The sequence below is a fragment of the Actinoplanes siamensis genome, assembly GCF_016862395.1.
In the GTDB taxonomy this organism is placed as follows: domain Bacteria; phylum Actinomycetota; class Actinomycetes; order Mycobacteriales; family Micromonosporaceae; genus Actinoplanes; species Actinoplanes siamensis.
Genome location: NZ_BOMW01000020.1, coordinates 1 through 57,671, shown reverse-complemented (window position 1 = coordinate 57,671; position 57,671 = coordinate 1). Strand labels below are relative to the sequence as shown.

The 57,671-nt window shown below is 71.1% G+C and carries 32 protein-coding genes (1 of these 32 running past the window's edge); 22 read left to right on the top strand and 10 right to left on the bottom strand.

Annotated features, from left to right (window positions below):
• A protein-coding gene (locus Asi03nite_RS10560) for a WXG100 family type VII secretion target (RefSeq protein ID WP_203678494.1) crosses the window boundary here: on the bottom strand, positions 1-945 show its 5' portion. The gene continues 204 nt to the left of window position 1, outside the view; 945 of the gene's 1,149 nt are visible here — the first part of the coding sequence; the start codon lies at positions 943-945; the stop codon falls past the left edge of the window.
• Positions 946-1,425: 480 nt separating this feature from the next.
• Here Asi03nite_RS10560 and Asi03nite_RS10555 point away from each other — a divergent pair, with 480 nt between their 5' ends.
• From Asi03nite_RS10555 to Asi03nite_RS37740, 5 genes are all read left to right on the top strand, one after another.
• The gene (locus tag Asi03nite_RS10555; protein ID WP_203678492.1) at positions 1,426-2,964 is read left to right on the top strand and encodes a DUF2397 domain-containing protein; all 1,539 of its coding nucleotides are present in this window, start codon (positions 1,426-1,428) and stop codon (positions 2,962-2,964) included.
• On the top strand, positions 2,961-4,145 hold the full coding sequence (locus Asi03nite_RS10550; RefSeq protein ID WP_203678490.1) for a TIGR02678 family protein: 1,185 nt from the start codon (positions 2,961-2,963) through the stop codon (positions 4,143-4,145). Before Asi03nite_RS10555 ends, Asi03nite_RS10550 begins: the two co-directional genes overlap by 4 nt.
• Positions 4,145-8,302 carry a TIGR02680 family protein gene (locus tag Asi03nite_RS10545; RefSeq protein WP_203678488.1) on the top strand — a complete coding sequence of 1,386 codons (4,158 nt, stop codon included), beginning with the start codon at positions 4,145-4,147 and terminating at the stop codon, positions 8,300-8,302. Before Asi03nite_RS10550 ends, Asi03nite_RS10545 begins: the two co-directional genes overlap by 1 nt.
• On the top strand, positions 8,299-9,585 hold the full coding sequence (locus Asi03nite_RS10540; RefSeq protein WP_203678486.1) for a TIGR02679 family protein: 1,287 nt from the start codon (positions 8,299-8,301) through the stop codon (positions 9,583-9,585). The genes Asi03nite_RS10545 and Asi03nite_RS10540 overlap by 4 nt, the downstream gene beginning before the upstream one ends.
• 240 nt (positions 9,586-9,825) lie before the next feature.
• On the top strand, positions 9,826-11,178 hold the full coding sequence (locus tag Asi03nite_RS37740; protein WP_239102606.1) for a ricin-type beta-trefoil lectin domain protein: 1,353 nt from the start codon (positions 9,826-9,828) through the stop codon (positions 11,176-11,178).
• A gap of 524 nt (positions 11,179-11,702) precedes the next feature.
• Here Asi03nite_RS37740 and Asi03nite_RS10530 read toward each other — a convergent pair.
• Both Asi03nite_RS10530 and Asi03nite_RS10525 read right to left on the bottom strand, forming a co-directional pair.
• On the bottom strand, positions 11,703-11,885 hold the full coding sequence (locus Asi03nite_RS10530; RefSeq protein ID WP_203678484.1) for a hypothetical protein: 183 nt from the start codon (positions 11,883-11,885) through the stop codon (positions 11,703-11,705).
• A 535-nt stretch (positions 11,886-12,420) separates the two neighbouring features.
• The gene (locus Asi03nite_RS10525) at positions 12,421-14,034 is read right to left on the bottom strand and encodes an FAD-dependent monooxygenase (protein ID WP_239102586.1); all 1,614 of its coding nucleotides are present in this window, start codon (positions 14,032-14,034) and stop codon (positions 12,421-12,423) included.
• A gap of 134 nt (positions 14,035-14,168) precedes the next feature.
• Between Asi03nite_RS10525 and Asi03nite_RS10520 the strand changes: the two genes are divergently transcribed.
• Both Asi03nite_RS10520 and Asi03nite_RS10515 read left to right on the top strand, forming a co-directional pair.
• Entirely contained in the window at positions 14,169-14,816 is a 648-nt protein-coding gene (locus Asi03nite_RS10520) for a TetR/AcrR family transcriptional regulator (protein WP_203678712.1), read from the top strand.
• Between the two features lie 199 nt (positions 14,817-15,015).
• A complete protein-coding gene (locus Asi03nite_RS10515; protein WP_203678482.1) occupies positions 15,016-17,133 on the top strand; it encodes a GmrSD restriction endonuclease domain-containing protein in 2,118 nt (705 codons plus the stop codon).
• A 252-nt stretch (positions 17,134-17,385) separates the two neighbouring features.
• Here Asi03nite_RS10515 and Asi03nite_RS10510 read toward each other — a convergent pair whose 3' ends face one another.
• The 6 genes from Asi03nite_RS10510 to Asi03nite_RS10485 form a co-directional block, all read right to left on the bottom strand.
• On the bottom strand, positions 17,386-18,165 hold the full coding sequence (locus tag Asi03nite_RS10510; protein WP_203678480.1) for a MerR family transcriptional regulator: 780 nt from the start codon (positions 18,163-18,165) through the stop codon (positions 17,386-17,388).
• On the bottom strand, positions 18,162-18,944 hold the full coding sequence (locus Asi03nite_RS10505; RefSeq protein ID WP_203678478.1) for an alpha/beta fold hydrolase: 783 nt from the start codon (positions 18,942-18,944) through the stop codon (positions 18,162-18,164). Before Asi03nite_RS10505 ends, Asi03nite_RS10510 begins: the two co-directional genes overlap by 4 nt.
• Positions 18,945-19,228: 284 nt before the next feature.
• Positions 19,229-20,911 (bottom strand): ABC transporter permease, encoded by a 1,683-nt coding sequence (locus Asi03nite_RS10500; protein ID WP_239102585.1) that lies wholly within the window; start codon positions 20,909-20,911, stop codon positions 19,229-19,231.
• Positions 20,908-21,846, bottom strand: a complete 939-nt coding sequence (locus Asi03nite_RS10495) for an ABC transporter ATP-binding protein (RefSeq protein WP_203678477.1) — start codon at positions 21,844-21,846, stop codon at positions 20,908-20,910. The genes Asi03nite_RS10500 and Asi03nite_RS10495 overlap by 4 nt, the downstream gene beginning before the upstream one ends.
• A gap of 150 nt (positions 21,847-21,996) precedes the next feature.
• On the bottom strand, positions 21,997-22,758 hold the full coding sequence (locus Asi03nite_RS10490) for an ABC transporter permease (protein WP_203678476.1): 762 nt from the start codon (positions 22,756-22,758) through the stop codon (positions 21,997-21,999).
• Positions 22,755-23,708, bottom strand: coding sequence for an ATP-binding cassette domain-containing protein (locus Asi03nite_RS10485; RefSeq protein WP_203678475.1), 954 nt, complete (start codon positions 23,706-23,708; stop codon positions 22,755-22,757). Before Asi03nite_RS10485 ends, Asi03nite_RS10490 begins: the two co-directional genes overlap by 4 nt.
• Before the next feature lie 573 nt (positions 23,709-24,281).
• Here Asi03nite_RS10485 and Asi03nite_RS10480 point away from each other — a divergent pair.
• From Asi03nite_RS10480 to Asi03nite_RS10435, 10 genes are all read left to right on the top strand, one after another.
• A complete protein-coding gene (locus tag Asi03nite_RS10480) occupies positions 24,282-24,497 on the top strand; it encodes an MbtH family protein (protein WP_203678474.1) in 216 nt (71 codons plus the stop codon).
• 32 nt (positions 24,498-24,529) lie between these two features.
• Entirely contained in the window at positions 24,530-25,180 is a 651-nt protein-coding gene (locus Asi03nite_RS10475) for an FMN-binding negative transcriptional regulator (RefSeq protein ID WP_239102584.1), read from the top strand.
• 71 nt (positions 25,181-25,251) lie between these two features.
• On the top strand, positions 25,252-25,953 hold the full coding sequence (locus Asi03nite_RS10470) for an LmbU family transcriptional regulator (protein WP_203678473.1): 702 nt from the start codon (positions 25,252-25,254) through the stop codon (positions 25,951-25,953).
• 75 nt (positions 25,954-26,028) lie between these two features.
• On the top strand, positions 26,029-27,603 hold the full coding sequence (locus Asi03nite_RS10465; RefSeq protein WP_203678471.1) for an amino acid adenylation domain-containing protein: 1,575 nt from the start codon (positions 26,029-26,031) through the stop codon (positions 27,601-27,603).
• A complete protein-coding gene (locus Asi03nite_RS10460; protein WP_239102583.1) occupies positions 27,600-27,851 on the top strand; it encodes a phosphopantetheine-binding protein in 252 nt (83 codons plus the stop codon). Before Asi03nite_RS10465 ends, Asi03nite_RS10460 begins: the two co-directional genes overlap by 4 nt.
• A 158-nt stretch (positions 27,852-28,009) precedes the next feature.
• Complete coding sequence (locus tag Asi03nite_RS10455) at positions 28,010-29,197, top strand: NAD(P)/FAD-dependent oxidoreductase (RefSeq protein WP_203678470.1); 1,188 nt, start codon at positions 28,010-28,012, stop codon at positions 29,195-29,197.
• Positions 29,198-29,238: 41 nt separating this feature from the next.
• On the top strand, positions 29,239-36,990 hold the full coding sequence (locus Asi03nite_RS10450) for a non-ribosomal peptide synthetase (protein WP_203678469.1): 7,752 nt from the start codon (positions 29,239-29,241) through the stop codon (positions 36,988-36,990).
• Positions 36,991-37,000: 10 nt separating this feature from the next.
• Positions 37,001-44,755, top strand: coding sequence for a non-ribosomal peptide synthetase (locus tag Asi03nite_RS10445; protein WP_203678467.1), 7,755 nt, complete (start codon positions 37,001-37,003; stop codon positions 44,753-44,755).
• Between the two features lie 4 nt (positions 44,756-44,759).
• A complete protein-coding gene (locus Asi03nite_RS10440) occupies positions 44,760-48,659 on the top strand; it encodes a non-ribosomal peptide synthetase (RefSeq protein ID WP_203678466.1) in 3,900 nt (1,299 codons plus the stop codon).
• Between the two features lie 133 nt (positions 48,660-48,792).
• Positions 48,793-49,524, top strand: a complete 732-nt coding sequence (locus Asi03nite_RS10435; RefSeq protein ID WP_203678465.1) for a thioesterase II family protein — start codon at positions 48,793-48,795, stop codon at positions 49,522-49,524.
• 96 nt (positions 49,525-49,620) lie between these two features.
• Here the strand turns inward: Asi03nite_RS10435 and Asi03nite_RS10430 are convergent, their stop codons facing one another.
• Positions 49,621-51,138 (bottom strand): FAD-dependent monooxygenase, encoded by a 1,518-nt coding sequence (locus Asi03nite_RS10430; protein ID WP_203678464.1) that lies wholly within the window; start codon positions 51,136-51,138, stop codon positions 49,621-49,623.
• A gap of 374 nt (positions 51,139-51,512) precedes the next feature.
• On the opposite strand from Asi03nite_RS10430, the gene Asi03nite_RS10425 reads away from it, so the two are divergent.
• The 5 genes from Asi03nite_RS10425 to Asi03nite_RS10405 all read left to right on the top strand — a co-directional run.
• Positions 51,513-51,812, top strand: a complete 300-nt coding sequence (locus tag Asi03nite_RS10425) for an acyl carrier protein (RefSeq protein WP_203678463.1) — start codon at positions 51,513-51,515, stop codon at positions 51,810-51,812.
• Positions 51,809-53,059 (top strand): cytochrome P450, encoded by a 1,251-nt coding sequence (locus tag Asi03nite_RS10420; RefSeq protein ID WP_203678461.1) that lies wholly within the window; start codon positions 51,809-51,811, stop codon positions 53,057-53,059. Before Asi03nite_RS10425 ends, Asi03nite_RS10420 begins: the two co-directional genes overlap by 4 nt.
• Positions 53,056-53,793: a thioesterase II family protein gene (locus tag Asi03nite_RS10415; RefSeq protein WP_203678459.1), complete on the top strand. Its 738-nt coding sequence runs from the start codon at positions 53,056-53,058 to the stop codon at positions 53,791-53,793. The genes Asi03nite_RS10420 and Asi03nite_RS10415 overlap by 4 nt, the downstream gene beginning before the upstream one ends.
• A gap of 50 nt (positions 53,794-53,843) precedes the next feature.
• Positions 53,844-56,882 carry a type I polyketide synthase gene (locus Asi03nite_RS10410; protein WP_203678457.1) on the top strand — a complete coding sequence of 1,013 codons (3,039 nt, stop codon included), beginning with the start codon at positions 53,844-53,846 and terminating at the stop codon, positions 56,880-56,882.
• Between the two features lie 47 nt (positions 56,883-56,929).
• The coding region (locus tag Asi03nite_RS10405; protein WP_444978641.1) for a beta-ketoacyl synthase N-terminal-like domain-containing protein at positions 56,930-57,671 on the top strand (742 nt) is incomplete at its 3' end.

Genomic DNA, 57,671 nt, shown 5'->3' with positions numbered 1-57,671 from the left:
GATGGAACCGTCCGGCAGAGTCCGGCCGCAGATGCCCCTGGTGGTCCTGCTGCCAAGCGAGATCTTCAAGTCAGCGATGTCGATACCATACTTCGCGGCGATGTCGCGCACCGATTCCAGGTTGAATAGCTGGACGGGCCCAGCGCCTCGCTTCTTGACGCGGTTGAGGGCTTCTGCGCCTTCCTCGCCGCTGTGGATCCGGTTGAGAATCCTCTTGATCTCGCCAATGAGATCTCCGATCCGGCGGATGGCCGGCAGGAGATTGCGCAGGCTGTGCAGGAGGCTCCGTAGCCAGCGGGCAATCTTCGCCGCCCAGGAACCAATCAGGGTGGTGACCTGTTCGACGACGAGCGGCGTCGCGATACCCAGCGAAGCGACTTCTTCGGCGGCGTAGACCACGAGCCGTGAGGCCAGGGTTGCAATTGCGTCCCGTACCAATACTCGGACCGCCGCAATCAGAAACCCGGCGCCTTCCGTGATGACCGCCATCGTCTCCGATGCCTTGGCGAGTGCACCGATGGCCTGCTGCTGCTGTCCGGCCCGACCGCGGTATGCCGTGCTCGAGTCGCCTGCCCATTCGGATAAGTCGAGTCTGGCTGCGCTGCCGAGTTCTTCGGCCTGCTGGTGCAGCTCGTTAGCGACATTGCGCCAGGTGTGGGCGTTCGCGGTGATGCTCGCCGGGTCTCCGGCGAGCCAATCTAGAGCCGAGCTGAGCGGCCTGACGTGCTCGATGATCCAAGACGCGCCGTACTGAAGGAGAACCCCGAGGGGGTCGCTGATCAGGGCGAGACCGTCGAGGCTGGCTCCCACGACGCCGAGCGTGCCGTCGACCCAGCTGTCGTTTTCGATCCCGCGGCGGATCATCTCGATGTCCTCGACGATCCACACCCCAGCCCAGGGATCCTTGGGCGTTTCGGTACGCGGTGCGATGAGCGGGTTACTCACCAGCCTTCTCCGCTGTGGCGGATCTCGTTCGCGTTGGCGTCGTCGGTAGCCTCGTAGCGATCAGCGGTTTCGATGATCAAGTCGGCGTTTCCCTGGACCGACCGCGAGGCCACTCCAATCGCTTCTATCAGTGGTCTCCGCAGCTGACTCAACACCCGTTCATCGCTTGAGGTGGGGCGAGGTTCTACTTTCGCGGAGGTTCCGCTTGCCCTCGGCCTTCGTCCGAAGATCACGATGACCGGTGACTGACAGAACGTGATCGGTCACGCCGGCGTCCGATTGCTCGCCGGTCTCGACCAGGCTTGGCTCCAACCCGCGCTGATCGACCTGTTCACCTGGACCCGAACTCTGGTGCTGGATGGCGACCACCAGCTCCCGGTCGCCAGGATCTCGAGCTGGGCGTCCGCCGCGATGCGGTGCGGCGTGTTGCGAACGGTTTCAGCTAACGTCGGAGGACGGTGAGTTGTCACGGGGAGGGTGATGAGCGATCAGGGGGACCTCACCGAGGTCGCGCATGACACGTCGGTCCACCGCAAACTGTTCACCTATCTGACCGCTGACGCCGCTGACGACTACATCGCGATCATGCGGTTGTTCACCGGCACGCTGCTCACCGATCTTTCGGCGGCCGAGGTGGCCGCGCAGCTGCGCGACCGTGGCATCGTGCTCGAACCCGATGTGGCCGAGGAACGCTGCCGGCAGCTTGTGGTCTGGGGCAATCTGGTGAGGGCGGTGCGGGAGACCCGGGTGCCGACCGTCGCGGCCTACCACCGGTCCCGGTCCCGTTTCCAGGTGTCGAAGCTCGGTGGCCGGTTGCACCGGGAGGCCGAGGAGATCCTGCGTGCGGTCGACGGCGTGCAGGAGGTGGCCCGTGAGCTGCTGGCCAGGATCGTCGACAGCCTCGGCCAGATCCTCCAGCAAGCGGCCGACATGCATCGGGCTCCCGATCCCGAAGCTCTGGCCGGCGCCGTCACCAGTGTCTTCACCGATCATCGGGTCTTCACTGAATCGGTCACGGACTTCTACGCCTACCTCGCGGGTGTGCTGACCCGCTACGACCTTGCCAGCGAGGAGTACGCGCAGTTCAAGGACCTGCTGCTCGATTACGTCGACCTCATCGGCGCCGACGTCAACCGCAACGCACCGGAGATCCGGCGGCGCTTGATCCTCCTGCTGGAGCTGCTCGACCCGGTGCTGGAGAACCTGCCCACAGCGCCTGCCCTGGAGAACGACCTGGTGGCCGTCGAGCGGCTGCCCGGCCGCACCCGGATCGAGTGGGAGCAGCTCGCGGTCTGGTATGGCGCCGGCGACGTTCCGTCCGGGCCTGATCAGTTGCGGGCGGCCGCTCGCCAGGCTCTCGGCCAGCTCATCATCAACGCGCGGCGGATCTTGACGGCCTCCGGGACCGGGCTGTCACGGCGCGCAGACCTGCTCAAGCTGGCCTCCTGGTTCCACACCACCGACAGTGACACCGCGCACCGGCTCTACGACGCGGCGTTCGGCTGCTACCCCGTACGCCATCTGCTGATCGGCCCGGAGGAGGCAGATCCGTCGGCCGGACCGGGAACCTCCTGGTGGGACAGCTCGCCGGTCGACGTCCCGGTCTCGCTGCGCGAGCGGGGAGACCGCACCCCGCGTGGCCGCAACTCCCGGGTGCCGGATCCGGGCGCCGACGCCGAACACCTGCTGGAACGGGCACGCCGCCGCAACGAAGCCCGTCGTGCGGCCGCGGCCGAACTCGCCGCGGCAGGCACGCTGCGCCGGAGCCGACTGAGCCGGGCAGCCCGTGAGCTGCTGCTGGACAAGCTCTCACCGCTGATCGCGGCGGTCTCGCTCACCCGCACGGTCGCCGAGGACCGGGACCACGACCTGGACCTGCTGCTGCGGGCCACGCCCGCGAAAGGGGAGACGGTGGTCATCAGCGGTGACGACGGCACCCTCACCGTGCATGATGTCGTGCTCACGGCCATGCCGCTGCAGGCCACCTACCGGCAGTCCGGCGAGCGGCTGCCCGCATGACCCCGCCCGCCACTGGGACCGCGTCGCAGAACTCCGGAGAGCGGCGGGAAGCGGCCCGGGCACTTCTGATGCATCCACTCCTCACCACCGACCACGCCGAAGAGCTCGCCCTCGTCCGCCTGCACGCGGCGGCGCTGCGCTCGATGTTCAAGACGGTCCTCGACTACCATCTCGTCGTTGAGCCGACCTTCGCACGGCTGATCAAGGGACCGGTGAGCAACGACGGCCCGGCCCGGCCCGCGCGTCGCCCGGATGGTCTCGCCTTCACACCGACGACCTACACCCTTCTCTGCTTGCTGAGCGCGGCCCTGCTCGTACCCGGCACGGGCGATCAGATTCTCATCTCCGCGCTGATCGAGCAGGTTCGCTCCGATGGAGCCACCGTCGGGGTGCGGATCGGTGACACGCTGCCGGAGCGGCGAGCGCTTGTGACCGCGATCGGGCAGCTGGTCAGCTGGGGCGTCCTGACCGAGACGGACGGCACGGCCGGCGGCTGGGGCGAACGCCGGGACGAAGCGTTGCTGACCATCCATCGGCCGGTCCTGCCGCATCTGCTTGCCCGGCCGCTGTCCGGGCTCGGCCACGCCGACGAGCTGCTGACGCCGGACCCCCAACTCGACGACCAGCCCCGGCGGTCGCTGCGCCGCAAACTTGTCGAGAATCCCCTTGTCCGCAGGGAAGACCTGAGCGACGGCGAGCGTGATGTCCTGTCGCGCGAACGCAGTGAACTGACCAGGGTTCTCGCGGAGAATTTCGGTCTCGCGCTGGAGGTCCGGGCCGAGGGCGCACTCGCGTACGACCCGGCCGGGGACCTCACGGATATCGGGTTCCCGGGCAACGGCCGGGTCAAGCAGGCGGCTCTGTTGCTGCTGGGCGAACTGATCGAACGAAGAGCGCCGGCGTCGACCGGGGGTCTTGTCGTCACCTGGGACGAGGTCGACGCCGTCCTGGCCAATCTCACCGCACGACACGCCAGGGCCTGGGGCGACGCGCTCGCCGAGGAACCCGGCGGTCTGCGGGGTGACGTCGTCCTCGTGCTGTGCGAGATCGGCGTGGCCCGCACCACCGTGACGGGGCTGCTTCTCCACCCCGCGGCCGCCCGCTACCGGCCGCAGCCCCGGACCGCCCCGCCGACCCGCGCGGCTCGTCGTCTCGCCGGCCAGCTCGAACTGGAGATCTAGTGACCGACCTGTTCGATCAGACACCTTTGCGGCAGCACCCGCACCGGTGGCGGCTGTCCCGAGCCGGCTTCGTCAACGTCTGGCACTACTACGAGAACACCTTCGACATCTCCGGCGGTCGGCTGATCCTGCGCGGCACCAACGGATCGGGCAAGTCGCGGGCCCTCGAGATGCTGCTTCCGTTCCTGCTCGACGCGGACCGGCGCAACATGGGCACCGGCTCGTCGGTCCGGATGGAGGATCTGATGAGCGCCGGGGCCGGCGACCAGGGCAACCGCCTCGGATACATGTGGTTGGAGTTGTGCCGGGAGCCGGACGCCGGCCTCGGTGAGGATCCGGCGACCCGTTACCTGACTCTGGGTGCGTTGGTTCGCTTCGCGATCAGCACGAAGGAAGCGAAGGTCTGGTACTTCACCACCCCCTTGCGGGTCGGCACGCAGCTGCCACTTCTCGGCGCCGATCGCCAGTCGCTCTCGCGGCGTGACCTTGCCGACCTCATCACGGAGGAACGGATCACCGATGTGGCCGAGAGCCACCGTGAACGGGTTCGCGTCGAGGTCTTCGGCCTCACCGGGCGGCTGGGCAAAGAGCGTTTCGAGGGACTGACCAAACTTCTGCACACGCTGCGCTCACCCGATGTCGGCAACCGCATCGAGGAAGGCCGGCTGCCGGGCATCCTGGCCGACGCGCTTCCACCGCTGTCCGAGGACGCGCTGACCGACGCGGGACAGCAGCTCGACGGCCTCACCAGCACCCGGGAGGATCAGCTTCGACTGGAGGCCGCCCGCGATCACGTACGCAGCTTCCTCGACGCCTACCGCAAGTACGTCACCGGCGTGCTCGCGACCTCACTCGACGGCCTACGTGCCAAGGCGGTCACCGCCTTGAGCGCCGCCGAGAACGCGGAGGGACTCGAAACCGCGGCTGCGGGAAAAGAGGAGCAACTGTCCTCGGTGCAGAGCGAGATCGAGATGCTGGACACCCAGCAGGAGACCCTGGGCGTACGGCTAGACGGGTTGAGGGATTCTGACGCCTACCGGAGCGGTCAGGAACTGCGCCAGCTCACCACGGTGGTCGAGGCGCGGGCCGGAGAAGCGGACAGCGCACTGCGGTCGGCCGCGGACCATCGTCGTACCGAAGAAGAAGCGGTTGCCGACGCGGACCGGCAGGCCGGAGACGTAGAAGGAGCCGCTGCTGCCCTGTCCGTAACTCTTGGGCAGATCAGGGAACGGCTTGCCGAGGCCGGGCTCACCGATCCGGGACTCCTCGCCGACATCCGAGCCGATCGCAGACCGGCCTCCGGCCCCTCCCGAGTGGTCCGTACGGCGCGCGTCGGGGAGCCCGAGGTGCTGACTCAACTGTTGCCCGACGCCGTTGCGGTGATGCCTGCCGACCCGGCCACCGTCACCGACGCGGTGGACCGGGCCGGCCGCGCGGCGCAGACCCGGGCCGGCCAGGCGGGTAACCGTGCCGCCGATGCCCGTGAGCTGACCAAGGCGCGCCGGAAGGTGGACAAGGCATTGGACGACGCGACCGGCGCCGAGCAGCGAGCCGACGAAGCCGTGGAAGCGAGCCAGCAGGCCGCCGAGAGGCGCGAGGACGCCGCCCTCGACCTCGTCGACCGCTGGCGTGCCTGGATTTCCGCTCCGACCACGGCGGACCTGCTGGGGACGGTCGGCTGGGCAGCTCATCCGATCCTCGGCAGCCTGCTCACCGATCGGATGGCGCTCAGCGGCGACGGAGCCGAGATCGACCTGCGAGAGCTGGACCGCGCGGCGGATGACGCCGTCTCGGCGGCCACGTCGGCCGTCGTGACAGAACTGAGCTGGCTCGACGCCGAGGACACGGCGGCCCGTCCGCGGATCGAGGAGCTCGAACAAGAACAGGCCGAACTGCGCTCCGCTCGCGACCCCGAGCCGGACCGGCCGGCGTGGGCGACCGCGACCGGCGGCGTACCGCTGTGGCGGTGTGTGGACTTCGTGGAGACGGTCGAGGCGGGACGCCGCGCCGCTGTCGAGGCAGCCCTCATCGCCTCTGGCCTGCTCACCGCGACGATCGACGACGCGGGCCGACTCACGGCTGAGACCGGACATCTTCTCCTGACGCCGTACGACGGAAGTGTCCGAACGTCGCTGGCGACCGTCCTCACCGTCGACCCGGCCAGTCCGCTGCCCACCGAGACGGTCGCCGGCATCCTGAACCGGATCGGCTTCGACGACACCGAGGCCGCCACCTGGGTCGGCGCCGATGGCAGCTGGGGCAACGGAGCGCTGCGCGGGCGGCACGAGGTCACGGCCGCCCGGCACATCGGTGCCGCGGCCCGAGCGGCGGCCCGGGCCGCTCGTCTGGCCGCCATCGAGGCCGAACTCCGCACCCTGGCCGAAGAAGCCGCCATCAGACAACAGAAGCGCGATGGTCTGGAGACACGGAGGGAAAGGATTCGCTCCTGGGGCCGCGCGGTTCCCTCGTCGATCGACCTCGCGCAGGCGAGATCCGTCGCAGCGGAGAAACTACGGGAGGAAGGCAGGCTGAGAGCCGAGGCGAGACGGCTACGGACAGCAGCGGACGATCTTGCCCGCGCCTGGGCCGTCCAGGATCGTGGCCACCGGCTGGCCTGCTCCGACTTCGGCCTGCCCACCGACGAGGATTCGCTGCGAGTCGTACAAGCGACCGCGACGAGCGCGAGCCAGAGATGTGCCGAAGCTATGGAGAAAGCAGGCAGGCTCACCACGGTGCTACGCCGCCATCAAGAGATGGCAGAGCGGATCGTGGAGGTGGCCCGTCGCCGGAAGAAGGCGGAGAGCAAGGCCGCCGAAGCCTGCCAGTCCTGGCAGAACATCCTGACGAGACTCCGGACTCTCCGCGACTCGGTCGGCACCGCCGCCGCTGAGGTCCAGCGCCAGGTGACCGATACGGAAACCCTTCTCGCCAAGGTCTCGGCAAAGCTCCGGGACGCGCGAAAGGCGACCGAGGCGCTGAGCTACGAGGCTGGCACCGCCAGATCGGAGGCGCGGACGGCACGGGACAGGGCGACCGCGCTCCACGCGGAGCTGAGCGACCTGGTGACCGCTGTCAGGCAGCAGTTCGGCCAGCCGGGAGTCGTCGCGACGGCCTTCGCCGCCGCGCCCGGCGAGATACTGACCGATCGCGCTCCGGGATCGGTGAAGACGCAGGCCGGCGATCTGCTCACCGCGCTGCGACGGGCGCGCACGGACGAGAACGCGCTCCTGCGCGCCCAGCAGGTTTTCGAACGGGAGATCTCTGGCAGCTACGACGTCACCGCTACCGTTGCCGCGGGCATCAAGCTCTTCGAGCTGGTGGACGCGGAAGGCCGGCGGCCACTGGCTCAAGCGGCGCTCGAGATCGACCGGCAGTGCGAGCTGGGCCGCGCCGCTCTCACCGAACGGGAGCACGAGGTGTTCCAGCGATTCGTTCTCGGTGAGGTCGGCGAGGAACTGCGGCGCCGGCTCGGCCAGGCGGAAAACCTGATCAAAGCGATGAACGCGAGCCTGCGCTCGATCAGGACCAGTCACGGCATCGGGGTAAGGCTGAGCTGGAAGCTCGCCGAGCAGGCCGGTGCGGATATAACCCGGATCAGAACGCTGGTCGGCACGGCCGCGGCCGTCCGCGACACCGCGCAGGACAACGAGCTGACGGATCTGCTGACCGCCAGGGTCGCGGCCGAGGCGGGCAAGGACCCGAGCGCCGGGTACGCCGTACACCTGCGAGCCGCCCTCGACTACCGTGCGTGGCACACCGTCGAGGTGATCATCACCGGTCCGGAACCGGGCCAGGAACGGCGGATCAGCAGGCGCGCCAAGCTCTCGCAGGGAGAGACCCGATTCGTCTCGTACGTGACCCTGTTCGCCGCCGTCGACGCATATCTGACGGGGTTGGACAACACCGCGACGGCGTTGCGCCTCATCCTGCTCGACGACGCGTTCGCCAAGGTCGATGACCAGACGGTGGCGGAGCTTCTCGGGCTCCTCGTACGCCTCGACGTCGATTTCGCCATGACGGGTCATGCCCTCTGGGGTTGCGTTCCTCAAGTACCCGCGCTTGACATCTACGAGATTTGCAGGGAAGAAGGCACGCCTGCGGCGACCGCACATGTGCGCTGGGACGGTCGCACCCGGCACTTCCTGCATTCCGCATGACCGGCATCGACGGCACGCTGCCGCCGGCACTGCGCGCGTACCTTTCCGTTCCGGGCCTCGCGCCGGTCTGGTCCGCCGCGCGGGGCCGGCTCGAACGTAACGGACTCCAGCCGATCGGCGGCATTACCGCTGACCTCGACCATTCCGCCGCCGAGCAACTGTCCGGCCTGCTCGGCGAGACGGTAACCCCCGGCGCCGGCCGCAGAATCAGACTGGCCGATCTCGACAAGGCACTGCGCCGCTCCAGCGGAGGGCGCGGTCTCGTCTCCGTACTCGAAACCCTTGATGGGCGTACGGTCGTGGACCGGCGTGCCGCCCGAGACCGTGACCATGCCGATTGGGCTGAGGTCTGGCAGCGGCTGGACCACGCTCTGCACGAGGCCGGACTGGCCGGAGCGCCGTGGGTTCCCGGGTGGATCACCGCCCTGAAACGTGGCGGCATGCTGACCCGCGCCGGTTCCGTTGCCGCCGGACAGGCACTGGACAGAGCTGTTGCCGGGCTCGCCCTTCTGCTCGGGACGGCGGCCGGAACCGAGCACACCTGGGAGCTCGCCGCCTTGGCCAGCCGAGTCACCGGGACCGCGCACGGCTTCGACGAAACGACGCTCGCCTCCTCTTTGCTCCTACGCGCCGCGGCGCAGGCCCTCGATCGTCCCATTCCCGAGTCCGCCGCCGACCGAAGAGAGTTGTGGGGAGCGCTTGGCGTCGCCACGGACATGCTCTCCGGAACCGTGCTGTGCTGGCAGGTCCGCCCGCCGGGACGGGACAGCTGGTCAGCCATGATGCGTGACCGCGCCGATCTCGGCCTGATGACTCACCTCACCCTCCACGAGTTGGCCGTGGCGGGTTCCGCCTCGTGGCTCCCGACCGGGCAGGTCGTGTCGGTCTGCGAAAACCCGCAGGTCATGCAGGCTGCGGTGCGAGCGTCAACAGCAGCACCCCTGCTGTGTCTCTCCGGCAATCCGGCGAGTGCCGGCACCCAGTTGCTGCGGCGCCTGATCGCGGCAGGCAATCCCGTCCGCTACCACGGAGACTTCGACTGGCCGGGAGTAGCCATCGCCGGTCGTGTCCTGGAACAGGGCGCCATACCGTGGCGGATGTCGGCCGACGACTACACCAGCGCCGTTGCCGAGCTTGACGCGGCCCACGCCGTCGCCTTGGCCGGCCGCCCTGTGCCGACACCGTGGGATCCAGGCTTGGCGACCGCCATGTCAGCGCACGGCCTGGCGATCCACGAAGAGTTTGTACTTTTCGACCTTCTTGGCGACCTCGAAGTTCAATGACGAGTGGGAGGGTGTCGAGCTCGCCGTGGACGGCTGTGCTGGTGCGCCTGAAGAGGTAAAAGGCGCAAACGCCACCAATCGGAACCAACCGCTCAGGCGCTTCCCCGGGCTCGGTCTACGAATACTATGCCCTCGCATCGACAGTCGGAAATATTTACGTAACAATGTTTACAGAAGCGCGTCTCATGTCGCCCTCGTAGTAGATCGACCACTCCGTACGAGAGGACGTTCTCCGTGACAATGAATGCAGGTTTCGCAGACCGAGCGCTGTCACGCAACCGCCGGCGCCTCCTGGTCCTCCTCACCGCGGCCGCCATCGCACTCGTCGGCAGCGCGGTCGTCCAGCAGCAGCCCGCACACGCCGCGTGGAACCTCGTGTGGGCCGACGAGTTCAACGGGTCCGGCGCGCCCAGCAGCGCCAACTGGAACTACAACGTCGGCAACGGCCTCAACCCCGGCCTCAATGCTTTCGACGGCTGGGGCAACGGCGAGTGGGAGTGGTACCGCCCGGAGAATTGCACGCAGTCCGGCGGCAACCTCCTGATGCGCGCCAACTGGCTCACGACGCCCATCACGGTCAACGGCCGTAACTTCTACCAGACGTCGTGCCGCATGACGACGGATACGAAGAAGTCGTTCCAGTACGGCCGCATCGAGGCGCGCATGGCGCTCCCGACCGCCGCCGGCTCGTGGCCGGCTTTCTGGATGCTCGGTGACTCGTGCGACGAGACGTCCACGGGCGCCTACAACGCGGGGCAGACCTACTACGACCGCCTGCCCACCAACTGGGCCAGTTGCGGCGAGGTCGACATCATGGAACACGCGAACGCGAACGCTACCGTGACGAACAACATCTTCTGGGATCTGCGGACCGGGGTGTTCCCGTGGACAGCGGGTCAGAACGCCAACTATGTCGCGAACCCCGGCGTCAACAACGCCGCGGCCTTCCACGTCTATGCCATCGAGTGGACGGCCGCGCAGATCCGGTGGTACGTCGACGGTGTGCAGACGCACGTGATCGACACGACACCGGCGACCCTGGAGGAGTTCCGCAAGCCGTTCCACCTCATCTTCAACCTGGCGCTGGGCGGCACGTACCCTGGACAGAACCCCGTGCAGAGCCAGTTCCCGCTCACCGCATCGATCGACTACGTGCGCTACTACCAGGACGGCGGGGGCACGACGCCGCCTTCCACGGGCGGACCCGCGACGCAGATCAACGGGCCGGGCGGCAAGTGCGTTGACGTGGCCGGAAACGACACGGGCGGCAACGGCGCGGCCGTGCAGCTGTGGACCTGCCAGGGGCCTTCTCTTTCGAAGGACCAGCAGTGGAGCTGGGACGGCCAGACCCTGCGGACGTTGGGCCGGTGCCTCGACGTCGTCAACGCGGGTACGGCCAACGGCACGAAGGTGCAGCTCTGGGACTGCAACGGCAGCGGCGCACAGAACTGGGTCCAGGAAGGTAACCGGTTGCGCAACCCGAACTCCAACATGTGCCTGGACTCCCCGTCAGGCTCGACAGCGGACGGCGCGCGACTGCAGATCTGGGACTGCAACGGATCGGCCGCACAGTACTTCGTGAAGGCCGCGTGACGGCCGGTCGAGGGGGCACGCTGACGGTCAAGACGCGGGAGCGGACAAACCGCCCTTTTTGCGCAAATGCTGTCTTGTTCCTCTTGCCCAGACGTGCAGAAGTAAAGGCGGGAGTGGTAAAGACCCGCAACCGTCGTGGAGGAGTGGTTCAACGCCGAGAACCTGACCATCGAGGCAATCCGCGTCCTCTATGTCGCCGCCACTCGCGCTCGACGGCTGTTCGTCACTGCCGTACCCGCTGAGTTCGAATCCAGGACTGCCGACTATCCCAAAGGCCTGGGAGTGCCGGTGGCTGAACGAAGTAGATCCATGCAGCGTGGCGCGCTGCCGGGCAGTTCGGCATGCGTAAGTACTCCTCGAAAGCGCGGGGAGGATCCGTCTAGCAGCACCGACTCGACAAAGGCGCAGGTCAGGTGCGCTCCGAAAGGGCGTCGGACTTGGATCCCTTTACTCGGGCGAGTATACTTTTCAGCGACCTGGTAAAACGTTTGTTGGTACGTCGCTGGGCCCTCTAAATGCTGGAGTCAAGGGGTCGCAGGTTCAAATCCTGTCAGCCCGACCATTAAAAAGCCCTGACCGGAAACAATGCTGGTCAGGGCTTTTGCTTTTGCCTGTTCTGTTTTGAACCGTCCCCCGAAAACCCCTGCTTTACCGGAACTGGCGGGCGGGTTCGTCACTGGTGAGTAGTGGGCAGCGTTGGCGATCATTCGGTCGTTTGGCTGCGGTTGCGCGGGGCCGGCACCGGGCGCTGCCCGACGCGCCCGCCACCGCTGCGCTGTTTGCGCGGCTTCTCACCGACGGCGCTGCCCGTCACCGCTGGTCTCGGCTGAGCCAGCTCCACCACTTGGCCGGCCGTCCGGCGCCAGCTGCCGCGACCGCCCCAGACGCCCTGTTCTGATCGCCCGCTACGAAAGAGGATCTAGCGTGACCCGGCCACACGCCGCCGCACCGCCCGCGGCGTCACCAACTCGTCCGGTGAACGTGTTTATCCTGCTCATCGATGCCGACAGGGTGCTGCTCGGCCTTCGCGCCGGAACCGGATACGCCGATGGCTTCTGGGTGGCCCCATCCGGCAAGCTGTCAGAAACGGACGATCAGAAGCCCACGCCGGCAGCGTCACGCCACCGTGCGGGGCCCTGCGGAATTTGATGGGGAGGCGCCACTCCTTGCCCGGCTCAACGGATCAAAAGCTTGACGGAACGTACCATTACGCCAACATCCACCCGGATCGCGCGGGGGCTATCACGTTGTCGTGCGCAGACCCTCGACCGGCATCGTGGACGGCGCTCCGAACCATCGCGTTGTGGTGGCGTGGAGGTTTTCCACCTCCGTGCGGTCGGGGTGGTGTGTCGAGGAGGCCCAGGCCACGTAGCAGTCGGGGCGCAGCAGCAGGGCCGATGGGAGTGTGCCCTGGTCGGCCGGCTCCTGGTCCGGCGAGGTGGGCGACGCCGCCGCGATGAGCCTGCCGTGAACGACGTCGACGCGGTCGCCCCAACTGGCCAGGGCTTCAGCGAATATGCCGGCCGGGGTCATGTCCACGAGTAGCGGGCGCGCGGAATGCGTCAGTTCCGCGACGCGCACCGAACCTGCCGCGGTCTGAACGGAAAGGTCCGGGCTGAATCTCCCGGCGTACGCGTGGGTGGACTCCGGGCCCATGTCGTAGCGGACGTCCGCCCCGGCCGTGAGGGCGGCCAGGCGAGCCACTACCGCCGGGTCTCTCAGCAGCTCGGCGAAGAGTTCACGGAGTCCGGTGACATCGCTGCCGGGTGCGATCAGAGCAGCTTGCGCCCGGGCGTTCACGATCATGCGCTCGGCGGCGGCGCGCCGCTCGGTCTCGAAGGAGGGGAGCAGGTCGGCCGGGGCGTCGCCACGGATGGCCGACGCCAGTTTCCATCCCAGGTTGACGGCGTCCTGCAGGCCGAGGTTGAGCCCCGGCCCTCCGCCGGTGGCTCCGAACAGGTGGGCGGCGTCGCCGATGAGGAAGACGCCTCGATCCGCATACCGTGTCGCCAGCCGGGTGTGGCCGCCGGTCATGCGCCGGAGCACGTGCGGGCCGGGGCCGCGTGGCTCCTGAAGGGGCACTTCAGCGCCGAGTACGCGCCGGATGCTGTCGCCCAGTTCCGCAAGGGTCATCGAGCTGGCCGGTTCCGGTTGATCCCATTCGGTCGTGGTCAGGAGGGGCGGTTGCCCGGGGAGTGGAGCGTAGGAGAACCCGCCGCGCTCTGTCCGGTGCGGGAGAAACGGAGGTACCGGACCATATCCGGGGACCTGGAGCATGCCGGTGCCGGGATCGATCCCTTCCGGGGGCAGTGTCACATGCGCCGATCGCACCGTCATCCGGTCATGGTGCACGCCGGGGAAGTCGATGCCGGCCAGTTTCCGGGTGGCGCTGTGCGCGCCGTCGGCACCGACGGCGAAGCGGGTGCGCAGTTCGTACTCGCCCTCGGTGGTGGCGACCCGCAACGTGATCCCGTCCTCGTCGGGGTCCATGCCGACGAGTTCGTGCCCGCGCCGGATGCGCACCTTCAGTTCGCCAGCCCGCTCCTCGAGCATGGCCTCGATCGCTCGTTGGGTTGCCGGCACCGCGTATACGGGACTGTGGGTGAGCAGGCTGAGGTCGAGTCCCAGACCGCCGAACATGAAGTATGCGGAGTTCGGCGAAGGGGGCTCGGAGCTCCCGGCCAGTCGTTCATGAAGCCCGCGGTGGTCGATCACCCGGACCACCTGCCCGAGCAGCCCGTTCGCTTTGGGCTCGGTGCTCGGTTCGTCTCGTCGTTCCAGGACGATCGGTTGCACGCCGGCCAGAGCCAGCTCGCAGGCCAGCATCAAGCCGGCCGGGCCCGCGCCCACGATCACTACGTCAACAGACATTTCCCCGCCTCCGAATGGACGCCGTCTCTCACGGTCGCGTCGTGTGGCCAACCTAGACCGCAAACTTGCGTGCACGCAAGTTTGCGTACACGCAGCCATTGTGAGATTGTCAGCGTGTGATGCGCGAACGGCCGGACCTGCGGGAACGGAAGAAACAAGCCACTCAGGAAGCGCTGCGGGAAGCCGCGCTCCGCCTCGCGCTGGAACGCGGGACGGCAAATGTGCGGGTCGGTGACATCGCCGAGGCCGCGGGCGTATCGCCGAGGACCTACAACAACTACTTCTCCAGCCGCGAACAGGCGATCGTTGCCGCGGTCACCGCGCATCGGGAGGCACGGATCGCGAAGGCAATGGCCGATCAGCCCACCGGCACCCGGCTGGCCGACGCCGTCGCCGAGGCGATCGTGCGCGGATACACGGATCCGGGCGAGGATGATCACGCCGCACTGCTGCTCATCGCCACCGACCCGGCACTTCGCCACGCGTTCCTCGATGCCACCGCGGGCATCGAACCACCGCTCATCGCCGCCCTGGCGCAGCGACTCGGCCGCGCCGAGCATTACGTCGCTCAGGTACTCGCGGCAAGCGTCACGGCCGCGGTACGTATCGCCCTCGAGCGCTGGTTGCGGCCGGCCGATCCCGCCCCTGCCGCCCTTCTCGTACCGACCGGCTCACTGCCGGATCTGCTGCGCGGCGCGCTCGAACCACTGGCGCCCGCGCTCAACGCCGCCGAGGCCTCCCGAGGCAACTCAGCGCGATACACCTGATCAGCGTCCACCATCCATGCCCGGCTCTGCCGACAGCGTCATCCCGGATGGAAGGGGGTCGACATAGAGTCCGGCCATGGCCACCTTCCTGGCAGCATGAGGCGCCGACCGGTGTGCTGATCCGAAGTCGACGTACCGGCGTACGGTATCCGATTACTCGACTTGGCGACTTGGACCTTCGGAAAGCGGGGAGCTACGGATGGCGGAGACGCTCTACAAGGACACCACCTACACGGTGTCCTTGCTGGTCCAGTCGATCGGGCTCGGGAAGATCGCCTTGCCGGACATCCAGCGGCCGTTCGTCTGGCAGGCGGCGAAGGTCCGCGAGCTATTCGATTCGATGTACAAAGGGTTCCCGGTCGGCTATCTGCTGTTCTGGGAGACCGGGGCGGACACGGGCGCGCGGCAGATCGGCATCGGCACTCAGGCGGCGGTGCCGAACCATCTGATCGTGGACGGGCAGCAGCGGCTGACGTCGTTGTTCGCCGTGATGACGGCGGCGAAGGTGCTGCGCGACGACTACTCGGAGGCGCGTATCCGGATCGCGTTCCGTCCGGCGGATGCGATGTTCGCGGTCACCGACGCGGCGATCGAGAAGGATCCCGAGTACATCCCCGATATCAGCACGTTGTGGCAGCAGGGCGGGAAACGGGCTACCACAAAGGCGTTCCTGAAAGCGGTTGGCGCCCGGCGCGAGATCGACGACGCCGAGGAAGAGCGGCTCGAGGACGCCATCGACCGTCTCTACGACCTGCAGCACTACCCGTTCAAGGTGGTCGAGCTGTCCGCCAGCGCGGACGAGGAACAGGTCGCCGAGATCTTCGTACGGATCAACAGCGAAGGCGTCACCCTCATCCAGGCCGACTTCATCCTCACCCTGATGTCGGTGTTCTGGGAGAAGGGCCGCCGCGACCTCGAGCAATTCTGTCGCGCCTGCCGGCTGCCCACGCTCAACGGCGCGTCCCCGTTCAACTGGTACATCCAGCCCCAGCCACCCCAGATGCTGCGGGCGACCGTCGCGGTGGCCTTCCGTCGGGCGGTCCTCAAGCACATGTACACCCTGCTGCGCGGTCGGGACCTCGACACCGGCAAGCCTTCACCGGAGCGACGCGACACGCAGTTCGCCCGCTTGGCGCAAGCGCAGGAGCACGTGCTCGACCTGACGAACTGGCACGAATTCCTGCTGTGCCTGGAGCGTGCCGGCTTCCGCGGCAAGAAAATGATCTCCAGCGAGAACGCGATCATCTTCTCGTACGCGATGTGGCTGATCGGCCGGGTGGACTACGGCGTGCCGGTGGCCCGGCTCCGCGAGGTGATCGCCCGCTGGTTCTTCATGGCGCACACCACCTCGCGGTACTCCGGCTCCTTCGAAACCCAGGTCGAACGCGACCTCGCCCTGCTGGCAGACGTTCAGCCCGGCGACGCCGACGGGTTCGCCGCCGTACTCGATCGGATCGTCGACGACACGCTGACCACCGACTTCTGGGACATCACCCTGCCCAACGAGCTGTCCAGCTCCGCCTCGAAGTCGCCCGCGCTGCTGGCCTACATCGCGGCCCTGAACATCGTGGACGCCGACGCGCTGTTGTCCACCGGGAAGGTCCGGGCGCGACTCGACCCCGCTGTCACCGCCAAGAAGGGCATCGAACGCCACCATCTGTTCCCGCGTGCCTACCTGCGCAAGCTGAAGATCGCCGGGACCAAGCAGATCAACCAGATCGCCAACATGGCGCTGGTGGAGTGGTACGACAACATCGCCATCTCCGACCAGCCGCCGTCGGTCTACTGGCCCGACCAGGTCGCCAAGAAGGCGCTCCGCGAGCCGGCGCTGGCCGAGCAGGTTCGCTGGCACGCCCTGCCCGACGGATGGACCGAGCTGCCGTACGAGGAATTCCTTGCCCAGCGGCGCAAGCTCATGGCCCGCGTGGTCTGCGCCGCGTTCGAGCGGCTCGCCGACCAGCAGTACGCACCCGTCTACCCCACCCCGGGTGCTCCGGCCAAGGCGACCACAACAACCCGGGCCTACTACGCGGTACGAGTCGTCGACCTGCTGGACGCCGGCCTGATCGCCGCGGGCGCGATCCTGATCAACCCGAACGACGACGTTCAGGCCACTGTCCTGTCCGATGGGCGCATCGAATTCGACGGCATCACGTTCGACTCGCCCTCCGGAGCCGGTGACGCCGCGCACGGCGGCAGCACCAACGGCTGGGCCTACTGGCTCGCCGACACTCCCAGCGGCCTACGTCCACTGGCAGGGCTACGGGACGATCTGCGTGCCGGCGACGAGGCTGACACCGACGGCCAAGACGTGTGAAGCGGAAACCGGGCATGGGCCTGACGCGGTCAGGCGCCGCTTCGGGATCTTCAACCACACCACCCAGGCGCCGGGCGGTGCCGTGACCGTGCCCGGTTTCACCATGACCAGGCCCTGAGCACGTGAGCCACTGGTAGTTCGCTGACAGTCCGGGCCGTACCGCACCGCGGTACGGCCCGGACCGCGTTCTGACCGCCCGCCGGCACGTCCCCGGCTGGTGAGGGGGCCACCCGGCTCCGGCGGGACAACGCCTCACTGCTGCGGGATCTGGATGCCGGCGGCGCGCAGCCGTGCTTCGATGAGCGCGGTCAGCCGGGTCGCGGTCGGCGCCTCGTCGGCCCGGTGGTCGTTGATCAGGTGGTAGCGGGTGGCCGCGTCGGAGCTGGAGAACAGGGTGCCCGCATGCGTCTGCATGGCCGCACGTTCGGTGAGCAGGTTGTCGGCCACTTCGGAGGCGAGGTCGTCGAGTCGCGGGTCGTCCGGCTCCCAGGACAGCGCGTCCCAGGTCCGCTTCCACAGCTTCACGTAGTCGGCGTCGTCGAGGCGGCGTTCCAACTGGGCCAGGAAGCCGTCGAAGAGCGCCGGGGCCAGCGCGTGGGCGAGGACCAGCGCCTCCCGTTGCGAGTCCACGACGGCGGGGCCGAAACCCAGCTCGGCCAACCGGTCCAGCAGGACGCAGGCGCGGTCGGGCAGCAGCGCCCGGTCACCGTCGGCGAGCCGGCGTAGCGTGTCGCGGCGGGCGATGAGACCGGTGATCCGTTCGGTGAGGCGCCGTTCCACGTCGGCCACGGTGGCGGCGAAGTGCTCGGGGTCGGCGTCGAGCAGATCGGCGATCTCGGTGAGCGGCACGCCGGCCTCGGCCAGGGTGCGCACCTGGACCAGCCGCAACAGATCGGTGGAGGTGTAGCGCCGGTAGCCGGAGGTGTCGCGGTCCGGTTCGTCGAGCAGCCCGAGACGGTGATAGTGCCGCACCGTCTTGATCGTGACACCGGCGAACGCGGCCGCCTGCCCGATCATGAGCCCGCCGGTCATCGGCTCAGGTTGGTCGGTGCCAGTTCGCGGACCGCGCGCGCGACGGCGGGGGAGTCCTTGCGCAGGATGGTGCTGTGGTTGCTCGCGACCTTGGCGCTGATCGCGACGTTCGGGTTGCGGGCCGGAATCGCCTCGAGCGCGGCACGCCCCTGTTCCATCTCGTCGCCCTTGTTGCCGAGGCTGGCGCCGGTCGCCAGGACGAAGCGCACGGGACAGGCGAGGCGTTCCAGCACCGGCACGCTGGCGTGGGCGATCTCGTTCGCCTCGATGTTGACCTCGGCGTGCTCCCGCGCGTTCATCCGGGCGCCCATGCCGAACCGGCTGGCGATCGGCAGCAGCCACCGCAGGCGGTGGAACTGCTGACGGATGCGTTCCCGGCCGGCCTCGCCGGTGAGTCCGAAGGGGAAGGAGTCCACGCTGACCAGGCCCAGCGCTCGCTCCGGATTCCGGTCGGCCCAGTGCCACGACAGGATCGCGCCGTAGGACCACCCCACCAGCAGCGGCCGCTCCACTCCCCGGGCGGCGAGCACGGCGTCCAGGTCGCGCAGGCAGGCCTGGAAGGAGTAGTCGGCGGAGCGCTTCGACCGGCCGCGGGCCCGCTCGTCGTAGGTGATGTGGCGGTAGTCGCCGCCGAGCTCGGCGATGAGCCGCCGCCAGTGCGACTTGTCGGCGTAGGCGCCGTTCAGGTAGACGACAGGAGTGCCCGAGCCGCCGGTGTCGGTGACCGCGAGGGCTGTGTCGTCGACGGGAAGCATGCCCGTCCAGGGCGAATTGGTCATACGCCGAGATTAGGGATTGACCTTAGGTCAGGGTCAACCGTCGTACGCCGGAGCCGGCGCCCCGCATCGGAGGATGGCGTCCAGGCGGCCGCCTTGCGGCGCGAGCACCTGGCAGAGCCCGCGTCGTCAGGTCTGAAGTGGTGCCGGCCGGCAACGCCCTGCGGCCGGCGCCGGCCGGCACCGCGGGCGGCCGGACACGGCTGTGCCCGCGACCGCGAACGCGGTCGCGGGCACGGCCGCGAGAAAGGTCGACGCCACGCGGTGACCCGGGGATGGAATGGTGCTCAGCCGGCGTTGATGTCGCGCCGGCGGAAGCCGGTGACCGCCAGCGCCAGCAGGACCGCCGTCGCCGCACCGAGGCCGATCAGGTTGACCGGGTCGATCGGGTCCTTCGGGTAGTTGCCGACCCAGTAGAACGGCGAGAGGGCCTTGATCACGGTGGGCATGTCGAGGACCGAGCCGAAGAACCGCTCCACGATCACGAGCCCGCACAGCACCCACGCGAGCGGGGTGGCCTTGGGCAGCCACGCGTAGAGCACCGCGGTGAAGGCGATCAGCACGCCGATGCCGAGGGCGAACGCTCCGCCGCTCGTGAGCAGCACCAGCAGGCTGGTGTCGCTGCCGGAGAGCAGAGTGCCCACCCAGAGCGGCAGGGCGCCGCCGAGCAGCAGCAGGACGAGCGCGCCGATCCCGGCGACCGCCAGGTGGGCGAGCAGCGAGCTGGTCCTCGACAGCGCCCGCGACAGGCTGAGTCCGAGGCGGCCCTCGTCCTCCTCGGGCTTGACCCGCAACACGGCCGCGGTGGTGAAGACGGCCACGGCCAGCGCGTTGTGCAGCATCATGATGGCCAGGAAGGCCGCGATCGGGTCGGAGCCGAAGATCTCCGCGGTCAGCGAGTTCTGACCGGCGATGTCCTTGATGGCGGACCCGGAGTCGGCGCCGAGGAACAGCCCGGCCGGACCGAACATCGCCACGCAGCCCACCAGCCACCACAGCAGCGTGCCGCGCTGCTGGCGGAAGACCAGAGCGAACGGGCCGGCCAGCGACGGGGCGGCGTCGGCCCGGCCGATCCGGCCCTGCAGCAGAGCGCCGCCGTGGTCACGCCGGGAGGCCAGGGCGGCTCCCGCGGCCAGCGCCACGACGATCGCCACCAGGCTCACGGCCAGGGGCCACAGGCGCACGTCGACGTACGCCCGGGTCTGCTGGGTCCAGGCGATGGGGGAGAACCACGACAGCCAGCTGCCGTGCCGCTCCTGGATGTCGCCGATGCCGCGGATCAGGACCGCGGCGGCCAGCACCGCGAAGGCCAGACCGGAGGCCGCGCGGCTGTGCACGGTCAGCTGGCTGGTCACCGTCGTGATGCCGGCGAAGACCAGGGCGGTCAGCCCGACCCCGGTCATGAGCGTGAACGTGTCCGCCGGGGCGAGCTGCCCGGGGCCGATCAGCAGCGCGCTGCCGAACACCACGAAGGCCACGTCGGCGATCACCACGACCAGGAACGCCGCGACGCTGGCCGCGTGCCGCCCGACGGGCAGGGCGCGGACGAGCTCACTGCGGCCGCTGGCCTCCTCGGCGCGGGTGTTGCGCGCGATCTGCAGGATGTTCATCGTGGCCAGCAGCGCTATCAGCCACAGCGCCATCTCGTTGGTGAACATCGCGCCGATCGTGTAGTTCTCCAGCCCGTACCCGGGACCCGCCAGCAGCGTGCCGCCGGCGTTGGTCATCGCAGCGGCCCGGTTCTGCCGGTCCGCGGCGGTGACGTAGACGGCGCTGATCGCGACGACGTAGTACCCGCAGAACAGCACCAGGGCGCCGGTCCAGACGGTCAGCCGCACCCAGTTGCGCCGCAGCATGAAGCGCAGCAGATACCCGGTGCCCGCGAGCGCGGCGGCCGATGCCGAGGTCTGCGGCGGTGCGGTGCGACCGGCCGGTGCCCGCCGGGCGACGTCCAAGGTCGGCGCGCTCATCGGGACACCGCCTCCAGGTCACGCTCGCTGCCGTAGTGGCGCATGAACAGTTCCTCCAGCGAAGGCGGGGTGGCCGTGAGACCACGGACGTCCAGCCTGGTCAGCGCGGTCAGCACGGCACCCATCCGGGCGTTGTCGACGGACAGGTCCACCCGGGTGGCGCCGCTGCCGACGGTGGTGGTGACGTCATGGACGCCGGGGATGGTGGTGATGGCCGCCGGGTCCTGCGCGACCAGCACGCTGACGGTGGTGCGGGTCAGGTGGCGCAGTTCGGCGAGGGTGCCGGACTCGACCGTACGACCGCTCCTGATGATGGTGACGGTGTCACAGAGCTTCTCGACCTCGCTGAGGATGTGCGAGGACAGCAGCACCGACTTGCCGGCGTTCTTGACCTGCTGGACGTTGTCGGTGAAGACCGCCTCCATCAGTGGGTCCAGCCCGGAGGTCGGCTCGTCGAAGATGTAGAGCTCGGGGTCGACCAGGAAGGCCGCCACCAGCGCCACCTTCTGCCGGTTGCCCTTGGAGTATGTGCGCGCCTTCTTGGTCGGGTCCAGCTCGAAGTGCTCGAGCAGGGCGGCCTTGCGCCGCTTCAGCTGCGCGCGGTTGCCCGACGTGGTGTGCAGCCGGGTCAGGTAGTCGATGGCCTCGCCGCCGGTCAGGTTGGGCCACAGGCTCACGTCACCGGGAACGTAGGCGAGCCGGCGGTGCAGGGCGACGGCGTCGTTCCACGCGTCACCGCCGAACAACTTGGCGGTGCCGGAGTCGGGGCGCTGCAGCCCGAGCAGCACCCGGATCGTGGTCGACTTGCCGGCGCCGTTGGGGCCGAGGAAGCCGGCGACCTCACCGGGACGGACGGTCAGCTGAAGGCCGTCGAGCGCCTTGACGGAGCCAAAGGATTTGTGCAGGTCGATGATGTCGACGGGGTTCTGAGACATGGTCACATCCAGGTGGAAGAGGGGCGGGTGGGTGCCGGCGTCGGTCGATCCGTCGTCACGACGAGCGGACCGTGCGGCGCCGTCTCGGCGGGGGAGCGCCGAGACGGCGGCAGGGCGGGGGACGCGGACAGGGGACGGGGCGCCGCAGGCTCAGGCCCGCTTGTTGAAGGTGGAGACCGACCAGAGGTATCCGACAAGCGCCAGACCGACGCACCAGGCGACGGCGGCGATCGCGCTGCCGGTCGACAGGTTGCCCATCAGCAGCCCGCGCAGGGTCTCGATGATCGGGGTGAACGGCTGGTACTCGGCGAACTGGCGCACGCCGGCACCCATGGACTCGGCGGGGACGAAGGCGCTGCTCAGGAACGGCAGCATGATCAGCGGCACGGTGGCCACACCCGCCGACTCCACGCTCTTCGCGGCCAGGCCCAGCGCGACGGTGAGCCAGCCGGCCGCGAAGCCGAGGAGCACGACCAGACCGACCGCGGCGAGCCAGTCGAGGGCACTCGCGCTGGGCCGGAATCCCAGGGCGAACGCGACCCCGACGATGGCGGCGCAGGCCACCAGGCAGCGCAGCGTGGTGACGACCACGTGCCCGGTCAGCACGGCGCCCCGGGAGACGTCCATGACCTTGAACCGGTTGATGATGCCCTTGGTCATGTCGGAGTTGACGCCGGTCGCGGTGGCGCTCAGCCCGTAGCTGACGGCCATCACGAGCAGGCCCGGCGTCGCGTAGTTGATGTAGCTCGAGCCGACGCTGAACGCGCCGCCGAACACCTTGACGAACATCAGCATGATCACGATCGGGAAGAGGATCGCGTTGAACACGGTGGTGGGGTTGCGCAGGGTGTGTTTGAGGTTGCGACGCAGCATGACCGCCGAGTCGCCGAAGGACGTCGCGACAGCGCTCATCGTACGGTCGCCTCCTCACGCGAGTGGTTGGTGCTCGTGGTGTCGGTCAGGGCCAGGAAGACGTCGTCGAGATCGGGCGTACGGACGGTGAACTCCCGAAGGTTGATCATGTGCTCGTCCAGCCGGTTGAGCAGGGCCAGCACCGACCGTGGCTGACCGTCGTGCGGCACCCGCAGGGTGAGCTCGTCGTCGTCGCGGGTGGAGCCGGCCAGGATCCGGGCGGCCGAGCCCAGGTCGTGCAGGTCGGCGAACCTCAGTTGCAGGTGGGCGCCGGGGACCTGGCGCTTGAGCTCCTCGGGGGTGCCCCGGGCTACCAGCCGGCCCTGGTAGAGCACCGCGATCTGGTCGGCGAGCTGGTCGGCCTCCTCGAGGTACTGGGTGGTCAGGAAGATCGTGGTGCCCTCCGCGACCAGCTCGCGGACGATGCCCCACATGGTGCGCCGGCTGCGCGGGTCGAGACCCGTCGTCGGCTCGTCCAGGAAGATGATCTCCGGGTTGCCGACCAGTGTCATCGCCAGGTCGAGCTTGCGGCGCATGCCGCCGGAGTAGGTCGAGGCCAGCTTGTCCGCCGACTCCATCAGATCGAAGCGCTTCAGCAGCCCGGTGACCACCTGGTCACCGGAGCGCAGGTGCTTGAGGTCGGCCGCCAGGCGCAGGTTCTCCCGGCCCGACAGCAGCTCGTCGACCGCGGCGAACTGGCCGGTCACACCGATGGCCGAGCGCACCCGCTTGGTCGCGGACGCGACGTCGTGCCCGGCGACCCGCACCGTCCCGCCGTCGGCGCGCATCAGCGTCGTCAGGATGTTCACGGTCGTGGTCTTGCCGGCCCCGTTCGGGCCGAGCAGCGAGAAGATCGAGCCGGCGGGGACGTCGAAGTCGATCCCGTCCAGTACTACCTTGTCGCCGTAGTTCTTGCGCAGCCCCGAGACTGAAATCGCTGAACTTCTCATTTCTCCACCATTCTTGTCGGACTCGAAGCGCAGTCGACCCGACGCTGATTTGGTTTCGCCCGTCCTCCGTAGGTCCATTCGAGATCGCACCTTCCTGACGATCTCCGGGCGCGGTGAACATCGCTGCGGCGAAGGGATCTCGCCGGTGTCGGCGTCCGGATGGTGCGCCTGACAGCGACGTGTGCGTGTACCCCTCGATCGGGCACTCGGCCTCCCTTCTCATGGTGGTCCCACGGGCGCTGCGCGCTGTGTGAAGTGAGCGTATCCATCCACGGTGGCGTGTCGAGCGCGCGAACCTCCGATTAGGGGTGAGGGGGTGCGAATAGGGGGCGCCGGGGGCGGAAAATCGATCTTGTAAAACGACGGGAGAATCCCTGGAATGGGCTGGGGTGAGCACCGCTGTTCAGGGGTCCTGCCGTCCTTGACATGCGTCGGTGGTCGAAACCTACGATGGCCACCAAATCCATTCGGCGCCGGGCAATGTCTTTCGGGCGACGCCCGGCGGCAGGCTCCGCCCGGCCACACCGTATTCGTATCTCGAAGCAATTCCTGACTCCTGAAGGACGGTGGCACGTGAGCACGAACCCTTTCGATGACGAGGACGGCCGTTTCTACGTCGTGGTCAACGACGAGGAGCAGCACTCCCTGTGGCCCGCCTTCGCCGAGGTGCCCGCCGGCTGGCGCGTCGTCTTCGGCGAGGACGCCCGGGCCAAGTGCCTCGAGTACGTCGAGCAGAACTGGTCCGACCTGCGCCCGCGGAGCCTGCGGGAAGCCATGGCGACGGACTGACCGGCGTCGTATACCGCGAAGGAGAGAGACCCATGTTCGTGCCGCGTATGTACCGCGAGCCTGACGCGCAGTGGATTCTGGAACTGGTGCGGCGCAATCCACTGGCAATGCTGATGACCAACGGCACTGACACGGACGGTCCCTTCGGCACTCATCTGCCGGTCATCCCGGACCCGCGGTCCGGTGCCGAGGAGCTGACGGACCTGACCGGAGCGACGCTGCTCGGCCACATGAACCGCGCGAATCCCCAGTGGAAGGCGCTGCGCCCGGGAACGCCCGCGGTGCTCAGCTTCGCCGGCCCGCACGGCTATGTCTCACCGACGCTCTACCAGCACACTCCCGCCGCGCCGACCTGGAACTACACGGCGGCGCAGCTCCGCGGCGCGATCGAGCCGATCGATTCCGCCGAGGAAGCGCTGTCGGTGGTGCGGGCCACCGCGGGAACCTTGGAGGCCGACTTCGGGGCCGGCTGGGACATGGCCGATTCGATCGGTCACTTCCGCCGCATCCTCCCGGGGGTGGGCGCGTTCCGCTTCACGGTCACCCGCGCCACGGCGATCTTCAAGCTCAGCCAGGAACAGAACGGCGAGACCCAGGGCCGGGTGTGCCGCCACTTCCAGGAAGCAGCCGGCCGGCAGCGGGAAGTGGCGGACTACATGAGCAGGGTGACCGAAGTCAGATGACACGCCGGTCGGCGGGGGGATCGATCGGCCGACCCCCGCGGGCCGGCGAACATAAATGGGGGACGACAACCATGGACGAACACCGGGCCAAACCCACGAACGCCAGCGGCAAGTCCACACAACACGAATTCGTGGCCTCGTTCGTCGGCAAACAGACGACAGTGCGGAAATCGGGAATGGACTTCCCGCCGAACATGTCCGAGCGCGCCTGGGAGCAGATCGGGACCAGTCTGCGCGAGCTGGCGAACTCGTCGGCCTGGTGGCTCGCCGACTGGCTGATCTACGGCGAGGCGGCCTTCGGCTGGCGGCCGTACCGCGAGGCGATCGAGCGCACCGGCCTGGACTACCAGACCCTGCGCAACTACGCCTGGGTGGCCCGGCGGTTCGAGCAGGAGCGCCGGCGCGACAGCCTCAGCTTCGCCCACCACGCCGAGCTGGCCCGCCTGGCGCCGGCCGAGCAGGACTACTGGCTCCGCAAGGCCGAGCAGCAGAAGTGGTCGCGCAACGAGCTGCGCCGATCGGTGCGCGCCAGCCTGGCCGAGCGCAGCCAGGACAGCAAACCGTCCGTCGCCGACGGCGAGCAGATCAAGGCCGTCCCGCAGCTGGCCGAGTCGGCGGGGGCGGAGCGGCGCCGCCGGTCGACCACCAAGCTCACCATCGAACTGTCCGCGAGCCGGCTGGACGGCTACGCCAGAGTGGCCGCCGCGCACGGTCTCTCCGTGGACGAATGGGTCACCCGTGTGCTCGACGCCGCCGACCGGCGCGTCGCCTGACGACGCCGGAAAGTCCCCTCCCGTGGTGCTCCGGCGTCCTGATCGACCGGCCACCCGTCCCATCGGAGCTGATTCATGATTCTTCCCGGAAAACGAGTCCCCCTGCCCGCGGTGCCCGTGGTCCACCGCCGGTTCGAGGCGCACGCCAAGGCCACCCCCGACGCGACCGCCGTGCGCTGGGCCGGGCAGAGCCTGTCCTACCGAGAGCTCAACGCGAAGGCCAACCAGTTCGCCGCTCTGCTCGCCGAGCGCGGGCACGCCCGGGGCGCGAAGGTCGGCGTCTGCCTCGACTACTCGATCGACATGCTGGTCGTCATCCTGGGCATCCTCAAGGCGGGCGCCGCCTACGTGCCGCTCGACCCGGCCTACCCGGAAGCGCGTTTGCGGCTGCTGCTCGGGCAGATCGCCGACCTGGCCGCGATCGTCGCCTCTCCCGCCACGGCCGAGCTGGTGGACTCCGCGACCGTGCCGGTCATCGACCTGGCGCAGCTGGCCGATCAGCTCGCGGCGCTGCCGGAGACCGACCCCGACGTCACCGTCACCGGCGACGACCTCTGCTACGCGGTCTTCACCTCCGGCTCGACCGGGGTGCCGAAGCTGACCGCGGTCCGGCACGAGAACTGGTTCAACCTGCTCAACTGGCTGTCGCGGGAGTACCGCCTGGACCGCCGGTCGCACAACCTCGTGGTCAGCGCGTTCGGCTTCGACCTCTCGCAGCGCAGCCTGATGGCGCCGCTGTTCTGCGGCGCCACCCAGCACCTCATGGCGAGCCGCAACTTCGACCCCGCGATGGCCTACCGGCTGCTGGGCGAGCACGACATCCGCGTCGTGCACTGCGCCTCGTCCACCCTCTACGTGCTGGTGGACTGGGAGGTCGCGGCCGGGGGCGACACGCTCAGCCGGCTCGACTACGTGCTCTTCGGCGGCGAACCGCTGCACGTCGAGCGGGTCCTGGACTGGGCCCGGCGCGAGGGCAACACCTGCACCCTGCTGCACCAGTACGGCGTCGCCGAGTGCGCGGACGTCGCCACCTCGTTCGACCTCGCCGGCTACCGGCGCGGCGAGCACGACGTCGCCCCGGTCGGGCGGCCCGGCTACAACACCGACATCCACCTGGTCGACGAGGAGCTGCGCGGGGTACGGACCGGCGAGCACGGCGAGATCTGCATCGCCGGGCGCAGCGTCGGGGCGGGCTACCTCAACGGCTCGGGTCCCGAGTCGGCGCGGTTCACGACCATCCAGGTGCACGGCGCCCCGGTGCGCATCTACCGCACCGGTGACCGCGGCTACGTCACCGGCGACGGCCAGCTCATCGTCCTGGGCCGGATGGACACCCAGGTGAAGGTGCGCGGCATGCGCATCGACCTGCACGACATCGAACGGGCGCTGGGCCGGCTGCCCGGCGTGCGGCAGGCCGCCGTCGTGGTCGGGCGCACCGACTCCGGCGAGACCGAGCTGACGGCCTTCCTCGTGCCCGCCGGGGACGAGCCGGCCGAGAAGGACGTGCGCGCCCAGCTGCTGAAGGCGCTGCCGCGCAACATGGTGCCGGCTCACTTCCGCACCATCTCCCGGCTGCCGCTGAGCCCCCACGGAAAAGTCGACCGCGCGGCGCTGCTCGACGAGCTGCGGACCACGGTGCCGCCCCGATGACCGACGAGAGGACTGTGATGATCGCCGAACGAGTGCACGCCATCTGGTGCCGTGAGCTGCAGAACGACGACGTGGCGTACGACGACGACTTCTTCGCCCTGGCCGGGCACTCCCTGATCATGGCCAAGATCCAGCGCGCCTTCGTGCTGGAGATCGGCGTCGAGGTGCCGGTGGACCAGCTGTACCGCAATCCGACCGTGGCGTCCATCTCGGCGTACATCGAATCGCTGCAGACGGTCGCCACGTAGCACCACGCCGGGGGCCGTCCCGCTCGCGCGACAACGGCTCACCCGGCCGGTCAGTTCCTTTCTTTCATCGGCGGCGTCCACGCGCCGCGGGTGAACGCTGACCTCCCCCGGCCTCATTCGGGCCGTCTCCATCACCTTGCTGGGTTAAGAGAGGCGTCATGTACGACGTGATTGTCATCGGTGCCCGCTGTGCGGGTTCGCCGACGGCCATGCTGTTCGCGCGGCAGGGATACCGTGTCCTGCTCCTGGAGAAGGCGAAATTCCCGCAGGACACGCTCTCCTCGCATTACCTGCACACGCAGGGCGTGGCGCTGCTCAACCGGTGGGGGCTGCTCGACAAGCTGCGCGCCACCGGATGCCAGCCCATCACCCGCCAGGTGTACGAGGCCGCCGGCGTGCGCGTGGAGGGGTTCTCCCTGCCGATCGACGGCCTGCGGACCACGTACGCGCCGCGGCGCTACGTGCTCGACCCCGTGCTCGCCGACGGCGCGGTGGCGGCCGGCGTGGAGTTCCGCCAGTCCTGCGCGGTCAACGACCTGGTGTACGAGGACGACCGGGTCGTCGGGGTCAGGTACACCACGCCCGCCGGCCAGCAGAGCACCGAACGCGCCCGGCTGGTGGTCGGCGCCGACGGCATGCGGTCGCTGGTGGCCCGCAAGGCCGGGGCGCCGTACGTCATCGAGCACGCCCGGCTGACCTGCGTCTACTACAGCTACTGGGCCGGGGTGCCGGCCGACTTCGAGCTGTACGAGCGGCCCGGACGGTGGGTCGGTGTGCTGCCCACCAACGACGACCTGACCCTGCTGATGACGTATTTCCCGCAGTCCGACTTCGGGGCGGTCCGCAAGTCGGTGGAGCCGGCCTACCTCGACACCTTCCGCACGACCGCGCCCGAGCTGTACGAGCGGATGCGGGCCGGCGAGCGCGTCGAGCAGATGTACGGCACCGGGCACCAGGAGAACTTCTTCCGTAAGGCGTACGGGCCCGGCTGGGCGCTGGTCGGCGACGCGGTGACCCACAAGGACTCCATCACCGCCCGGGGCATCACCGAGGCCTTCGTGCAGGCGCAGAGCCTCACCGACCACATCGGGCCGAACCTGCACGACGACCGCGCGCTCAAGTCGGCGCTGCGGCGCTACGAGAACGAACTCGGCGGCGAGACCCTCAGCCATTACCAGGGTGCTCTCAACGTGGCCGAGCTCAAGCCCGAGGGACGTACGGAGATGCTGCGCAAACTGGTCGGTCACCAGGAGCAGATCGACCGCTATTTCTCGACCCTGTCGGGAGCGATTTCCATCGACGACTTCTACAACGAGGAACTCCTCACCCTGCTCGACCAAAGCTGACTGACGATCTGCTCGCCAGGTCCGCCGATATTGGAGACACAATGATTCCGTTGTCGTTCGCGCAGCGCCGGTTGTGGTTCGTGGACCGGTTCGAAGGTCCGTCGCCGACCTATAACGGCGCTTTCGCCATGCGGTTGACCGGTGAGCTGAACGTCGGGGCGCTCGAGTCAGCGCTCCGGGATGTCATCGACCGGCACGAGGTCCTGCGTACGGTGATCGTCGAGGGCGACGACGGCGTCCCGTACCAGCAGGTCCTGTCCTCCGATGCCGCACCGTTCGCCCTGCCGCTCACCGCGATCGCGCCGGCGGACCGGCCGGCCGCGGTCGCCGAGGCCGCCCGGCAGACCTTCGACCTGGCGACCGAGGTGCCGATCCACGCCCGGCTGCTGCGCACCGCCGCTCAGGACCACACGCTGGTGCTGGTGGTGCACCACATCGCCCTGGACGGGGAGTCGCTCGGGCCGCTGCTGCGCGACCTCAGCACGGCCTACTCGGCCCGGCGCGCGGGGCAGGCCCCCGGCTGGGAGCCGCTGCCGATCCAGTACGCCGACTACGCGCTGTGGCAGCAGGAGGTGCTCGGCGACGAGTCCGACCCGGAGAGCCTGGCCGCCCGGCAGCTGGCGTACTGGCGCGAGGCGCTGGCCGCCCTGTCCCAGCCGCTGGCCCTGCCGACCGACCGTCCCCGCCCGCGGGTGATGAACTCGCGGGGCGACCTGGTGCAGTTCGCCATCGAGCCCGCCCTGCTCACGTCCGTGCAGAAACTGGTCGCGGAGCAGGACGTCACGGTGTCGATGGTGATGCACGCGGCGCTGGCGGTGCTGCTGCACCACCTGGGCGGCGGCGACGACGTGCCGATCGGCGCGCCCATCGCCGGACGCATCGACGAGGAGCTGCGCGACCTCGTCGGGTTCTTCGTCAACACCTGGGTGCTGCGCGTCGACCTCAGCGGCAACCCGAGCTTCCGGCAGCTGCTCGACCGGGTGCGGGACCGCTCCCTGGGCGCCTACGACAACCAGGATCTGCCGTTCGAGCGGCTGGTGGAGCTGCTGAACCCGGACCGCTCCACCGCGTACCACCCGTTCTTCCAGGTGATGCTCGCCTGGCAGGAGCCGCTGGGCGACCTGGCCTTCGCCGGCCTCGGGGTCGAGGCGGAGACGCTGGAGACCGGGACGGCCAAGTTCGACCTGTTCTTCAACATCATCCCGGACCGGGCGGGCGGGGCCGGCATCCGGCTCGAGTACGCCACCGACCTGTTCGACCGCGCCACCGTCGAGGCCCTCGCGGCCCGTTTCACCCGCGTGCTGGGCCAGCTGGTGTCCGACCTGGACCGTCCCGTCGACAGCGTCGACGTGCTGCACGACGTGGAACGGGACCGGCTGCTGACGCGGTTCAACGACACCGCCACGCCGGTGGGCGACCACACGATCCCGAAGCTGGTCGAGCTCCAGGCGGCCCGCACGCCGGACGCCCCCGCCGTGGTGTGCGACGGCCGCACCCTGACCTACCGGGAACTCGACGACCGGGCGGACCGCCTGGCCCGGGAGCTGGTCGGGCGCGGGGTGCAGGCCGAGGATCTGGTGCTGCTGGCGGTGCCGCGCTCGGAGGAGCTGGTGGTCAGCCTGCTGGGCATCAGCAAGGCCGGCGCCGGCTACCTGCCGATGGACTCGCGGTACCTGGGCGCGCGGGCCGCGGGGGTGCTGGCCGAGGCCCGCCCGTGGATGGTGGTCACCGACACCGCGACGGCGCGCGAACTGCCCTGCGACGGCCTGTCGGTGATCAACATCGACGACCGCGAGCAGTGGGAGTCGCGCGACGACACGACCCTGGTGCCGCCGGCCCCCGGCAACCTCGCGTACGTCATGTACACCTCCGGCTCCACCGGCCGGCCCAAGGGCGTCGCGATCACGCACCGCAATGTCGTCAACGGCGTCGCCGAACTGGCCCGCCGGCTCGACCCCGCGCCCGGGTGGCGGATACTGGCCGGCACCTCGATCAACTTCGACGTCTCCGTCTTCGAGCTGCTGACCGCCCTGTCCACCGGCGGCACGGCCGAAGTGGTGCCCGACGCGCTGGCGCTCGCCGAGCGCGACCGCTGGGACGGCCACGTGATCAGCGGGGTCCCGTCGGTGCTCGGCGAACTGGTCGGCCACCTGGACAAGGCACCGGACCTGCGTACCGTCGTCTTCGCGGGCGAGGTCCTGCCCGCCCGGCTGGCACGCCAGGTGCGCGAGGCGCGTCCCGGCGTACGGATCATCAACTCGTACGGGCAGAGCGAGAGCTTCTACGCCACCGCCTTCGCGCTGCCGGCCGACCAGGACCCGACGCCCGGCGACGTCGTGCCGATCGGCACCCCGCTGGGCAACATGCGCGCGTACGTGCTGGGCCCGGGGCTGCACCCGGTGCCGCAAGGCGTGCTCGGCGAGCTGTACGTGGCCGGCGCCTGCATCGGGCGCGGCTACCACGCCCGCCCGGGCCTGACCGCCGAGCGGTACGTGGCCGACCCGTACGGCCCGGCCGGCGAGCGGATGTACCGCACCGGTGACATGGTCCGCTGGAACGCCGACGGACAGCTGGAATGCGTCGGCCGCGACGACAACCAGGTCAAGGTGCGCGGCTTCCGCATCGAGACGGCCGAGGTCGAGGCGGCGTGCACGCAGCACCCCGGCATCCGCGAGGCCGTGGTGGTCAGCCGCGAGGTGCCCGCGGGCGGCCGGCGGCTGGTCGCCTACGTGGTGCACACCGGTGAGGGCGCCGTCGGCGACAACGGCGCCGGCGGCATCGGCGACGTCGACGTGCAGGCCGGGGCCTCCGCCGCCGAGCTGCGCACGTTCGTGGCGGCCCGGCTGCCCGACTACATGGTGCCCTCGGCGTTCGTCGCCCTGAGCCGGCTCCCGCTGGGCCCCACCGGCAAGCTGGACCGCTCGGCGCTGCCCGAGCCGGAGTTCCTCGGCGAGGCCTACCGCGAGCCGCGCACCGAGGCCGAGACCATCATCGCCACGGCCTACGCGGACGTGCTCGGCGTCGACCGGGTCGGCATCGACGACGACTTCTTCGCCATCGGCGGCGACAGCCTGCGGTCGATCCAGGTGGTGGCACGGGCCCGGGCCCGCGGCCTGCACCTCACCACCCGGGAGATCTTCGAGGGCCGCACCGCGGCCCGGCTGGCCGAGCTGGCGTCCGCGCGCCGCGACCGGGCCCCGGCGCTCGCCGAGGACGAGGACGGCGGGATCGGGCCGATGGTGCTGCTGCCGGTGGCCCGGCAGGTGTTCGAACACGGCGGCGGAACCGACCGGTTCGCCATGGCGATGGTCCTGGAGCTGCCGGCCGGGATCGACGCGACCGGACTGGCCGCGACCCTGGACGCCGTCGTCGACCGGCACGACCTGCTGCGGGCCCGGCTGGTGCCCGGCGACGAGCCGGCTCTGGACGTGCGCCCGCGCGGCAGCGTCCGGGCCACCGACCTGATCCACCCGGTCGCCTGCCCCGGCGAGTGGGCGGAGCCGGGCGTCCTGGCCGCGGCCGAGGCGCAGCTGGATGCCGCGGTCGCCCGGCTCGACCCACAGGCCGGCAAGGTGGCGGACTTCGTGTGGTTCACCACGCCCTCCGGCGCCGGCCGGCTGCTGATCGTGCTGCACCACCTGGTGGTCGACGGGGTCTCCTGGCGCATCCTCATGTCAGACCTCGCCGAGGCGTGGCACCAGATCCGCGCCGGCCGCCCGGCCGCGCTGCCCGCCGTCGGCACCTCCGCCCGCCGCTGGACCGCCGCGCTGCGGGCCGAGGCGCTCTCCCCGGAACGCGAGTCCGAACTGGACTACTGGCGCGACCTGCTGGAGGTGCCGAACCCGCCGCTGGGACAGCGGCCGTTCGACCCGGCGGTCGACGTCATGGGCACCGTCGACACCGTACGGCTGCGGTTGCCCGCCGAGGTCACCGAGGCCGTGCTGACCCGGCTCCCCGCCGCGTTCCGGGCGACCGCTACCGACGTGCTGCTCGCCGCGCTGGCCCTGGCGGTGGACCGGTGGCGCGGCGCCCAGCAGCCCACCCTGGTGCGGCTGGAGGGGCACGGCCGCGAGGAGGACGCCGTCCCCGGCGCCGACCTGTCGCGCACCGTCGGGTGGTTCACCAGCATGTACCCGGCCCGCGTCGCCGTACCGGGTGTGGAGCTGACCGACGTGCTGGCCGGCGGCGCGGCCACCGCGGCGGCGATCAAGCTGGTCAAGGAGCAGCTGCGCGAGGTGCCCGACAAGGGCCTCGGCTACGGCCTGCTGCGCTACCTCAACCCGGAGACCGCCGAGCAGCTTGCCGAGTACCCGGCGCCGCAGATCGGCTTCAACTACCTCGGCCGGATCTCCGACACCGACGTGCCCGAGCACCTGCGCGCCCACGGGTGGGTGCCGGCGCCCTGGTCCAGCGAGCTGATCGCGATGCCCGACCCGGACCTGCCCGCGCTCTCCACGCTGGAGATCAACTCGGTCGCCGTCGACACCGCCGAGGGCCCCCAGCTCCAGATCATCTGCATGTTCCCCGCCGGGCTGCTCTCCCGCGAGCGGGTCGGCGAACTGGCCGACCTCTGGACCGACGTGCTGCGGGGCATGGCCAGGTACGCCGGTCGCGCCCCGATCGGCGGCCTCACCCCCTCCGACGCCCCGCTGGTGACGGTGCGCCAGGACGAGATCGAGAGCTGGGAACAGCGGTACGGCCGGCTGGCCGAGGTGTGGCCGCAGGCACCGGGCCAGTCCGGCATCCAGTTCCAGGCCGCGCTCGCGGACGGCGCCTTCGACGTCTACCACATGCAATTCGTGCTGCACCTGTCCGGACACGTCGATCCCACGAGGATGCGCGCGGCCGGTCAGGCGCTCCTGCGCAGGTACCCGAACCTGCGTTCCGCGTTCCTCGCGACGGCCGGCGGCGATCCCGTCCAGGTCGTCCCGGAGCACGTCGCCCTGCCCTGGCGGCACATCGACCTGACCGGGCAGGGCGACGCGGAACAGAACGCCGCCCTGGACGCCTTCCTCGCCGGGGACCGGGCCGACCAGCTCGACCCCACCCGGCCGCCGCTGCTGCGCCTGGCGCTGCTCACCTGCGGACCGCAGCGGGCCAAGCTGGTGATCACGGCCCACCACACCCTGTTCGACGGCTGGTCGTCGCCCCTGGTGATCAAGGACCTGATCCGACTGTACGCCGAGACCGAGGACGACCTCGCCCCGGTCCGCGGCTACGGCGACTACCTGGCCTGGCTGTCCGCGCAGGACCGCGACGCGTCGGCCGCCCGGTGGAAGCAAGAGCTCGCCGGACTCGACCAACCGACCCTGGTGGCAGCGGATACGCCGCCGGACGGCGAGGCGTCCGCCCTCGGGCGCGTCGAGGTGCCGTTCTCGATCGACCAGGGACGCCGACTCGCTGGGCGGGCCGCGGAGCTCGGGGTCACCCTGAACACGGTGCTGCAGGGCGCCTGGGCGATCCTGCTGTCGAAGCTGACCGGCCGCCCGGACGTGGTGTTCGGCGCCGCGGTCAACGGCCGCCCGGCCGACGTGCCGGGTTCCGAGGAAATGGTCGGGCTGTTCATCAACACCCTGCCGACCCGGGCGTTCTGCAAGCCGTCCGACACCGTCGGGCAGGTCGTGACCGAGCTGCAGAACCGGCAGATCGCGCTGCTCGACCACCACTACTACGGGCTGGCCGACATCCAGCGCGGGGTCGGGCTGCCCACGCTGTTCGACACGATCGTGGTGTTCGAGAACTACCCGATCGACCGTGCGGGCATCGTCGAGGCGAACACCGCCGCCGGCTTCGCGATCGACGGCATCCGGCCGTTCGCCGGCTCGCACTACCCGCTCACCCTCAACTCCTCCGACCCGTACCTGCGGCTCTCGCTCGACTACCAGACGAACATCTTCGACCGGAACGCGGCCGAGGTGATCGCCGGGCGGCTCGTACGGGTGCTGGAGCAGGTCCTCGAGGACCCGGACACCGCGGTCAGCGCCGTGGACGTGCTCTCCGAGCGGGAGCGCGACTGGTTGCTGCGCGAGATCAACGACACCGCGCAGCCGGTCGCCCCGGACACCCTGCCGGGCGCGTTCGAGGCCCAGGTGCGGCGCGACCCCGACCGGGTGGCGCTGATCGGGGACCGCGAGCGACTCACCTACGGCGAGTTCAACCGGCGCGCCAACCAGCTGGCACACTGGCTGATCGAGCGGGGCGCCGGACCCGAACAGCTGGTCGCGGTCCGCATCCCCCGGTCGGTCGACCTGCTGGTGGCGATCTACGCGGTGGTCAAGGCCGGTGCGGCCTACCTGCCGCTGGACACCGAGCTTCCCGAGGACCGGGTACGGCAGGTGCTCGACAGCGCCAAGCCGCTGCTCGTGCTCGACGGCACCACCCCGGACGTGTCCGGCCGGCCCACCACGGACCCGCACCGCACGCTCGCGCCGGACAACGCCGCGTACGTCATCTACACCTCCGGCTCCACCGGTGGCCCCAAGGGCGTGCAGGTGGCCCACCGGGCCATCATGAACCGGCTCAAGTGGGGCCTGGCGCACTTCGACGTCGACGCCGGGGACCGGGTGCTGCTGAGCACCACCGCGAGCTTCGACGTGTCGGTGCCCGAGCTGTTCGCGCCGCTGCAGGTCGGCGCCGCCATCGTGATCGCCCGCCCGGACGGCCGCCGGGACCCCGCGTACCTGGCCGACCTGATCCAGCGGGAGGGCGTGACCGGCGCGGACTTCGTGCCGTCGCTGCTGGAGGCGTTCCTCGGCGAGCCCGCGGCCAAGGAGTGCGACAGCCTGCGCTGGATGGAGGTCGCCGGCGAGGCGTTCCCCGCCACGCTGGCCAACAAGGCCGTCGAACTGCTGCCCGGCTGCGGGGTGCACAACCTCTACGGCCCGACCGAGGCCGCGGTGGAGGTCACCGCCTGGCAGCACGTGCCCGGCGCGGACCGGGTGCCCATCGGTGCGCCGGTGTGGAACACCCAGGTCTACGTGCTGGACGCGGCGCTGCGCCCGGTCGCCCCCGGCGTGGCCGGCGAGCTCTACCTCGCCGGCACCGGGCTGGCGCGTGGCTACCTCGGGCAGACCGGGCTGACCGCCAACCGTTTCGTGGCCTGCCCGTTCGGTGCGCCGGGAAGCCGGATGTACCGCACCGGCGACGTGGTGCGCTGGAACAAGCACGGCCAGGTCGAGTACATCGGACGGTCCGACTTCCAGGTCAAGGTCCGCGGGTTCCGCATCGAGCTGGGCGAGATCGAGCAGGCCCTGAGCGCCTCCCCGCAGGTCGCCACCGCGGTGGTCGTGCTGCGCGAGGACCGTCCGGGCGATCAGCGGCTCGTCGGGTACGTGGTGCCGGCCTCCGGCACGGACCCGGCGCGGCTGGACAGCGCGGCGCTGACCGAGCTGGTCCGGGAGAACCTGCCGGAGTACATGGTCCCCTCGGCGATCGTGGCACTGGCCCGGATCCCGCTGACGCCGAGCGGGAAGCTCGACCGCAACGCGCTGCCGGCGCCGGACCGCCCCACCGCCGCGACCGGCCGGGGGCCGCGCAACCCCACCGAGCAGGTGCTGTGCCGGCTCTTCGCCGAGCTGCTCGGGGTGGACGAGGTCGGCGTCGACGTCGACTTCTTCGAACAGGGCGGGCACTCCCTGCTCGCCACCCGCCTGATCGGCCGGATCCGCAAGGAACTCAACGTCGACGTCAAGGTCACCATGGTGTTCCGCGGCCCGACCGTCGCCCAGTTGGCGGCGCAGATCAAGAAGTTGTCCGCCTCTAACCGCCCCCAGCTGCGCCCGATGAGCGTGTAGGAGTGCGTCGATGATCCCGCTGTCCTTCGCCCAACGCCGGATGTGGTTCCTCCACCGCCTGGAGGGCCCGTCCGCGACCTACAACATCCCGTTCGTCCTGCGCCTGAACGGGCCGCTGGACACCGCGGCGCTGGTCGCCGCGGTCACCGACATCGTCGCCCGCCACGAGAGCCTGCGCACCCTGGTCGTGGAGAACGCGGACGGCACGCCGGAGCAGCGGGTGCTGCCCAGCGAGGAGGCGGTCTTCCAGACCCGGTTCCTCACCGTCACCCCGGACGCCTCGGACGCCGCGGTGCGGGCCGCGGTGCGCCACGGCTTCGACCTGCGGACCGAGATCCCGCTGCGGGTCACCATCTTCCAGGTCGACCCGCAGGAGCACGTGGTGGCGTTCGTCTTCCACCACATCGCCGCGGACGGCGCGTCGATGGGCCCGTTCCTGCGGGACCTGGTGACCGCGTACACGGCCCGGCACCGGGGACAGGCGCCGCAGTGGCCGCCGCTGGCGGTGCAGTACAAGGACTACACGGTCTGGCAGCAGCAGGTGCTCGGCGACGAGGACGATCCGGACAGCGTCGCCGCGGCCCAGCTGGACTACTGGCGCACGGAATTGGCCGGCGTGCCGCAGCCGGTGCAGCTGCCGCTGGACCGGCCCCGGCCTACGACGGCCGGCCACCACGGCGGCCACGTCGACTTCGAGCTGGACCCGGAGCTGCTCACCGGCATCGCGAAGCTGGCCGCGCAGCACGGCGCCACCGCGCCGATGGTCGCGCAGGCCGGGCTGGCCGTGCTCCTGCACCACCTCGGCGCCGGCAACGACCTGACGATCGGCAGCCCGATCGAGGGCCGCGCCGACGAGCAACTCGACGAGCTGGTCGGGTTCTTCGCCAACACCTGGGTGCTGCGCGCCGACCTGTCCGGCAACCCGGCCTTCGGCGATCTGCTGGACCAGGTCCGCGACCGGGCCCTGGCCGCCTACGACAACCAGGACGTCCCGTTCGAGCGCCTGGTGGAGGTGCTGGGCCCGGACCGCACCACCGCCTACCAGCCCCTGTTCCAGGTGATGCTGGCCTGGCAGTTCGAGTGGTCGCGGATCGACATCCCGGGGCTGCGGGTCACCCCGGTGCCCGTCGGCACCGGGACCGCGAAGTTCGACCTGTTCTTCAACATCGTCCCGGCCCCGTCCGGCGGGGCCTACGGGCGGCTGGAGTACGCGACCGAGCTGTTCGACCCCGCCACCGCCGAGAGCCTGGTCGAGCGTTACGTACGCGTGCTGCGCCAGGTGGCCGCCGACCCCGCGGCCCGGCTCGGGGCGGTGGACGTGCTCACCGGCGCCGAGCACGAGCAGCTGGCCCGGCTGAACGAGACGACGGTGTCCGGGCCCGAGGCGACCGTGGCGCAGCTGGTCGCCGCTCAGGTGGCGCGCACACCCGACGCGACGGCGGTGACGTGCGGTCCGGCCGCGCTGTCGTACCGCGAACTCGACGCCCGCGCGGGCCGGCTGGCCGCACTGCTGCGGGACCGCGGCGTCGGGCCGGACGTCCTGGTCGCCGTGGCACTGCCCCGGTCCGTGGACCTGGTGGTCGCGCTGCTCGCGGTGCTCAAGGCGGGCGGCGCCTACCTGCCGATCCACCCCGCCTACCCGGCCGCCCGCGTCGACCTGCTGCTCGGCACGGCGCAGCCGGCCCTGGTGCTGACCGGCGACGGGACCACGGCGGCGGACACCACCACGCTGCCGGTCCTGCACCTCGGTGACCTGAGCCTCGACGGCCCGGCACCGCGGCTCCCGGACGCCGGCACCGCACCGGAGCACCTCGCCTACGTCATGTTCACGTCCGGGTCGACCGGCATCCCCAAGGGCGTCGCCGTCACCCACGCCGGCGTGGTCAACGGGGTACGGGACCTGCGCCGGACGGTGCGGGTCACCGAGGGGTCCCGGATGCTGGCCGCGACGTCGGTGAACTTCGACGTCTCGGTGTTCGAGATCTTCACCGCTCTGACCGCGGGCGCGAGCGTCGACATCGTCCGCGACATCCTCGAGCTCGCCGAACGCGGCGGCTGGTCGGGCACCACCGTCAGCGCCGTGCCCGCGGTGTTCTCCGCCCTGCTCGACCAGCTGGCCGCCGACGCCCCGGGCCGCCTCGAACTCGACGTCGAGACCGTCGTCTTCGCCGGTGAGGCGCTCTCGGCCGAGCTGGTCCGCGAGGTGCGCCGCGCCCTGCCCGGCGTCCGTGTGGTCAACGCCTACGGGCAGACCGAGAGCTTCTACGCCACCACGTACACGCTCGCGCAGGAGCCGGTCGGCACCGCGGCGGTCCCGGTCGGCCGGCCCCTGGCCAACCTGCGCGCGTACGTCCTGGGACCCGAGCTCACCCCCGTCGCGCCCGGCGTGACCGGTGAGCTGTACGTCGCGGGCCGGCTCGCCCGCGGGTACCACCGCAACAGCCGCTCGACCGCGGAACGGTTCGTCGCGTGTCCCTTCGGCCCCGCCGGCACGCGCATGTACCGCACCGGCGACCTGGCCCGGATCGACGGCGACGGCCAGCTGGAGTACGCGGGCCGCGCCGACACCCAGGTGAAGGTGAACGGCATCCGGGTCGAGCCGACGGAGATCGAGACGGTCCTCACCCGGCACCCCGCGATCGGCCGGGCCGCGGTCACCGTGTGCGAGGACCCGGCCGGCCGGTCCCGGCTCGTCGGCTACGTCGCGCCCGCCGGCACCGGCGGGGAGCCGGGCACCGCCCCGTCACCGGCCGAGCTGCGCACGTTCGTGGCCGGGCGGCTGCCGGACTACCTGGTGCCCGCCCTGTTCGTGGTGCTGGACCGGCTGCCGCTGAACGCCAACGGCAAGCTGGACCGGGCCGCGCTGCCGGCGCCGGAATTCGCCGGCACCGAGCACCGGGCCCCGCGCAACGCGGGGGAGCAGCTGCTCGCCGAGGTGTACGCGGACGTGCTCGGCGCCGACCGGGTGGGCGTCGACGACGACTTCTTCACCAGCGGCGGGGACAGCATCCGGGCCATCCAGGTCGTCGCGCGGGCCAAGACACGCGGCGTGGCCGTCACCGCGCGCGAGATCTTCGAGCACCGGACGGTCGCCCGGCTCGCCGAGCTGGTCGACGGCCGGGCCGACGAGGCCCGGGTGACCCTGGCCGAGCTCCCCGGCGGCGGTGCGGGCTGGGCCCCGTTGCCGCCGACGGCGGCGCACGTGCTCGCGCTGGGCGGCGGGATCGGACGGTTCTGCATGTCCGCGATGCTCACCCTGCCCGAGGACATCGACCGAGCCGGGCTGCTCGCCACGCTGCAGGCCGTGCTGGACCGGCACGACGTGCTGCGGTCCCGGCTCGACCGGCAGCGGCAGGGCATCGTCATGGCGCCGGCCGGCGGTGTCGACGCCGGCGCGCTGCTGCGCGAGGTGTCCCTGGACGACGCCGACGCGCAGGCCGAACTGGACGCCGCCGCCGACCGGCTGGACCCGGACGCGGGAGTCATGGCCCAGTTCGTCCGGTTCACCGCCGGTCCGGGCGCCGACCGGCTGCTGATCGTGCTGCACCATCTGGTCGTCGACGGGGTGTCGTGGCGCATCCTGGTGCCCGGCCTGGTGGCCGCCTGGCAGCAGGTCCGCGGCGAGCGGGCCACGGCGCCGGCCGCGACCGGAACCTCCCTGCGGCGGTGGGCGCACGCCCTGGCCGACGAGGCCGCCGACGACCGCCGGGTGGCCGAGCTGCCGGTGTGGCAGGAGATCCTGCGGGCCGACGAGCCGGTGCTGGGCGCCCGCGAGCTGGATCCGGCCCGCGACGTCACGGCCACCGTGGACACGGTCCTCGTCCAGGTGCCGGCGGACGTCACCGAGAGCCTGCTGACCACCGTGCCCGCGCTCTTCCGCGGCGGTGTCGACGACGGGCTGCTCACCGGGCTAGCGCTGGCGCTGACGCACTGGCGGCGCACCCGGGGCGGGTCCGGGACCTCGACACTGGTACGACTGGAGGGACACGGCCGCGAGGAGCACCTGATCCCCGGCGCCGACCTGTCGGACACCCTCGGCTGGTTCACCGCCATGTTCCCGGTGCGACTGGACCTGACCGGCATCGACCTGACGGAGGCGTTCGCGGGCGGTCCGGCCGCCGGACGCGCGATCAAGGCGGTCAAGGAGCAGCTGCGGGCCGTGCCGGACAACGGTTTGGGCTACGGCCTGCTGCGGCACCTCAACCCGCGGACCGGCGCCGTGCTGGCCGCGGCGCGCGAACCGCAGATCGGCTTCAACTACCTGGGCCGCTCCTCCGGCGCGGACATCCCGGAGGAGCTGCGCGGCCTGGGCTGGACCCCCGACACCGGCTACCGGGACCTGATCGCCGCGCCGGACGCGGACATGCCGGTGCTGTCGGCGCTGGAGATCAACGCGGTCGCTCTGGGCACCCCCGCCGGCGAGGAACTGACCGCTTACTTCGGCTTCCCCACCGGCGTGCTCGGCCGCGACGAGGTGACCGAGCTGGCGCGGCTGTGGGTGCGGGCGCTGACCGCCCTGGCGCGGCACGCCGCCGCGCCCGGCGCCGGCGGGCTCACCCCGAGCGACGCGCCCCTGGCCGAAGTGCGCCAGCCGGAGATCGACAGCTGGGAGTCGCGGTTCGGCCCGCTGACCACGATCTGGCCGGCTACGCCGGTGCAGTCCGGGATGCTGTTCCACACGATGCTGGCCGACAGCTCCTTCGACGCGTACCACATGCAGCTGGTCTTCCACCTGTCCGGTGACGTCGACCCACGGCGGATGCACCGGGCCGCGCAGGCCCTGCTGGAGCAGCACGCCAGCCTCCGCGCGGCGTTCGTGGACCGGGCGGACGGCGGCGTGGTGCAGCTGGTGCCGCGCACGGTCTCCCTGCCGTGGCGCCATCTCGACCTGACCGCGGCCGGCGAGGCGCAGCGGACCGAGAGGTTCGAGACGTTCCTCGCCGAGGACCGGGCCGCCCACTTCGACGTGGGCACCCCGCCGCTGCTGCGGATGGCCCTCGTGTTCCTCGAGCCCGGCCGCGCCGAACTGGTCCTCACCGCCCACCACGTGCTGATCGACGGCTGGTCGATGCCGCTGCTGATGCGCGACCTGCTGCTGCTCTACGCCTCGGGCGGCGACCCGGCCGCGCTGCCCGCGCCCCGCGACTTCGGCGAGTTCCTGTCCTGGCGCGCCCGGCAGGACGAGCAGGAGTCCGCCCGGGTGTGGGCGGCCGAGCTCGCCGGGGTCGAGGAGCCGACGCTGCTCGCCCCCGGCGCGGCCGGCACCGGCGGCAAGGGCGTCGACCAGGTCGACGTCGTCCTGCCGCCGGACGAGGCCCGCGCCCTGGTGCGGCGCGCGGCGGAGTGGGGCGTCACCGTCAACACCCTGGTCCAGGGCGCCTGGGCGCTGCTGCTGGGTCAGCTCACCGGCCGCCAGGACGTGCTGTTCGGGGCGACGGTCTCCGGGCGACCGCCGGCGGTGCCGGACGTCGACTCGATGGTCGGGATGTTCATCAACACCCTTCCCGTACGCGTCGAGTTCGTCCCCGGCGACCCGCTGGCCCGGGTCCTCACCCGGCTGCAGAGCCGGCAGGCCGGGCTGCTGGACCACCACTACTACGGGCTGACCGGGATCCAGCAGGCCACCGGCCTGAAGTCCCTGTTCGACACGTTGGTCGTCTTCGAGTCGTACCCGGTCGACAAGGACGGCCTCGACGCCGCCGCCGACGCCGCGGACGGCATCGCCTTCACCGGCCTGCGCCCGTCCACGGCCACCAACTACCCGCTGACCCTGATGGCCGCGGCCGACCCGCATCTGCAGCTCTTCCTGCAGTACGCGCGGGGCGTCCTCGACCGCGACACCGTGCGGGTGGTCGCGGCCCGTCTCGGGCGCCTGCTGCGCCAGATCGTGGCCGACCCCGGCCTGACCGTGGCGCGGCTGGACCTCCTGGAACCGGCCGAACGCGAGCAGCTGCTCACCGCCTTCAACGCCACGGCCGCACCCACCCCGCAAGTCACCGTCCCCGCGCTCGTGGAGGCCCAGGCGGCGCGCACCCCGGACGCGGTGGCCGTGGTGGCCGACGGTGCCTCGCTCACGTACCGGGAGGTCAACGCCCGGGCCGACCGGCTGGCGCGTGAACTGCTCGGCCGCGGCGTGGCCCCGGAATCGGTGGTCGCGGTCTCGCTGCCCCGCTCGGCGGACCTGGTCGTCGCCCTGCTCGCGGTCCTCAAGGCGGGCGGCGCGTACCTGCCGGTCGACCCCCGGTATCCCAGCCACCGCCTCGCGGCCGTCCTCGAGCAGGCGCGCCCGTGCCTGGTGCTGACGGACTCCGCGACGGTGGGGGTCCTGCCGGGGCACCACGCGCCGGACGTCCTGCTCGACACGCTCGACCTCTCCGGCGACCACACCGGTCCCGGCGTCCGGCTGCACACCCGGCAGCTGGCGTACGTCATGTACACCTCCGGCTCGACCGGGCAGCCCAAGGGTGTCGCCATCACCCACGCGAACGTGGTCAACGGCGTGCTGCAGCTGGCCTCGCGGGTGGGCATGGCGCCCGGCAAGCGGCTGCTCGCCGGCACCTCGGTGAACTTCGACGTCTCGGCGTTCGAGATCTTCACGACGCTGTCCGCCGGGGGCGTCGTCGAGGTGGTCCGCGACGTCCTGGTCCTGGGGGAGCGGGCCGGCTGGGACGGCGAGGTCATCTCCACCGTCCCGTCCGCGTTCGCCGAGCTGGTGGACGAGATCTCCGGCCGGACCCGCGTGCGCACCGTGGTGTTCGCCGGCGAGGCGCTGCCCGCGTCGCTGGCCGAGAAGACCCGGGCGGCCTTCCCCGGCGTCCGGATCGTGAACGCCTACGGGCAGAGCGAGTCGTTCTACGCCACCACCTTCACCGTCGCCGACGATTCCGGCAGCCGGGCGGGAAGCCTGCCGATCGGCACCCCGCTGGGCAACATGCGCGCCTACGTCCTGGGTCCGGGCCTGTCCCCGGTGCCGCCGGGAGTGGTCGGCGAGCTGTACGTCGGCGGCAGCGTCGGCCGCGGCTACCACGGCCGGGCGGGCCTGACCGCCGAGCGCTTCGTCGCCGACCCGTTCGCCCCGGCCGGCGCCCGCATGTACCGCACCGGCGACCTGGCCCGGATCGACGGCGACGGCCGGCTGGAGTACGCGGGCCGCACCGACGCGCAGGTCAAGGTGCGCGGCTTCCGGGTCGAGCCCGCCGAGGTCGAGGCGGCGGTCACCGCGCACCCCGGCGTCGCGCAGGCCGCGGTGCTGGCCCGCGACGGGCGCGGCACCGGCAGGCACCTGGTCGCCTACGTCGTGCCCGGGACCGCCGCCACCGGCGAGCGGGCCGGCGTCGACGTCGACGAGCTGCACGCCTTCGTCGCGCAGCGGCTGCCGGAGTTCATGGTGCCGTCCGCCCTCGTGGTTCTCGACCGGCTGCCGCTCACCCCGAACGGCAAGCTCGACCGGGCCGCCCTGCCCGAGCCCACGTTCGCCGGTGCCACCTACCGGGCGCCGCGCACCCCCCGCGAGGAGCGCCTCGCCGCGCTGTTCGCCGAGGTGCTCGGTGTGCCGCGGGTCGGCATCGACGACAGCTTCTTCGAGCTCGGCGGGCACTCCCTGCTCGCCACCCGGCTGATCAGCCGGGCCCGTGCGGCACTGGAGATCGAGATCCCGATCCGCAAGATCTTCGACCTGCCGACGGTCGCCGCGCTGGCCTCGTGGTCGGAGAAGTCGGCCGCTCCCCGTCGTCCCCTGCTCCGCCAGATGATCGTTAAGGAGTGACTCGATGATTCCGCTGTCCTTTGCCCAACGCCGGATGTGGCTGCTGCATCAGCTGGAAGGCGGCGCGGCGACCTACAACATCTCGGCCGCGTTCCGGCTGACCGGCTCCCTGGACGAGGCCGCCCTGGTCGCGGCGATCCAGGACGTGGTCGAGCGGCACGAGATCCTGCGCACCCTGTACGCGACCGACGAGGCCGGCGAGCCGTACTCGCGCATCCTGCCGGCCGTCGGGGCCGCGCCGCCGGTGCGGGTCGTCGACGTAGCGCCCGAGGACCTGCCCGGCGCGATCGAGCAGGCCGTCGCGCACCGCTTCGACCTGGCGGCCGAGCTCCCGCTGCGGGCGTCGCTGCTGCGCTGCTCCCCGCAGGTACACGTGCTGGTGATGGTCGTGCACCACATCGCCTCCGACGGCAGCTCCAGCGCGCCGATGATGCGCGACCTGATCACCGCCTACACGGCACGCCGAGACGGCCGGGCCGCGCAGTGGGAACCGCTGCCGGTGCAGTACAAGGAGTACGCGCAGTGGCAGCGCGAGGTGCTCGGCGACCCTGCCGACCCGGAAAGCCCCGCCGCGGTGCAGGTCGAGTACTGGCGCGAGCAGCTGGCCGGGGTGCCGCAGCCGTTGAACCTGCCGCTGGACCGCCCGCGTCCCGCCGAAGTGGACTCGCGCGGCGACACCGTCGGCCTGGTGGTGCCACCCGCGGTGGCGGCCGGGCTGCAGAAGCTGGCCGAGGACCGCGGGGCGTCCATGTCGATGGTCCTGCAGGCCGCGCTGGCGGTGCTGCTGCGCCAGCTCGGCGCCGGCGACGACGTGACGATCGGCAGCCCGATCGCCGGGCGCACCGACGAGGCCCTGGCCGACCTGATCGGGTTCTTCGTCAACACCCAGGTGCTGCGGGCCGACCTCGCCGGCAACCCCACCTTCACCGAGCTGCTCGCGCAGGTACGCGACAAGGCGCTGACCGCGTACGAGTATCAGGACCTGCCCTTCGACCTGCTGGTCGAGGCGATCAACCCGGAACGGTCGGCGTCCTACCAGCCGCTGTTCCAGGTGATGTTCGCCTGGCAGAGCTACCAGAAGCCGGACCTCGGCATCCCCGGCCTCGAGGTGCGGTTCGAGCAGGCCATCCCGTCGACCGCCATGGTCGACCTGTTCTTCAGCCTGACCGGGGACGAGACGGGGGCCCTGCGCGGCGACCTGCAGTACGCGACCCAGCTGTTCGACCGCGAGTCGGCCGAGGTGATCGCCCAGCGGCTGGTGCGGGTGCTGGAGCAACTCGCGGCCGACCCCGGCCAGCACATCGGGGACATCGACGTGCTCAGCGGGGCGGAGCGCCACCGCCTGCTCCGGGAGGTCAACGACGCCGACAACGACATCCCCGCGGCGACCCTGGTGGAGCTCTTCGAACGGCAGGCCGCGCGGGGGCCGGACCGGGTCGCACTGGTGCACGACGGGGCCGGGCTGACCTACGCCGAGTTGAACGCCCGGGCCAACCGCCTCGCACGGCACCTCGTCGCCCGCGGCGTCGGACCGGAGTCGCTGGTCGGCGTCTGCCTGGAGCGCTCGGCCGAGCTGGTCGTCGCGCTGCTCGCGGTGCTCAAGGCGGGCGGCGCCTACCTGCCGATCGACCCGGACTCGCCGGCCGACCGGATCGAGTACATGATCCGCGACGCCCAGCCGGTCGTCATGGTCACCACCAGCACCACCGGTGCCGCGCGGGACCTGGCCCCGGACCTCACCGTCGTGCACCTCGACCGGACGCAGGGGCTCGGCCAGGGCGACGCCAGCGACCTCACCGCCGCCGAGCGCCGCGCCACCCTGCGCCCCGAGCACCCGGCGTACGTGATCTACACCTCCGGTTCGACCGGCCGCCCCAAGGGGGTGCTCATCCCGCACCGCAGCGTGGTGGGCCTCTTCAGCGGCACCCGGGACGGCTTCGCCTTCGGCGAGCAGGACGTGTGGACCCTGTTCCACTCCTACGCCTTCGACTTCTCGGTCTGGGAGCTGTGGGGGCCGCTGCTGCACGGCGGGCGCCTGGTCGTGGTCCCGTACGACGTCTCGCGGTCCCCGGATGACTTCCTGCGGCTGCTCGTACGCGAGCGGGTCACCGTGCTCAACCAGACGCCGTCCGCCTTCTACCAGCTCATCCAGGCCGACGCCCAGGCCCCCGGCCAGGACCTGGCGCTGCGCTACGTGGTGTTCGGCGGCGAGGCCCTCGACCTGAACCGCCTCACCGACTGGTACCAGCGGCACGCCTCCGACGCGCCGGTGCTGGTCAACATGTACGGCATCACCGAGACCACCGTGCACGTCACGCGCATCGACCTGGACGAGCACAGCGCCGTGCGCTACCGGGCGAGCGTGATCGGCCGGGCGATCCCGGGCCTGCGCACCTACGTCCTGGACGCGAACCTCAAGCCGGTGCCCGTCGGCGTGACCGGCGAGCTGTACGTCGCGGGCTACGGCCTGGCCCGCGGCTACCACGGCCGGCCGGGCCTGAGCGCGGGCCGGTTCGTCGCCTGCCCGTTCGGCGCGCCGGGCGAGCGGATGTACCGCTCGGGCGACCTGGTGCGCTGGGACCGCAACGGCCACCTGGAGTACGTCGGGCGGGCCGACTCGCAGGTCAAGATCCGCGGCTTCCGGATCGAGCTCGGCGAGATCGAGCACGTGCTGGCCGGGCACCCGGACGTGGCCGAGGCCGCGGTCCTGGTGCGCGAGCACGCCGGGGACAAGCGCCTCGTGGGGTACGCGGTGCCCGAGGCCGGCGTCGCGGAGAGCGCGGTCGGGCTCGCCGCGCTGGCCGAATACCTGCGCGAGCGTCTGCCGGACTACATGGTGCCGTCCGCGATCATCGCCCTGCCCGCGATCCCGCTGACCTCCAACGGCAAGCTCGACCGGCGGGCCCTGCCCGCGGAGGACCCCACCGCGGTGGTCGCCGGCCGCGAGCCGCGCAACGCCTACGAACAGCAGCTGTGCGCCCTCTTCGGGGAGTTGCTGGCCGTGGAGAAGGTCGGCGTCGACGACGGCTTCTTCGCGCTCGGCGGGCACTCGCTGCTGGCCACCCGGCTCAGCGTCCGCATCCGTGAGCGGTTCGACATCGACATCCCGATCCGGACGATCATCAAGTACCCCACGGTGGCGGAGCTGGCCGCGCTGATGCTCGCCGGTGGGGTGCCCGACGACGACGCCGACTCGTTCGCGGTCGTGCTGCCGCTGAACACCGATCCGGGAACCGGCAAGCCGCCGGTCTGGTTCTTCCACGGCGGCGGCGGGCTCGGGTGGGCGTACTACAGCTTCGTGCTGCACCTGCCGGACCGGGCGGCCTACGCCCTGCAGTCGCGCGGCTCCGACGGCGCCGACACGCTGGCCGGCTCGGTGCCGGAGATGATCGACGACTACGTCACCCGGATGCTCGCGATCCAGCCGGAGGGCCCGTTCAACCTGATCGGCTGGTCCTACGGCGGCACCGTCGTGCAGGCGGTCGCCGACGCGCTCGACCGGCGCGGGCACGAGGTCGCCTTCGTGGCGGTCCTGGACGCCCAGCCCGGCGGTCACGGATTCCGCGAGGTGCACGCCGGCAAGGAGTCGGCGGACTACCGCGACGAGCTCGAGGACGACTTCGGCCGGTACCTGCGCCTGGGCAACCGGCAGGAGTTCCTGGACACCATGGCGAAGGTGATGGCCAACAACACCTCCCTCATGATCGATTTCGAGTCGCCGGCCTACCGCGGCGACGTTCACTACTTCCACGCGGCCCTCGAGGACACCTCGTACGCGCACCTGTGGCGCCCGTACGTCGGCGGCTCGCTCGAGGTGCACGAGGTGCGGGCCACGCACCACGAGATGCACATGCCCGGACCCGTGACCGAGTTCTTCGAGGTTGTCAACGGCAAGCTGGCCTGAGGGGGTGTCCGGTGGCCCGGGGCGGGCTCCCCGGGGCCACCGGACACCCCTGCCGGCCGGACCGCGGTGGCGGGGACAGCCCGCCACACGATCGCATGGATGATTGGGGTTGATCGGGGTGACAGCACCCGGCATGTCCGCAGAGAACCGGGACGGCAGCACACTGTTGTGCGTGCCGTTCGCCGGAGCAGGCCCGTCGTTCTTCCACCCGTGGCGGGAACTGTCCGCCGGCCGATGGCGCGTGACGTCGGTCGAGCTGCCGGGCCGGGAGCGGCGGTTCCTGGAGACGCCATACCGCAACGTGGTGGAAGCGGCCCGTACCGAGGTCGACGCCGTCGCCGCGGATCTCGGCCCCGGCGCGCGGACCGTGTTGTTCGGGCACAGCTTGGGCGCCGTGCTCGCGTACGAGCTGGTGCACCTGCTGAGCAAGCGGGACGTCGTCGTGGAGCGGCTGATCGTCAGCGGCTCACCGGGGCCGTGGACGCAACGTGAGAGGCGGGCCGCCGGGCTGCCGGACGAGGAGTTCCTCGCCCGCGTCGAGGAGTTCGCCGGCTTCCGGCACGAGGCGCTCGACCACCCCGAGATGCGAGAGCTGATCCTGCCCGCGCTGCAGGCCGACTGCGAGATGCACGAGGCCTACGTGCCGAGCGTCGACGAGCCGGTCTCGGTGCCGATCTGCTCGCTGCGCGGCAGTGACGACGGCCTGGTGACCGCCGCGGAGGCGCAGCAGTGGCAGGCGGCGACCACCGGCGAATTCAGCTATGTGGAGTTTCCCGGCGATCACATGTACCTGGTCGACCAGGGCCGTGCGGTGCTGGACGTCATCGAGCGGGTCTGCGCCCGCGGGCCGGCGGTGCCGGTCTGAGCCTCGCGCGTCACGCACACGGACAGGGCCTCGAGGAAACTCGAGACCCTGTCCGTCTGTCGTCGGGGCCGGCGCGGCGGGGTACCCGGGTGCCGCTCAGGGCTGCCGCGCCGGGCCGAGCCACGTGGTGAGGGCGGCCCGCAGCGCCGGCCGGTCGATCGGGTCGCCGTCGGCCGCGGCCCAGGCGACGTGGCCGTCCGGGCGGATCAGCAGCGCGGCCGGGGCGGGGATCTCGTCCAGGTCCGGGACGAACCAGTAGTCGTCCTCGCTGGTCGCGTCGACCAGCTCGACGCGGTCGGCCCAGCCGTCGGCCGCGGCGGCCACCTCGGTGATGCCGTTCAGGGTGACCAGCACCGGCCGGGCGGCGTGCAGCAGCTCGTAGACGCAGGTGTCGCCCTCGGCCGTCTTGAGGTCGGCGTCCGGGACACGGCGCCCGGCCAGCGGGTGGTCGCCGTCGACCGGGTAGCGGACGGTCAGCGCGGTGAGCATGCCGCGCAGCCGCCGGTTGACGTCGTCGGACTCCATCAGCGTGCTGAAGACGTCGCGCAGGGCGTCGGTGTGCGGGCCGGGGCGGGCCAGGGCCGACTGCGCCCGGGTGTTGTGCAGCACCTGCTCGCCGACCGGGTGACGCTCGCTGTGGTAGGTGTCCAGCAGGCTCTCCGGCGCCCGGCCGGTGACCACCGCGGCGAGCTTCCAGCCGAGGTTGACCGCGTCCTGCACGCCCATGTTGAGCCCCTGCCCGCCGGCCGGGAAGTGGATGTGCGCCGCGTCGCCGGCCAGCAGCACCCGGCCCGCCCGGTATTGGGCGGCCTGCCGGGCGGCGTCGCTGAACCGCGAGACCCACCGCGGACCGGTCATGCCGAAATCGGTGCCGGCCAGCCGGATCAGCGACGCGCGCAGCTGCTCGAAGGTCACCGGCTCGTCGCGGCCGGCGACGCGGTCGTACTCGGAGGCGATCACCCGGTACCAGCCCGGTTCGAAGGCGATCGCGGACCAGTCGCCGGTGGGACAGCGCCGCACCCAGACGTAGTCCTCGGTCAGCTCCGGGAGTTCGACGTCGCCGATCAACGCGGTCATCGTCGCCGGGGTGCCCGGGAAATCGATGCCCGACAATTTGCGGACCGCGCTGCGCCCGCCGTCGCAGCCCACGAGATAACGGGCGCGCACCGTGCGGGTCGCGGCCGGCGCCGTGCCCAGCTCGACGCTCACTCCGGAATCGTCCTGGGCGATGCCGGTGACCTCCGCCGACCACTGGAACCGCACACCGAGTTCGACGGCCCATTCCTCGAGCAGCCGTTCGATGTCGGCCTGCAGAATCATCAGCGGATAGGGGTGCCGCGACTCGGACTCGTCGAACTCCAGATAAAGGCCGGAGAAGTGACCTACGGGTTGCGCATCCCCGATTGCCAGGAAGCGATCGAGAATGCCACGCTGATCCAGCACCTCCAGGGTCCGCGAGTGCATCCCGCCGGCCCGCGATTCACCGGTCCGCCCGGCGAGCCGCTCGACGATCAGGACATCGGCACCCGCCAGGCGAAGTTCGCAGGCGAGCATCAGCCCGGTGGGCCCGGCCCCCGCGATCACCACATCCGCATCCACGCCGCTGCTTTCCACGTCGTTGCCTCCACGTTGCTGACCGATGTTGTCGAACCACCGTCACGGTCACGCACGGCGAATTCCCGGACAACCGGCGCCGCGGCCGGTGCACGGCGGGCCGCCGCCCGCCTTGTGCTGTCCCGCCGGCGGGACGATCGTCGAATGGCGCCGGTCCACCCGTCGCGATTGCTTCGACGTGTCGGAACGGTGTGCACGGGCGTGAATTGGCGGGACACTCGATGCGGCCGCCAAGGAATTGTCTCGCCGGGCAAGGCGGCTCTCCGGGATCGGTTGTTTCCGAAATGGGGTGACGGAGCCGGCGGTGACCCGGACTGGACCGGACAACACCCGTAGAGGCAACCCCGATCGACGAATTCAAGGGGAGATCGAGCATGGAATTGTCACCGCGGACGGCCCACCAGAATGGTGGCGGCGCGATCGCAGAGCGACCGGCGGCCTCGGCCCCGCCGGCCCAGGAGATCGCCGCTGTCTGGGCGGAGTACCTCGACGGCGGCGAGGTCGGGGTCGACGACGACTTCTTCGCCCTCGGCGGCAGCTCGCTGGCCGGCATCAAGATCATTGACCGACTGGCGGAGGACTACGGCGTACGGCTCTCCGTGCGGGCCTTCTACCTGGCGTCGACGCCGGCCCGGGTCGCCGAGCTGATCGGGCAGGGGAGGGCCGGGGCGTGAGGCTGACGCCGGGTCCCGCCCAGGACATCGACCTGGACAGCGTCGACCTGTTCGACCTGGACCTCTACACCGCCGGCGACCCGCACACCGTCTGGGACGTGATGCGGGCCAAGGCGCCCCTGCACCACCAGGTCCTGCCCGACGGGCGGGAGTTCTGGTCGGTGACCCGCTACGAGGACGTCTGCCGGGTGCTCGGCGACCACCGCGAGTTCACCTCCGAGCGCGGCACGGTCCCCACCCACCTGGGCACCGACGACGCCGCGGCCGGCAAGCTGCTCACCTCCACCGACCCGCCGCGGCACACCCAGGTCCGCCGGGCCATCGGCGCCAAGCTGACCGCGCGGGCGGTGGCGCCCTGGGAGGACCGCATCCGCCGCACGGTGGTGCGCTTCCTGGAGCCGGCGTTCGACGGCGGGGTCTTCGACCTGGCCGAGCGGGCGCTGCTGCTGCCCGCGATGGTCACCGGTCCGCTGCTGGGCATCCCCGAGCGCGACTGGGAGGAGCTGGTGCAGCTGACCGCGATGGTCACGGCGCCCTCCGACCCGCACTTCAAGCAGGGCGGCGAGGCCGCGACCCTGGCGATCGCGCACCACGAGCTGATCACCTACGTCAACGAGTGGGTCACCCGGCGGCGCGCGAGCGGCGGCGACGACGACAGCCTGCTCGACCACCTGATGACCCTGCGCGCCGGCGATGCCCCGCTGACCGACGAGGAGATCGCCCTCGACGGCTACAGCATCCTGCTCGGCGCCAACGTGACCACCCCGCACACGGTCTCCGGCACCATCCAGGCGCTCATCGAGCGGCCCGGGCAGTTCGCCGCGGCGCAGGCCGACCCGGCGCTGATCCCGAACCTGGTCGAGGAGGGGCTGCGCTGGACGTCCGCGGCGTGCAACTTCATGCGGTACGCGGTGGGCGACACCGAGATCGGCGGAGGCACGATCCCGGCGCGCGCGGCGGTCGTCGCGTGGATCGGCTCGGCCAACCGGGACGAGCTGCAGTTCCCCGACCCGCACACCTTCGACATCACCCGCGGCGGTGCCAAGCGTCACGTCGCGTTCGGGTTCGGCCCGCACTTCTGCATCGGCGGCCCGCTGGCCCGGATGACCCTGCGCATCTTCTTCGAGGAGGTGCTGCAGCGCTTCTCCGCTGTCGAGCTCGCCGGCGAGCCGGAGCACCTGCGCTCGTACTTCATCGCCGGGATGACCCACCTGCCCGTCGTCGCGCGCACCCGGCGGACGTCATGACCGCCGGCACACGTACCGCCGTCTCGCCGTGGTTCGTCCGGCCACCGTCCGCCGATCACCCGGCCCGGCTCTTCGGGTTCCCCTTCTCCGGCTCCGGCGCCTCGGCGTTCAGTGCCTGGCCGACCGTGCTCGGTGCGGTCGAGGTCTGCCCGGTGCAGTTCCCCGGCCGGGAGAACCGGCTGGCCCACCCGCACTTCGGCACCTACGAGAACCTGGCCGACAGCCTGATCGACCCGCTGCTGCCGGTGCTCGACCGGCCGTACGCGTTCTTCGGGCACTGCGCCGGCGCGGTGACCGCGTTCGAGACCGTGGTCCGGCTCGCCGAGCGTGGCCTGCCCACGCCACAGGTCCTGTTCGTCTCGGGCCAGCCGGCCCCGCACGACGCGTCGCGGGACCGGATGCTGCTGATGAGCGAGCCGGAGCTGCGCCGGGAGCTGGAGATCTTCCTGCGCGGCCGGGGGATCGAGCCGCGGCCGGACATGGTCGAGATGGGCCTGTCGGTGCTGCTCGACGACCACGCCGCCGCCGGGCGCTACCGGCGGGCCGAGCCGGTCACGATCCCGTGCCGCATCGTCGTCGTGCACTGGCGCGACGACCCCGAGGTGAGCCTCGACGAGCTCGCGGGATGGCGCGCCTACTCCGCCTCGGTCGACTTCCAGGTCGTCGGCGGCGGCCACTACGACTTCATGGACGCGCCGGACGAGCTCCGGCACCTGTTGAGCGGCTGGCGCTGAGCACGGCGCGGTGCAGAAGGCCGTACGCCGAAGGGATGGAAGGAAATCGCATGGCCAAGGTAGACACAGACATCGCGGTCGTCGGGATGTCGTGCCGCTTTCCCGGCGTGGACAGCCTGCCGGAGTTCTGGCGGCTGCTCGTCGACGGCGAGTCGACCGTCGGGCAGTTCCCGGAGCACCGGCTGGCCGACGCGAAGGCCTCCTCCCACCCGGACACCGCGACCCTGCGGACGGGCTCGTTCCTGAACGCCATCGACGGCTTCGACGCGTCGTTCTTCGGCGCCGGCGCCGCCGAGGCGGCCGCCATGGACCCGGCCCAGCGGCTGGCCCTGGAACTCGCCTGGGAGGCCGTCGAGGACGCCGGTGTCCCGGCGTCCGCGCTGGCGGGCCGGGAGGTCGACGTCGTGGTCAGCACCGCGCCCTCCGGGTACGACGTGCTGCGCAAGCTGTCCGGCAGCGACCGGGACGACCACTACGCGGCGCTCGGGTCGAACGGTGCGATGATCGCGAACCGGATCTCCGCCCTGTTCGACGTCCGCGGCATGAGCTTCTGCGCCGACTCCGGCCAGTCCTCGTCCCTGGTGTCGCTGGCGCTGGCGTGCGAGCGGATCCGGGCCGGGGCCATCGACCTGGCGCTCGCAGGCGGCGTGCACCTGATCACCGACCCGGAGGCCGGACTCGGCCTGGCGAACCTGGGCGCGCTGTCGCCCGACGGCCGCTGCTTCACCTTCGACGAGCGGGCCAACGGCTTCGTCCGCGGCGAGGGCGGGGCGTTCGTCCTGCTGAAGCGGCTCGACCTGGCCGTCGCCGACGGCGACCACATCTACGCGGTGGTCGGGGGGTGGGGGGTCAGCAGCGGGGGAGCCACCAGCCGCATGCCCGACCCCAGCCCCACCGGGCAGGCCGCGGCGACCCTGGCCGCCCTCGACCGCGCGGGCGTCGCCTTCGACGACGTCGACTACCTGGAAGCGCACGGCACCGGGACCCGGCTGGGCGACCCGGCGGAGATCTCCGGCCTGCGCGAGGTGATCCGCCGGTCCGGCCGCAGCCGTCCCCTGACCATCGGCTCGGTCAAGACCAACGTGGGGCACCTGGAGCCGGCCGCGGGGATCGCCGGCTTCGTCAAGGCGGCGCTCTGCCTGGACCGGGCCTGGCTGGTGCCGAGCCTGAACTTCGAGTCGCCGAGCACCGCCGTCGCCGGCTTCGCGGACGACTTCGAGGTGCTGCGCGCCGCCCGGCCCTGGCCCGAACCGGCCGGCCGGCCGCGACGGGCCGGCGTGTCGTCGTTCGGCATGGGCGGCACCAACGCCCACGTGCTCCTGCACGAGGCCCCCGGCAGCCGCGTGCCGGCGCACCCGGCCGCCCGGGAGACCGCCGCGGTGGTGCCGTGGGTGCTCTCGGCGCGCTCGGCCGCGGCCCTGCAGGCTCAGGCGGCCCGGCTGCGCGACCTCGTGGCCTCCGACGCGTCCCTCCCGGTGGCCGACGTGGCCCACTCGCTGCTCGCGACGCGCACCCGGTTCGAGCACCGGGCGGTGGTGCTCGGCGACACCCGCGCGGCGGCGCTGGCCGGTCTCGACCTGGTGGCCACGGGCTCGGGCTCGGCGCGGGCGGTGCGCGGTGTGGCCGGCCCGCCGGTGGGCCCGATCGTCTTCGTCTTCCCCGGCCAGGGGTCGCAGTGGCTCGGCATGGGCCGGCAGCTGTACGCCGAGTCCGAGGTCTTCGCCGGCGCGATCGACGAGTGCGCGCGGGCCTTCCGGCCGCTGCTGGACTGGTCGCTGGTCGACGTGGTGACCGCGGCGGAGCGGGCGCTGGCGCTGGAGCGGTCGGACGTCGTGCAGCCGGCGCTGTTCGCGATGATGGTGTCGCTGGCGCGGCTGTGGCGTTCGCTCGGCGTGGTGCCCGACGCCGTGGTGGGGCACTCGCAGGGCGAGATCGCCGCGGCGTACGTCTCCGGCGCGATCTCGCTCGACGACGCGGCGCGGATCGTCGTGGCGCGCAGCAAGGCGATGGCCGCGCTGGGCGGCGACGGCGGGATGAGCTCCGTGAGCGCGCCCCTGGACTGGGTGCGCGAGCGGCTGGCGCCGTGGTCCGGGCGGCTGTCGGTCGCCGCGCAGAACGGCCCGGCGTCCGTGGTGATCTCCGGGGAGCTGGCGGCGCTGGAGGAGTTCGCCGAGCTGGCCGCCGGCGAGGGCGTGCGGGTGCGCCGGGTCAAGGTCGACGTGCCGGGGCACTCGCACTACCTCGAACCGCTGCGCGACGGGCTGCTCGCGGACATCGCGGGCGTCACCTCGCAGGAGTCGGCGGTCAAGCTCTACTCCACGGTCACCGGCGCGCTGTTCGACACCCGCGGGCTGAACCCCGACCACTGGTACGCGAACCTGCGCTCCACCGTGCGCTTCGGTGCGGTCACCGAGCAGCTGATGGGGGTGTCCGGCAGTGTCTTCGTCGAGGTCAGCCCCCGGCCGGTGCTGCAGGTGGCGATGGCCGAGACCGCCGACGCGCTGGCCGTCTCGCCGGTGGTGGTGAGCACGCTCGACCGCGAGGACGGCGGCCTGGGCAAGGTGCTCGCCGCACTGGCCGAGCTGCACGTGCGCGGGGTGCCGGTCGACTGGGACGCGACGCTGGGTGGCGTCCCGGCCCGCCGGATCACCCTGCCGACCTACCCCTTCCAGCGGCAGCGCTACTGGCTGAGCGCCGCCGAGGAGACCACCCCCGCGGCGGGCCCCGGCCCGGTCCTGGACACCGAGCCGGCCGTCCTCGCCCTGGTGTGCGCCGAAGCGGCCGCGACGCTGAGCGCGAAGGGCCCGGGGCTGACCGCGAACGACCTCGTGGCGCGGGCCGCCCAGAAATTCAAGGACCTGGGCTTCGACTCATCGTTGGCGGTCGGGCTGCGCAACCGGCTCGCCGCGGCGGCCGGCGTGCGGCTGTCCGCCACCGTCGCGTTCACCTATCCCACTCCGGAGGCGCTCGCGCGCCACGTCTTCTCCCTCGTCGAACCGGCGCGCCCGGACGTGCCGGCCGAGCAGCCGGGTGCCGACGAACGCGCCGACGACGAGCTGTACGCCCTGATCGACCGCGGATACCTGTAGCCGCTGGGCCACATCCGACCGTTGTCCGTACCTGCCTGGGAGGCCTGGTGGAGGATCTCGACAAGCTCCGTTCCTACTTGCGACGTGCCGTGACCGACGCGCAGGGGCTGCGCGACCGGGTCCGTCAGTTGGAGGAGTCCGCTCGCGAACCGATCGCGGTGGTGGGCATGGGGTGTCGCTTCCCCGGCGGCGTCGGCTCCCCCGAAGAGCTATGGGAGCTGGTGTCCGGCGAGGTGGACGCGATGAGCGCCCTCCCGCGGGACCGCGGGTGGGACCTGAGCGTGCTGACGCACCCGGATCCCGGCGCGGCCGGCACCACGTACCCGCAGGCCGGCGGTTTCCTCGACGACCTCGCGGAGTTCGACGCGTCGTTCTTCGGCATCAGCCCCCGCGAGGCCCGGGCGATGGACCCGCAGCAGCGGCTGATGCTGGAGACCACCTGGGAGGCGCTGGAGCGGGCCGGCATCGACCCGGCCACGCTGCGCGGCACCCGAACCGGGGTCTTCACCGGGCTCTACGGCGTCGACTACGGCCCCCGGATGGGCAGCGGCGAGGCCGCCGAGGTGGAGGGGTACGCGCTCACCGGGACCTACCCCAGCGTGGCCTCGGGCCGGGTGTCGTACGTGCTGGGGCTGGAGGGCCCGGCGGTGTCGACCGACACGGCCTGCTCGTCGTCGCTCACCGCCATCCACCAGGCAGTGCGTTCCCTGCGCTCCGGCGAGTGCACGCTCGCGCTGGCCGGTGGCGTGTCCACGATGCCCACGCCGGGAGTGCTCGTCGAACTCGGCC

What these genes read in the sequence shown, in the direction of transcription:
- Asi03nite_RS10485 (WP_203678475.1), bottom strand. Translation starts at nt 23,708, where the DNA reads ATGAGAAGTTCAGCGATTTCAGTCTCGGGGCTGCGCAAGAACTACGGC.
- Asi03nite_RS10530 (WP_203678484.1), bottom strand. Translation starts at nt 11,885, where the DNA reads ATGATCGCCAACGCTGCCCACTACTCACCAGTGACGAACCCGCCCGCC.
- Asi03nite_RS10440 (WP_203678466.1), top strand. Translation starts at nt 44,760, where the DNA reads ATGATTCCGCTGTCCTTTGCCCAACGCCGGATGTGGCTGCTGCATCAG.
- Asi03nite_RS10495 (WP_203678477.1), bottom strand. Translation starts at nt 21,846, where the DNA reads ATGTCTCAGAACCCCGTCGACATCATCGACCTGCACAAATCCTTTGGC.
- Asi03nite_RS10410 (WP_203678457.1), top strand. Translation starts at nt 53,844, where the DNA reads ATGGCCAAGGTAGACACAGACATCGCGGTCGTCGGGATGTCGTGCCGC.
- Asi03nite_RS10475 (WP_239102584.1), top strand. Translation starts at nt 24,530, where the DNA reads ATGTTCGTGCCGCGTATGTACCGCGAGCCTGACGCGCAGTGGATTCTG.
- Asi03nite_RS10555 (WP_203678492.1), top strand. Translation starts at nt 1,426, where the DNA reads ATGAGCGATCAGGGGGACCTCACCGAGGTCGCGCATGACACGTCGGTC.
- Asi03nite_RS10515 (WP_203678482.1), top strand. Translation starts at nt 15,016, where the DNA reads ATGGCGGAGACGCTCTACAAGGACACCACCTACACGGTGTCCTTGCTG.
- Asi03nite_RS10540 (WP_203678486.1), top strand. Translation starts at nt 8,299, where the DNA reads ATGACCGGCATCGACGGCACGCTGCCGCCGGCACTGCGCGCGTACCTT.
- Asi03nite_RS37740 (WP_239102606.1), top strand. Translation starts at nt 9,826, where the DNA reads ATGAATGCAGGTTTCGCAGACCGAGCGCTGTCACGCAACCGCCGGCGC.
- Asi03nite_RS10490 (WP_203678476.1), bottom strand. Translation starts at nt 22,758, where the DNA reads ATGAGCGCTGTCGCGACGTCCTTCGGCGACTCGGCGGTCATGCTGCGT.
- Asi03nite_RS10445 (WP_203678467.1), top strand. Translation starts at nt 37,001, where the DNA reads ATGATCCCGCTGTCCTTCGCCCAACGCCGGATGTGGTTCCTCCACCGC.
- Asi03nite_RS10455 (WP_203678470.1), top strand. Translation starts at nt 28,010, where the DNA reads ATGTACGACGTGATTGTCATCGGTGCCCGCTGTGCGGGTTCGCCGACG.
- Asi03nite_RS10500 (WP_239102585.1), bottom strand. Translation starts at nt 20,911, where the DNA reads ATGAGCGCGCCGACCTTGGACGTCGCCCGGCGGGCACCGGCCGGTCGC.
- Asi03nite_RS10435 (WP_203678465.1), top strand. Translation starts at nt 48,793, where the DNA reads ATGTCCGCAGAGAACCGGGACGGCAGCACACTGTTGTGCGTGCCGTTC.
- Asi03nite_RS10510 (WP_203678480.1), bottom strand. Translation starts at nt 18,165, where the DNA reads ATGACCGGCGGGCTCATGATCGGGCAGGCGGCCGCGTTCGCCGGTGTC.
- Asi03nite_RS10505 (WP_203678478.1), bottom strand. Translation starts at nt 18,944, where the DNA reads ATGACCAATTCGCCCTGGACGGGCATGCTTCCCGTCGACGACACAGCC.
- Asi03nite_RS10425 (WP_203678463.1), top strand. Translation starts at nt 51,513, where the DNA reads ATGGAATTGTCACCGCGGACGGCCCACCAGAATGGTGGCGGCGCGATC.
- Asi03nite_RS10550 (WP_203678490.1), top strand. Translation starts at nt 2,961, where the DNA reads ATGACCCCGCCCGCCACTGGGACCGCGTCGCAGAACTCCGGAGAGCGG.
- Asi03nite_RS10415 (WP_203678459.1), top strand. Translation starts at nt 53,056, where the DNA reads ATGACCGCCGGCACACGTACCGCCGTCTCGCCGTGGTTCGTCCGGCCA.
- Asi03nite_RS10520 (WP_203678712.1), top strand. Translation starts at nt 14,169, where the DNA reads ATGCGCGAACGGCCGGACCTGCGGGAACGGAAGAAACAAGCCACTCAG.
- Asi03nite_RS10460 (WP_239102583.1), top strand. Translation starts at nt 27,600, where the DNA reads ATGACCGACGAGAGGACTGTGATGATCGCCGAACGAGTGCACGCCATC.
- Asi03nite_RS10465 (WP_203678471.1), top strand. Translation starts at nt 26,029, where the DNA reads ATGATTCTTCCCGGAAAACGAGTCCCCCTGCCCGCGGTGCCCGTGGTC.
- Asi03nite_RS10450 (WP_203678469.1), top strand. Translation starts at nt 29,239, where the DNA reads ATGATTCCGTTGTCGTTCGCGCAGCGCCGGTTGTGGTTCGTGGACCGG.
- Asi03nite_RS10470 (WP_203678473.1), top strand. Translation starts at nt 25,252, where the DNA reads ATGGACGAACACCGGGCCAAACCCACGAACGCCAGCGGCAAGTCCACA.